The organism is Clostridium sp. E02 (assembly GCF_003833015.1).
Lineage (GTDB): Bacteria > Bacillota > Clostridia > Lachnospirales > Lachnospiraceae > Lacrimispora.
The window spans coordinates 1-56,778 of record NZ_RJLQ01000021.1 but is presented as its reverse complement, the minus strand read 5'-3'; the positions used below and the strand labels follow the sequence as shown (position 1 = coordinate 56,778).

Below are 56,778 nucleotides of genomic sequence, written 5' to 3'. Positions count from 1 at the left end.
AATCGGAGCAGCGGATCTGGATAAAAAAAATATGGGAAGCTGCGGTGGAGCCTCTCAGGTCATCATTATTATTGATCCGAAAAAGACTGGTACAGCAGATGAGTTAACGGATCTGGTAAAGAAAGCAGTCGATCATTTAAAGAGTTCTGCACCCGCAGAAAAATCCACTGGAATTATTGCTCCAGGAGAAGATTATATTCAGTTCCGCAAAGATCACGATGCAAATGGTATTTTCGTTGATGACAGCGTGTGGGAAGAGATTAAATCTTTGTAAAAAAGAGAGGAATATGGTATGATACTGGATAAGATTGTCAACTTAAATAGATACACAAAGACAGACAATCTCATAAAAGCAGCCTTGGAATTTCTGTATCTTCATAAAGAAGATACAGAAATGGCTGACGGAAAATATGAGATCATTCCAGGTGAAGTCACTGCGTTTGTCGTATCGAAAGATACCGTGGATGAGACAAAAACCGATATGGAAATTCATAAAGATTTTATGGACATTCATTATATGCTCAAAGGAAGCGAATGTTGCTATTTGGCAGATCTTCCAATGGATATAGAATCTTGTGATTATGATGAAAAAGCAGATATTACATTTTTTACCTGTGAAAATCAGAATGTAGCAGCTGTTTCAAAAGGAGATTTTTATGCGGTATGGCCTTATGAGCCGCACAAACCCCTTTGCCATTTTGGTGAACAATCAGAATCGGTGAAAAAAATTATCTGTAAAGTGAAAATAGACAGTTATCGGGCTTAGTAATAAATATTTAGAATAAGGGTGGGTATGAAATGCAAGTTAGTTCTCGTTTTGCCAATGAAACAGCCAGAGAATATGCACTTAGAATGTTGAGAGAGAACATTATTTCCATGGAACTAGAACCTGGAAGTTCGGTTAGTGTATATGAATTATCACAAGAACTTGGTATTAGCCGGACTCCTGTCAGAGAAGCTTTGTTGGAATTAAACAAGGCAAGAATTATTGAAGTATTTCCTCAACGAGGAAGCATAATCGCCTACATTGATACGGATATGGTGGAAGAGGCAAGGTTTTTAAGGGCTGTTTTAGAAGCTGCAATTGTTGAACTTGCATGCGAAGTCATTACACCAGAAGATTTTGCAGAACTAGAAATAAATGTCATGATGCAGGAAGTCTGTTTGCAAAATCCTGCTCATGGAAAATTGCTTCAGCTTGATGATGAATTTCATTATAAGCTATATAAGTTGTGTAAAAAAGAAGATATTTTTACGATTAAAGATATGATGTCGATTCACTTTGACCGAGTCAGGAACATGAGTTTGATTGCGGTTAAAGACTTAAAGATTGTCAATGATCACAAAGAAATATTAAAGGCCATACGCGACAAGGATAAGGAAGCAGCCAAGAGGAGTATGGAAAAGCATCTTGGCAGATATTCGGTTGCTGACGAAGCACAGATTCGTGAACTATATCCAGAGTATTTTAAAGATAACACAAAATGGTTTTCAGAAACCAGATAGTAGGGTAAGTAGAGCAGGGGTCTAGAAATCCTGCTCTATTTTGAAAGGACAAAATATGAAAGCTTTACGAGTAATAAAAGCAGGAACCATTGAAATTCAAAATGAGAAAATGCCTGAAATTGGAGCAGATGAAGTACTAATTAAAGTAAAGGCAGCCGGGATCTGCGGTTCTGATATCAGTATCTATAAAGGAACTTCTCCAGTAGCGACTTATCCAAGAGTCATTGGGCATGAATTTGCTGGCGAGATTGAAAAGATTGGAAATGAAGTGGGGAAAACAAACAATTTGCAGCTTGGTGATCATGTAGTGGTTAATCCGGTCTGCAATTGTGGTGTGTGCCGGATCTGTAAAAAGGGCAGAGGCAATGTCTGTGCTAGTTTAACCGTATTAGGTGTCCATAGAGATGGTGGATACAGCGAATATGTAAAGGTTCCAGCAAAGAATGTATATTCCGTAAGCAAGAATATCCCTTGGGAAAAGGCAGCAATCGTGGAACCATATACAGTAGCAGCTCAGGTTACTTCCCGTGGAGAGATCGAAAAAGGTGATACGGTATTGATCTGTGGAAGCGGACAGATTGCACTGACTATCTTGCAGGTATGTAACATTCTAGGTGCGAAATGTATTATGACAGATGTGCTAGAAGATCGTTTGATCCGTGCAAAAGAGTTCGGAGCGTATGAGACGATTCTTTCCGGAAAAGAAGACGTAGTCGAACGGGTCAAAGAATTGACGGACGGAATTGGCGCAGATGTTTCTATTGATGCAGCTTGTGTTGGTGAGACTCTAAAGCAGGCGGCTTTGGCAGTTCGTTCCGGTGGCGTCGTTGTAACCATGGGATTTCATGATACAGTTGTTCCGATTACTGAATTCCAAATTACAGCAAGGGAACTGGATATCAGAGGTTCTAGATTAAATAACAACAAATTCCCTCAGGTGATCGAGTGGTTTGAAAATGGACAACTGGATCCAACCAAAATCATAACGGATTCCTTCCATTTTACAGATATTGAAAAAGCTTTTGATAAATTAAAAAATCAACCAGAAACAACGATGAAAATTATATTAACCTTTGAGGAGGACAAATAAAATGAAGATGACATTTCGATGGTTTGGCGAAGGCGATGATAGCGTAAGTCTTGAAAATATTCGTCAAATTCCCGGTTGTACAGGTCTTATGGGAGTTATGACACAGTATGCAGCAGGAGAAGTGTGGCCGTTAGAGGAAATAAAGAAGTATGTAAAACATGTGCAGGATGCTGGACTGGAAGTGGAAGTAATTGAAAGTGTAAACGTTCATGAAGATATTAAGATGGGACTTCCATCGAGAGATCGTTACATTGATAATTATATTACCACCATCCGGAATCTGGCTCAGTGTGGCGTGAAAATAATTGTTTATAACTTTATGCCTGTATTCGACTGGCTAAGAACCGACCTTGCACGAGTGATCGAAGATGGTTCCAATGTTCTGTATTATGATGATGCGGAACTTCAGGGTATGACACCTATAACACTGGTAGAAAAAACTACCCAAAATTCCAAAGGATTTTCTCTTCCTGGTTGGGAGCCAGAGCGGTTAAAGGAACTAGAGGGAGTTCTGAATCAGTATAAAAACATTGATGCCGATCAGTTAAGAGAAAATTATCGTTATTTCTTAGAGAAGATTATTCCGGTTTGTGAAGAGGTTGGTATTCGTATGGCAGTTCATCCAGATGATCCGGCATGGCCTGTATTTGGACTTCCAAGAATTTCACATTCGAAAGAGGATTTCGATAAGATTGTTGGTCTTGTTAACAGTCCAGCCAATGCACTTTGTCTGTGTACAGGATCCTTAGGTTCCAACCCAGCCAATGATATCCCTTCTATTATCCGTCATTTTGGAAGTATGGATCGGATTGCATGTGTGCATGTCCGGAATGTGAAGTTCCTTGGTGAGAAAAAATTCAGAGAATCTTCTCATCTTTCTTCCGATGGAGATCTTGATATGTTTGAGATCATGAAAGCACTTCATGATACTGGATTTTCAGGTCATATTCGTCCCGATCATGGTCGTATGATCTGGGGAGAAGAAGCAAGACCAGGATATGGTCTTTATGACCGTGCGCTTGGTATCATGTATTTAAATGGTATTTGGGAAGCACTTGAAAAATTAAAGAAATAATCATTGAAACCAGTGCTTTGAAAGGATAACTTCTCTATCCTTTCAAAGCACTGGTTTTGTCATCCCTTGTTTCATACGCCCAAGCACCGCCATAACGAAGGAGCAGTTCGGCAATACGAAACTGGCTGCTGTCATCGATGTCAATGGAATGGATGGAATCCATATAATAGGGGAAAACGGTACCATCGTAGAAATTTCCCTGTTTTAAGAAGAAATTGGTTGAGGTAAGATAGATGGCGCCATTGATCCGGTATCCTGTGTGCTCCTCTTGTCGTCTGACCTGAGCCTTGTGAGGAAACGGTACGGTTATGGAACCAGACCTTGTAAAGGATACGGTTAATTGCCGATGGGAATCAATGGGACAGATGGAGACCACAGAATCCCCATGGCGTGATAAGAGAAGCTCTGCGCTTTCTTTTATATGTAGTTCGTTTCGTAAGGGAGAAGTGGGCTGGAGCAGCATAAAATAATCATACGTTTCCCCCTGGCTTTTTAATTCATTTAGTGTATGAAGAATCACATCGGCAGATTTCGCCTCATCGCATGATAAGCTTGCAGGTCTTAAAAAAGGAACGTCGGCTCCCCATGTCTCTGCAATCATTTTGTACTGGTTGGAATCCGTGGAAACCATGATTTTATCAAAGATACCTGAGTTTTTACAGGCTTCAATGGTATAGCTCATAAGTGGCTTTTCATTCAGTTCTTTTATGTTTTTGTCTTTCAGTCCTTTGGATCCGCTTCTTGCTGGAATCAGTGCCAGAAAAGTTTTGTTTTGAAACATCATAAACTCCAATCAATATCATAAAATTTTTTGTTCAGTTGAATCCCAGATGCAAAGGCTTGTTTGATCCGAACCAAGATCTGTTTGCTGGTATCTGAGCATTCATAAGGATTTTTCATTGCTTTATGCCAATCAAAGGCCAATGCATTCTCTATGGCAATTTGAATATCAGAGGTCGAACAACCACAGGTGATTACGGAATCCGGTTTGATCCGTCCATCCTGTCTTTTCCCGATATTAATTGATGGAATCTTTAAAAAAGGAGCCTCCAAAATACCGCTGGAAGAGTTGCCTGCCACGATCTGACTGTGTTTCATAAGACTCAAATAGCACTGGGAACCAAGGGTAGGAAAAGTGGCAGAATGATGGGGGTGTTGTTTTACATACTGGTGGATCATTTCATTGATTTTGCCACCACCTGGATCTGAATTGCTTCCTGTAAATACGACATATAACTGGGGAAACGATTCCAAGGCAGAAAGGAGAGGAGCAAATTGCATGGTCTCATCCATTGAGTCCAAGGTAGCACAATGATAGGTAATTAAGGCGATTGGTTTTGAAAGATTCAAAGATAAGGAATTTTCCAGTTCTTGTTTGGTTAAAAACTTCATAGACTGAATCCGTTCAATTCCAAGAGATCCCACAAAAAAGACACGATCCGGAGATTCTCCCATCTGAATCACTCTTTTTTTGTATGCCAGAGTGCTGGTAAAATGAAGATAACTCATTTTAGTAATTCCGTGTCGGAGAGAATCATCAAAAGCACCGCTAGATAGCTCTCCTCCATGGATGTGTGCAACAGGAATCCGTAAGATCAAAGCGGCACTTGCAGCAGTAAAGATCTCGTACCGGTCCCCTAAGAGCAGAATCATATCTGGATTGAGCCGATGGTAGGCCTGGGTGATGCCAATCATCTCCACACCCATAGAGGTACAGATTCCATAAGGGGAATCACTGGCCAGATTCATCTCTACGGTTTCATCAAATTCGATTCCAATTGCTTCCAGTGACAAAGAGGAGTTTCCATATCTGGTATCTAAATGGGAGCCAGTAGCGAGAAGTGAAAGTGTGAAGTCTTTCTCATCTCGGATTCTTTCTATCACTGGAAGCAGCAGACCATAATCGGCACGGCTGCCCGTTACGACACATAAGCGTATCATAATTTCATCCTTTCATTCTCTTTATAGTCTCTATTTGCAGTTGTTCCAAGAAGTTCCGGTATCTTCATGGGGGAGATACCAAACCCGCATCGTTTGGCACACAGGTGACTTTGGGTTAATACTTCTCCTTTATTCATATCCTTTGCGGCGACCAGATACTTTCTTACAGATTCCCGGTTTTTCAGTTCTTCTTTTGAAGGGATTTTAGATCCATCTCCCATGGCCTGTTCCATGATACGGATTCCATCCGTCATCTGTTTGAATTCATCGGGTTCCAGACTGGCCCTATGATCGGGGCCTGGCATGGTTTTATCCAGTGTCATATGTTTTTCGATCACACAAGCACCAAGAGCAGCCGCAGCGATGGGAATCTCAATCCCTGCGGTATGATCGGAATATCCAACTGGTACCAGAAAGGTTTCCCGAAGTTTTTTTATGGCATTTAAATTTGCCTCTTCCGCAGGAGTGGGATAGTTGCTGACACAATGCAGTAATGTGATGGGGTTTCGCCCCGGGTCAAGTAAGTTTACCGCATCCTTTATTTCGTCTAAAGTGGACATGCCTGTGGACAAAAGGATGGGTTTATTTTGAGACGAGGCTTTTAAGAGATAGGTATAATTGGTGATCTCTCCGGAAGGAATTTTCAATATCTCCATCCCCAGTTGATCGAGAAACTCCATACTTTCTTCATCAAAGGGAGAGGATAAAAACATAATATTTCGGTAGGCACAGTAATCATATAGATTCTCAAAATCCTCATAAGATAATTCCAGCTCTTTTAACATTTCATATTGTGAATGCGTGCTTCCTGTATTTCTGATCTGATAATCCGCTTTTTTTACGTCAATGGCAGCAAGTAAGTTCGTCTGATAAGTCTGAAATTTCACTGCATCCGCTCCAGCAGCGCTAGCGGCATCAATTAATTGTTTTGCAATCTTAATATCACCGTTATGATTGACCCCTGCTTCTGCAATGACCATAACTTTATTCATAATGACCTGCCTCCTTTGCCGGACTTCCATAAGCCAGACAGTGGGATGGGATATGGTTTAATACAAGACTTCCTGCCCCAATCAAACTGTTTCTTCCAATGGTTACATTTTGTAAAATCGTTGTGTTTGCCCCAACATGAGTATTTGCTCCAATGGTAACATTCCCCAACAAAACACATCCTGGGGCTACGTGGACAAAATCTCCTATATTCGTTCCATGTTCTAAGATGGCCCCCGTATTGATAATGCAGCCGTTTCCGATTGTGACATCAGGTCCAAGGAGCACTCCTTTTCCGATAAAATTGCCTTCTCCCATCACAAGGGATTGAGATAAGACGGAACTGGGGTCTATGATATTGGGAAATTGGAATCCTATTTTTTTCCCGGTTTGATAAAGTGAGATCCTTATTTTGGGATTTCCCACACTTCCTACGGAAAGAACTGCATCTTGGATTCCTTTCTGATAGTAAGAAAGAAGATCTTCATCTCGACCAATGATTTCTGCACCTTGAATCTTTGTGTGGAGTTCTTTCTTGGAATCTAGAATGCCATAAACGCTATAATCATTTAAAGATCCAATGGTGTCAAGGATGCTTTTGGCATGACCGCCTCCACCAAGTAAGAGAAGTTTGTTCTTCATAACTTCATTCTTTCTGCCATTTTTTTCATTTCACTAAACTCCCCCATATCCATCCAAGTGCTATCCATAACCGGGTATGCTCCAACTTTTTCCTTGTTGTCCAAACAAAAGCGGATTAAATCTGGCATATCAAAACAGGAATCTTCTGGGATGTATTTTAAGATATCTGTTTCAAGTACATAAAATCCGGTACTGACCAACAGCTCATATTTGGGCTTTTCCGTTAAAGAAGAGACAGATTCTTTCTCATCTAAGGAAATAACACCGTAGGGTATCTCATAATTTTTCATTGCAGTAACCAGTGTGATCTGGTTCTTGCAGCTCTTATGATATGCAAGCAGTTTTTCATAATTAATGTCAATTAAAATATCGCAGTTGGTAACAAAAAAACTCCCGTTAATCCGGTCTTTTAAAAGGGTCAGGGATCCGGCGGTGCCAAGGGGAGTATTTTCTTCGATAAAATGAAGCTGGTATCGGTCATCCTCGTTAAAATATGCTTTAATGAGTTCTTTTCTATAATTTACAGTGAGATAAAAATCATAGAACCCATCGGTTTTTAATTGATTCATAATTCGTTCAACTATGGGAGTGTCACCCACTGGAATCAAAGGTTTTGGAATAATTTTTGTATAGGGATAGAGCCTTGACCCTTTCCCACCTGCCATAATGATTACAGGAGTGTGGTTCTTTTTTACCTTATAACGTTTCTGGTCAGGAAGTTCATGAAAGAAAAGTACGTCCATGACCTCTTGGTTGTCACCTAGAACAGGGAGTGCATCAATTCGTTTTAGCTTCATAATGACTGGGGCCTGGTCGGTTTCTTCTTTACTGACGACAATGGGATGAGGATTCATAATTAGATTTACCGGCATGGAAATGTCCTTATTCTTTAAGATCCATCGTCTTACATCTCCGTCGGTGACGACACCAGTTAGTTTCCCGTTGCCAATTACCAATAGGATTTTTTTAGCCGTCTGATCCAATTGCCGAATGGCATCCCGTATGGAGCAGTCTGGTGAAATAAAAAGTTTTTTTACATCCACATAGATCGTCCTTCCCGTTCATTGATTTCCCTTAAGGTTTCAGTTACCTGTTCGATATCGTTTTCTTTCAAATCAACGCTGCATGGGAGATTGAGAATACGTGATTGATAGAAAGGGGCTTTTTCAATCTGATAGGTCTGACAGTTCTCATACATAACCTGGGTATGGTTCAGTTTCCAGATTGGTCTTGTTTGTATCTTTGCTTCTTTTAGCTGATTCATCAAAAAATCCCGTTTCAGATGTGGATTTTTTATAAATAAAGAATAGAACCAGTGATTGCACCTTGCAGACTTTTGGAAAGGAAGAAGAAGGAATTGATCCAAATGCTGTAAGGCATCGCTGTAATGGCGATAATTCTTTTTCTTGATTTTAATAAAAGCTTCCAGACATTCCAATTGCCCCACCCCCAGAGCCGCCTGCAGATTTGTCATACGGTAGTTATATCCAATCTCATTGTGAACGTAGTTGAGTGGATCGTCTTTTGCCTGTGTGGAAAGATAACGCGCCCGATTCAAAAGGGACTCATCTTTGGCGACCAGCATTCCGCCTCCACCGGTGGTAATGATTTTATTGCCATTAAAGGAAAAAACGCCAAAATCACCTATGGTACCAGCGTACCAGCCCTTGTAGATTCCTTTTTGATATCTGGTGCCAAGTGCTTCGGAGGCGTCTTCGATCAGAACCAGTGAAAAACGGTCAGTCAAGGATCGCAGGGTTACAAGATCCGCCATGTTACCAAAGATGTGGACGGCTGTGACTGCTTTTATAATACGGCCTGATTGTCGGTTTTTTAGTCCTTGCTTTGTTTTCTCACATTGAGTAGTGAGAAACTGTTCCAATTTTTCACAGTCTATAGATAGAGAGGAATCGCAATCCATAAAAACAGGAACTGCCCCCAGATACCGAATGGGGTTAATTGCGGCAATAAAGGTAAGAGTAGGAACGATCACTTCTTGGCCGGGTCCAATTCCTGCAAGTAAGTAAGCTAAGTGCAGAGCTGCGGTTCCACTTTGCAGGGCAACGGTTTGGTTGACTCTAAGATAGGCAGCCATGTCCTTTTCAAACCGGGTCACATAACTTCCAGCAGTGGAAACCCAACCGTTTGCAAGTGCATCGGTAACGTATTTTTTTTCTTTTTCCCCCAACGAGGGAACAGATAAAGGAATCATGGCACCTTCCTTTCCATGCTAGAGACGATAATATCCGGTTTCATTCCATTTTTTATGGGTTTTCATCCACTGGATGGTTTTTTCCAGACCAAGAGATAGCGGATATTCTTGTTTCCAGTCTGTCAGACTCTTTAACTTTAGGCTAGAGCCGAGCAATCTGGTTACTTCACTTTTTTCTGGACGGATTCTGCGGTTGTCAATTATAATTTTTGCATTGGGATTAATCTGTCGGATCAGTTCTTCTGCCAGGTATTTGATGGTACTTTCCTGTTGACTGGCAATGTTGATGGTTTCGCCAATGGTCTGACTGGAGCGTTCAATTTCTACAAATCCATTGACTGTGTCCATTACATAATTAAAATCTCTGGTGGGAGTAAGACTGCCTAACTGTATTTGCTCTACACCAGAAAGCAGTTGTCCGATGATGGAAGGGATTACGGCCCTTTGGGATTGTCTGGGCCCATATGTATTAAATGGACGTACAATGGTGACAGGGAGAGAATAGCTACGATAAAAAGACCCAGCTAGTTGGTCCGCACCGATTTTGGTTGCTGCATAGGGGGACTGTCCGCATAAAGGGTGATTCTCGTCAATGGGAACGTATTGTGCACTTCCATAGACTTCTGAGGTGGATGTGATTAGTACTCGGTTCGTTTCAAGGGTTCTTGCTGCCTGCAATACGTTTAAGGTTCCTTTGATATTTGTATCTACATAGGAATCCGGGGAATGGTAGCTGTATGGGATGGCAATCAAAGCAGCGAGATGAAAGATGGAGTCCATTCCGTTTACAGCATCCCTTACCCCATTTGGATCCCGGATATCCCCTGGTATTATTTCAATCTCTTCCCGGATAACTTCCGGCAAAGTATCAAGCCACCCAAAACTTCCAAATGAATTGTAGCAGGTAAATGCTCTTACCTGGTACCCGTTATGGATTAGTGTTTCTGTCAGATGGCTTCCAATGAAGCCGTCGGCACCGGTAACCAGTACCTTTTTCATAGAATGCCCCCTTTAAATATGATGATTATCAAACACTTTGATGCAATATGTACATGTTTTATCTGGAATAAAAAAACAAAATTCTCCCCGACGATTTGTCAACGTATAGTTTAGATAAATCCCCTGTTGATCTTCGTTTAATTTCTCCAGAATTACGATTACCTCACTAGCTGGATTGCGGTTTGTGTATCGAACAAATCCTTTGACTATTGCGTGTTCCATTCCTCTCCCCCCTTATCAATTGGAAAAAGTGGTTCGTAGATATCAAGTTGGTAACTAACCGTTTTATTGTTTTTTACCGAAACAGCAAATTCTCCCAACAGGTTTGTGATAACAAAACCTAAGTTCTTTCTTTGATTTCCACGGGAAATTTCCGTTATTTGGACGACTGCACCTTCAACGCATTCGCAGTTGATGTTATAAACGGTACCAGTCAGCAGCACATCACATGGAGATTCTAACAGGATGGCTGCTTGTATGGTATTTTTGTTTTTGAAATTTTCTGGCGAAAGTACGATTTCTTGATAGCCACTCAACAGGCAGCCTCCTTTTTGTTTGTTATAAGAGGGGTAAAAATCGTGATTTCATAATTTTTATAGGGTTTTGCTTTCATTGATATCAGATAATTTCCATTATCATCTGTGAGCGTATAGCCCAGCAATCTTTTTTTGTGGGTGTCACAATCAATTTCCGATACCTGCAAGACGGTATGGCTGCAGGGAATCTTGATAGGGCTGTATACGGTGCCTTTGATAATTTGGAAATCTCTCCGTGACAAATGAAAGTTAAAATGATTTTCTTTCAAAGGGTTTAGTCTGTTACCATTGACGCAGAAAGAATTTTTATTTACATAGTCCATGATCCTTCTCTTTCCCCCTTTTTATTCATTCATGATTGTGTATATACGGTTACGTTTAATTCCTGAACATTTTTGGTGTCTTCTGCATGGATAATATTTCCTTCTTGTTCTCTCCCGTTTACGATCATTTTATTGACTTTTATTTCCTTGTAGCTACTGTCAATTTTATTGTCCTCAAATTTAGGTTCCATATCAATCCCTCTTTTTCACTTGATTACTTAACTATATGCGACGGGTAGAATTCTGATACCGTTAAAAGTGTGGTTTCCTTTATCTCTAAAAGTATCTTGGTTAGCAGCTCAAAGTACGCATGGAAGAATCCAGCCTGGTATTGTAGGTTGGAAGTTAACTTATCATAATCCTTTGCAAGCATGGAGCTGTTTTTTTCTTTCATTTCATATAAAAATTCGGTCAAATAGCCTCCGAAAAAACGGCTGATTGGGTTGTTTTCAAAATTGTTTACAATTTGCAAAATATATAGAATTTTTTGCAGATCCAAATCGTCATCCGGAATTTTTAAGAGAGATTTGTTCTGATGTTCAGAAAGGATCTGACTGGTTAATTCTAGTCCCTGGCTCGCTTTTGTTAACGTGTCATTGATATAATCCAATAAGGTAGTAATCATTTCTTCACTGGGAAAAACTAGATCGTGACTTGTGGTTAGAGGGGTTTTAGTACCAGAAAAAGAAATGGTTTCTAATACTTCTTTTATTTCTTTGTGAGGAGCACCCTCGATTACGGCCCCATAAGAACAGTTGTAGAACTGGACTCTGGACTGGTCTTTGTACTTGGTTATATAGGATTCTAAATTTTTACGAAAATGATCTAGCGTAATGGTGGTTCCAGTCTGATTGCCGTAGATGTCTTTTACGGATATCTGTGTTTTGTATTTTAAGCTGCTGTCATAGGGAAAGGTTGCACTGTCTGCATGATGCTTATGGTTGGTGTATGCAAAATCCTGACCGATGAAAAAGATGGGAGAGCAGCCCAGCAAATTCACAATGTCAATGCAGGCATGAGCGACAGAACCGCCGCAATAAACTCCTTTTAAATGCTGATATCCGATTAAGATTTTGGAGAACAAAAGAGAGAGAAACACTTTTTCCCCCTGGTATTCTCGAAGCAGATAGCGGTTGCTATACTCGTAATAGGCGAGAGGGACGGGAAGATCGAGATGATGTTTCATCATTTCGTAGTTGGCATTTACCGGATCGACAGAAACGATAAGGTCAGGCTGGATGCCACTAGAAATCAATGCGTCTACCGTTCTGGTGCCAGTAATAATGAAGAAGTTTTTTAATTTATCCCTGTATTTGACCATGTCTTTTAAATTTTGATCTAAGGAAGAACCTCCAGATACAACAATTGCAGGTACATCCACATTGGTAAATAAATAGTTGTGAATGGGAGTGGAGTGGGTTACAATGTCCATATTTGCAATCATATTTTTTATAAATACAGTTTGAAACCGTTTTGCCAAATCTATTTGGGAAGTGGCATTTAACATGGTCCAGTCCAGGTGTCGGATTAAAGAGTCATATTCCTTTTGATAAATTCGTTTGTAATTACCAAAGGCGTAAAAATAAATGTGGTTTATATTTTTAAATTGTATCGTATCATGAAATTTTTTTTTCACTTCTTTTTCTTCGTAATAAATTAACTGTATATGATTTCCCAGATCAGAATTATATTTTTGATAAACACAATGATTGGGTTCGAATATAAATACCTGGTTCTGGGCGCATAAAAGTTTTTTTAAATCTTCCAAATAAGCTCCAGTATCAATTCCAAAGAGAAATACAATGGAATCAAAGGTTAAGCCACTTAGTGTATTGGTAAGATTCGTGATTTCTTGTTTGTAATCATGTCTGTCTGCCAGATAGTAAAACCGATGATTCCGGTGAATGCGATAGACATGGAAGCCATCGGATGTTTTGCACTTTTTCATAGTTCCCTCCATGACTGGTCTGCATATGCAATTAATTGGTACCGTTTTCCGGTGATTTTTGGAAGAGAGATTCCATAAGAACCATCGGAAAGGGTAAACGTCACACCCAAAGTAATCTCACAGTCAGACGAATCTTCATCGATCACCCGTATCAACACGGCTGCCTTCGGAAGTGGTACTCCTGTGGGACTATAAACGATTCCCGTAATTAAAAATCTGTCATACTTTAAGGTTACATCGGCTGTCACAACTTTGGAGCAGATGATTTGGCAGCCGGTAAAATGTAGTTTTGGCAATTTCTCCCCTCCTTTGTTGAGGGTGTCAATGGAATAAAAGTTCATGGCACCCTCCTATTTATTATTGTGAGTAGAATTTTAATACCAGCTGTACTCCAGCTCGGCAGGTGATTCCGTAGTTCGCATTTGCATTTGAAAATGTGATACGATCGGGAGATGCTGTGGTGGGATTTGTACTTTCCCAAACAGCAACTGCGCCACTAGGTAAAACGGTATTGCTAAATAAAGCGGTTCCTCTTACCAGTAAAAGTCCCCAGCTTGTTGTAGAAATATTGGCAGAAACAAGTTCTCCTGAAACAGCGGATGCGGATCCTATGGTTTTTACAAGTGGTCTATAATTTGCCATAATAAAGCCCCCCTTTATGGCGGATTAGAAATACGTATTTCTTATATATCATATGTATTGGTTTGAAAAAAGTGAATAAGCCCCGAATAAAAAAAGCAAGCCTAAGTTTGGAATAACAACTTAGGCTTACTTTACTATATTTAAATCCTGGATTCATAATCAGGGAATCCAGTCTGATTGTTGGGTTGAGCCGGCAAAGAAGTTAACCCGCAACTCTACCGACTTAGTAAAACATATGTATGACAGCACTCTGACTGCTCTGTATTTTTTATGTTTCTATTCTTATAATACCTGAAAAATATGAAGGAATTTTGACTACGTTATAAAATTAAAGTGAAATATATAAAGAATTTCTGACAAAAATTGGAAATATAAGCTATCCTTTATTGCAGATACTACTTCTATAGATAAAAATTCCCATAAAGCATAGAAAGGGTTGATTGGATTCAAAAAGTATGGTATTTTATTATTAGTTAGCCAAAACTAACCAGAGCAGCCCTGAACGTCAAGTGGCAATATTTGACAGGATTATGGGAACGTAAATAAAACCTGGAGGTATTCCTATGTTACTAGAAAGACATCTAATCGAATATTGCTCCCCAACACTCGCGTCATTAAAGTCAGCAAGTCTGTTTAACCATACCGTGGCATCGGAAGTTGAATTTATGGAACAGTTTGATAGATTAAATAGTCAGTTGGGAGAGAAAGGGATTTCATTGACAATACTATGCAGACAGCAGAATAAGGCACTTATCTATGTTTATAGAAAAAAGCAATTGATTCAGGATCTTAATAAACCTGGAGTTTCTTGTTTTCTTAAAAATTACGGATACGAGAATTTAAGCGTAGAGGCTGCCTTATTGAGGTTAAAAGTGCGTTTGAAGCAGGAAAAAACATTTCCTCACGAAATAGGGATTTTTCTTGGCTATCCGCTTTTGGATGTAATTGGTTTTATAACACATGCTGGAAAAAACTGTATCTGTCTGGGGTGCTGGAAAGTATATTGCAATGAGTGCGAGGCGGTCAAACGATTTGCCAAATACAAAAAGTGCAAAGATATTTATGCAAAGCTATGGCAAAACGGAAGAACTGTCTGGCAGCTAACCGTAGCTGTCTGAACAAATAAATAAAAAGAGGTAGAAAATATGAGTAAAATTGCAGTTGTTTATTGGAGTGGAACTGGGAATACAGAAGAAATGGCAAATCAAGTGTTAGAAGGTGCAAAAGCGGCTGGTGCAAAAGCAACTCTGATTCAGGCAGCACAATTTGGTGGGGATCAGATGGACCAATACGATGCGGTTGCTTTTGGATGTCCTTCTATGGGGAATGAGGAATTAGAAGAAAGTGAATTTGATCCCATGTTTCAAACCTGTAAGGATAAGTTTTTAAAGAAAAAATTGGCGCTGTTTGGATCTTATGGCTGGGGAGATGGAGAATGGATGAGAACCTGGGAAGAACAGTGCAAAGAGGCAGGTGCAGAGCTGGTGTATGAAAGTGTGATTTGTAACAACGAACCAGATGACGAAGGAAAAAACCAGTGCAAAGAGCTTGGGAAGGCATTGGCATAACCATCTAAAAAGTACATAAAAAACAGAAAGCCCTGAACCTTTATCGAAAAGGAGCAGGGCTTTCTGATATGTATGACCTATCCGAGAATCGAACTCGGGATTCCGCCGTGAGAGGGCGGTGTCTTAACCGCTTGACCAATAGGCCTTTCGTCTCTGTCGTTTCTGACAGCTTCATTATAATACCATAGGAAGATCTGTTTGTCTACACTTTTTTAAAAAAATAATAAATTTGTCAAAAAAGGTCTGACTATGCTATACTCTTTCATAAATAAGAGAAAGAGGAGTGCAGTCATGTTGGAATCAAAAAGACGTGAAGTAAAATACGACCATCTAAGGTCTTTGGCAGTTGTGGCAATTATTATGGTACATGCCATTCCGGCTGAATCAACGAGTACTGGACAGTGGGTTTTCTCTGCTGCGCTGTTGCCGGTTCTTTTGTCTTTTGTAGGGATCTATTTTATGTTGAGTGGGTTGTTTCTTCTTTCTTCTCATACAGAGGATATTTTACGGTTCTATAAAAAACGAATCCAGATGATTTTGGTTCCTTTTGCCTGTTACAGTGGGATCTATTACTGGTATTATAAAGTGTATCTAGGCCAGGATACGGTTGGGTTTTTCGTACATATTGGCAGGTGGTTAAAGGCTTTAATGACGGGGACCATACCAATGGCTCCCCATCTATGGTTTATGTATGTAATACTGGCACTCTATCTTTGTACTCCCTTTCTAGCACGTATGTTTCACGCCATGAGTGATGGAGAACTCAAATTATTTCTTGTATTGATCTTGGTTGTCCAGTCGATTCTTCTTTATCTGCCTGAGCTGGGATTTTCTGTGGAAGAGAGTTTGCAGTATATGATTTTTAAAGGGTGGTTCATTTATTTTGTCCTTGGATATGGGGTGAAACGATTGTATCATGGACGTCCGTACTTGATGTTTGGAATCCTAGGACTTACTGGTTTTCTTATTACCATGCTACAAAAATGTTTCACGCCGTACTTTGCTCCTGGGATCCATGATCTGGCACCAACGATGATTGCCATATCTCTGTCTATTTTCTGGCTATTTGAAATTTCTGGAGATTGTAAGAATAAAGTTCTTTGTAAAATCACTGGTTTTATCAGCCGATTTAGTTTTTCGGTGTATCTCATTCACTATTTAATATTGGGAGAGGTGGCAGGTAAAATTACAGAACGATTGTTCCTCAGGCATTATTATGTCCCCCGCATCTTATTTGAAACAGCGCTCACTTTTATCTTATCTCTGGCTGTGGCCTGGATCTTAGATGGAACTGTGATTCACTTTATAATATGGGGATTAAGAAAATTAGACAAAACGAATCGGAAATGAGGGTAAAACTTTATGAAAAGTAGTTGTGATTACTGCCTGTATTATCGGTACAAAGAAGAATATGAATGTTATGAATGCGAGATTCAGTTAGATGAGGATGACCAGATGCGATTATTCAACGACCGGAGTCAGGGCTGTCCTTATTTTAAATTTGGAGACGATTATGCGATTGTAAAAAAACAAATATAAGGAAAAAAGCCCCAGAAAAGGGAGGAGCCGGTATTCCACGAGGAACACCGGCAATTATGAAAAAAATTCTTATCTAAAAGTATGTTGGCAACATCTCTTTCTGATAATTAAATTATATCTGTTAATTATGAAGTAAATTTGTCCGGGTTGTAACAATATTATGACTAGATTGTGAACAATGAAACGGTGGTATTATGCGCCAAAATGATAGTTGTCCAACAACTGCTTTTTCATATTCCAAAGCTCGTTTGATAAGTCTACATGCACCTCGTGAGGATTTACAAGTCGCCTGGATTCTTCCCATAATGTATCTAATTCTTTCTTGCAGTATTCCTGAATGTCCATGACGGCTGGAGATTCATAGACACAGGTTCCATCCTGAAAGACAGGAACGAGAAGTTCCCGAATGGTATAGGTGTTTGGTGCGAGGTGAGTCTTTTTCCACGTTTCAATGGGATCAAACAGCAGCAGGGAGTGCTTCTCTTCAAAATGCTCCCCATTAAGACAGATAAGATCTGCGATGATTTTACCCGTCTCTTTGCTATAAATTCGCTTGATGTTTTTGTTTCCTGGATTGGTGATTTTCTCTGCATTCTCTGAAAGTTTAATCTTCGGAATAAACGTTCCGGTCTGTTTATCCATCAGTGCAGCTAGTTTGTACACGCCACCAAAAGAGGGACTGTCTTTGGAGGTGATCATATTGGTGCCAACGCCCCAGGAATTAATTGCAGCGCCCTGTATCTTTAAGCTGTTGATCAGGGTTTCATCAAGGTCATTCGAAGCGGATATGACAGCATCGGGAAACCCTGCTTCTGTCAGCATTTTTTTTGCTTTTTTGGATAAATAGGCAAGATCTCCGCTATCTAAGCGGATGCCGTAATTGGTAAGTGCAATACCGGCTTCTTTCATCTCCTCAAATACTTTGATTGCGTTAGGGACTCCAGATTTTAAGGTATCATATGTGTCAACCAAAAGGATGCATGCTTGTGGATATAGATGTGCATACCTGCGAAAAGCAGTTAGCTCATCGGGGAAACTCATAATCCAGCTATGGGCATGTGTCCCTTTAATAGGCACCTGAAACATTTTTCCAGCTAACACGTTGGAGGTTCCAATGCATCCACCAATCATGGCTGCACGGGCTCCGTAGATTCCGGCATCAGGACCCTGGGCGCGACGTAGTCCAAATTCCATAACCCCATCTCCAGCGGCCGCATAGACGACTCTGGCGGCTTTTGTGGCAATCAGACTTTGATGGTTGATGATATTTAAAAGAGCGGTTTCAATCAACTGTGCTTCCATGACGGGAGCGATCACTTTTATAAGAGGTTCCCGAGGGAATATGACCGTTCCCTCTGGGACGGCATAGATATCGCCGGAAAATTTAAAATGAAGCAGGTATTCCAAAAAATCTTCTTCAAATAGACCAGTGGTTCTTAAATAGTCCACATCATCCGTATAAAATTTGAGTTCTTTGATGTAGTCGATGACTTGTTGGAGGCCAGCGCAGATCGCATACCCGTTCCCACCTGGATTGCTGCGGTAAAAAGCGTCAAAAATTACGGTCTCGTTGGCATCTTTTTCTCTAAAGTAGCCTTGCATCATGGTCAACTCATAGAGATCCGTTAATAAAGTTAAATTGCGCTGACTCATATTGTTTCTCCTTTTTACAACTTGTTTTCGCATATTATACCATATATTTACAAAAAAACAATGGCATTGATAAAAAAATAACAAAGTATGGTCCTATCTTTATGTTTCCTATAAATCAAGATTAAATAACTTGACATTTCATAATAAGAAACCTATAATGAGAAACATATAACTTCATATTAGAAAAGAAAAACTTTGATGGAGACAGTAGATCTGAATGAAATCCAAAGAGAGCCGGGGATGGTGGAAGCCTGGTGAGAGTAATCGGGATTCGAACATCACTCCTGAGTTTCCGGCTGAACGTATTTTAGTAGGTCCGGACGTAGTTCTGCGTTAAGGAAAAGCATATGCTGGTATGCGGTATTAGGTGGTATAACGAAGATTAAGCCTTCGTCCTGATTGCGGGACGGAGGTTTTTTTATCTCATAGTAAATGGAGGTCTCAAACGATGTATAAAAAAGTCCCTACTGACTTAAATTTTGTGGAGAGAGAAAAAGAGGTTTATGAGTTCTGGGAGGATCAGGAAATCTTTAAAAAGAGCATGGAAAACCGGAAGGATGCAGAAACCTATACGTTTTATGATGGTCCACCCACTGCCAATGGGAAGCCTCATATTGGTCATGTACTAACTCGTGTCATTAAGGATATGATTCCAAGATACCGTACCATGAAGGGATATGACGTACCCCGAAAGGCTGGCTGGGATACCCATGGACTTCCTGTAGAATTGGAAGTAGAGAAAAAATTGGGACTAGATGGCAAGGATCAGATTGAAGAATATGGCTTAGAGCCATTTATCAAATATTGCAAGGACAGTGTCTGGAACTACAAAGGGATGTGGGAAGATTTTTCGAAAACCGTAGGTTTCTGGGCGGATATGGATGATCCTTATGTCACGTATGATAATTCCTTTATTGAGTCTGAATGGTGGGCACTGAAGCAGATCTGGGATAAAGGTTTGCTATACAAAGGGTTTAAGATCGTTCCCTACTGTCCCCGTTGTGGAACGCCCCTTTCCAGTCATGAAGTAGCGCAGGGGTATAAGGATGTGAAGGAACATTCAGCGATTGCAAGATTTAAAGTAAAGGGAGAAGATGCCTATATTCTTGCATGGACCACAACTCCATGGACGCTTCCATCTAACGTTGCTTTGTGTGTGAATCCAGATGAGGCTTATGTGAAAGTGAAGACCGAGAACTATACCTACTATCTGGCAGAAGCACTCTGCGATAAAGTATTAGAAGAATCGTACACGGTTTTGGAGCGATACGTGGGGAAAGATTTGGAATTTAAGGAATACGAGCCTTTGTTTGATTTTGTAAAACCAGACAAGAAAGCATATTTTGTTACCTGTGATTCCTACGTTACTTTAACCGATGGAACCGGAGTGGTCCATATCGCTCCTGCATTTGGTGAAGATGATTCTAAGGTAGGCAGAAAGTATGACCTTCCATTTGTTCAGTTGGTAAATGGCGCTGGAGAGTTGACCGAAGAAACGAAATGGGCGGGTACGTTTTGCAAAAAGGCAGATCCACTGGTATTAAAGGATTTAGAGGAAAGAGGTCTTTTGTTCTCTGCTCCGTTGTTTGAGCATAGTTACCCTCACTGTTGGAGATGCGATACCCCACTCATTTATTATGCAAGAGAGTCCTGGTTTATCAAGATGACAGATGTAAAAGAGGATTTGATCCGTAATAATAATACTATTCACTGGATTCCTGAAAGCATAGGAAAAGGACGCTTCGGTGACTGGCTGACCAATGTACAGGACTGGGGAATCAGCAGAAACCGTTATTGGGGAACTCCACTTAACGTATGGGAGTGTGAATGTGGTCATCAGCATTCCATCGGCAGCATCGAAGAACTAAAACAGATGTCTAAAAACTGCCCGGATGACATAGAACTTCATCGTCCCTATATTGATGCAGTGACCATTACTTGTGAAACATGTGGCAAACAGATGAAACGGGTACCGGAAGTTATCGACTGTTGGTTTGATTCTGGTTCTATGCCATTTGCACAGCATCACTATCCATTTGAAAACAAAGACTTATTTGAAAAACAGTTTCCAGCAGACTTTATTTCAGAAGCAGTGGACCAGACAAGAGGATGGTTTTATTCCCTGCTTGCGATTTCAACTCTGATCTTTAATAAAGCACCCTATAAAAACGTTATCGTGTTGGGGCATGTGCAGGATGAAAATGGACAGAAGATGAGTAAGTCAAAGGGAAATGCAGTGGATCCGTTTCATGCACTTGAGACTTATGGGGCGGATGCCATTCGCTGGTATTTCTATGTAAACAGTGCTCCATGGTTACCCAATCGTTTTCATGGGAAAGCGGTTACAGAAGGTCAGCGTAAATTTATGGGAACTTTATGGAATACCTACGCTTTCTTTGTGCTTTACGCAAATATAGATGAATTTGATCCCACCAGATATCAACTAGATGAAGAGACACTTCCGGTTATGGATCAGTGGTTGCTATCTAAGTTGAATACACTGATCAAACAGGTAGACTCTTATCTTTTAGGATATCAGATCCCAGAAGCAGCCAGAGCACTTCAGGAATTTGTTGATGATATGAGTAACTGGTATGTCCGCAGAAGCAGGGAACGTTTCTGGGCAAAGGGGATGGAACAAGATAAGATCAATGCTTATATGACACTTTATACTGCACTTGTTACCGTATCAAAGACAGCGGCTCCTATGATTCCTTTTTTAACCGAGCAGATTTATCAGAATCTGGTTTGCAGTGTGGATAAGAAAGCGCCCCAAAGCATTCATCTATGTGACTATCCGGTGGTAGATGAAAAAAGAATTGATAAACAACTGGAAGAAAATATGGATGAGGTACTAAAGATTGTAGTGATGGGTCGTTCAGCAAGAAATACGGCGAATATTAAAAATCGTCAGCCCATCGGTCAGATGTATGTAAAAGCACCTCACGGTCTCCCTGAATTTTATTTAGAGATCATGGAAGAAGAACTGAATGTCAAAAAAGTAACGTTTACCAATGACGTTCGGGAATTTACATCCTACAGCTTTAAACCACAGTTAAAAACCGTAGGTCCAAAATACGGGAAACAGCTGGGAGATATTAAAAAAGCACTCTCAAAACTCAATGGGAATGAAGCCATGGATGCTTTAAATGAAAAAGGTGCTCTGACCTTCTCATTTGGAGGAACAGAAGTTGTGCTTGCGAAAGAAGATCTCCTCATTGATACCGCTCAGACAGAAGGGTTTGTGTCTGAAGGGGATAACACCATAACCGTAGTTTTGGATACAACTTTATCTCCAGAGTTGTTAGCTGAGGGATTTGTAAGAGAATTGATCAGCAAAATCCAGACAATGCGAAAAGAAGCTGGGTTTGAAGTGACCGATCACATCGTTCTATCTTGTAAAGATAACGATAAGATCAGCGAAATTTTTAAAACGCATGAAGAAGAGATTAAAAGTGAAGTACTTGCAGACCATATAGAACTAAATCAAGTCTCAGGATATACCAAGGAATGGAATATCAATGGGGAACTGGTTACCTTAGGGGTAGAAAAGGTTTCAATATAATAAAGTTAAGAATTCAAAAGCGTCCAGGAAGTGATTCCGGGGCGCTTTTTTACATATATTGAACCAATGGTACAAAATTAGAAAGAGGTGGAGCGATTGTTAAAAAAGGCAGTCCTCGTATGTTTGCTTGCGTTGTTGGTTCCATTTGTCATTACCCTTGCCTGGACAGGAAAGGTGGAAGAAAAAGGGAAAATACCGATGACATCCAGCGGAAAACGGGTGATTCTTGATCGGAAAGGAGGAGAATCCTATCTGGATGTGGAAGAATTTTTACCGGGCGTAGTTGCAAAGCAGATTCCCGTGGACTACGGGACGGAGGCGTTAAGAGCACAGGCGATCATTGCCAGAACTTATATTTACGGCAAAATGGATGGGCAGGATGAAATAAAAGAGTCAAACCTTCATATGGAGTACTTAGAGGAGAAGCAGATGGAAAAAATGTGGGGCAGCGAATCTTTTGTAACCAGCTATCAGGCGATCGAGGAAGCAGTTCGTTCGACGAATCGAATGGTAATTACATATGAGGGTAAGCTGATTGATCCTCTGTTTCATCGAGCAAGTACTGGAAAGACTCGGACGGGGGATGAGATCCACCCTTATTTGGAGGGAGTAGAAAGTAAAAAAGATGTGGAAGCAGAAGGATATGTGACTGTGATTCCATTAAAAAAAGATGAGTTTGTTAAAAAAATCAATCAGATCAGCCAGGAAGATTTGGTAACAGTAGACCAGATTCCCCAGAGCATCCAGATCGTAGAACGGGACGAGAGCGGTTATGTAAAACAGATTCAGATTGGAACTCGTGTGTTTACAGGGGAGGAGGTTCAATACGCACTTTTACTTCCTTCCGCTTCGTATGGCTTTGAAGAATACGAAGGAGAAATCAGGGCTGTATGCCAAGGAATTGGGCATGGGTATGGTTTAAGTCAGTATGGAGCAAAATGCAAAGCAGAGCAAGGATGGAAGGCAGAAAAAATTCTTTCATACTTTTATAAAAATATTGTTTTAATTTCTGAATAACTCTTTCACTCTTGGTAAGAATATTACCGAGGTGATAAACGTGAAGGAAAAAATAAGTCAATTGTTCAAGGATAAAGTATTCCTTGTCCTGTTGGTTCTAGGCCTGCTGACTATAGTAGCTGCAGCAGGGGTCATTACCGTTCAAAGAGGAAATAGTGGAGGAGAAAGCCCATATTTAAAAGTTCCGGATCAGAATAAGATGGTGATGGAAGAATCAGCCCCCCAGGAAAAAAAGGTGGCAGTTGCAGGTGAGTCTAATGCAGTCAAGAATGAAGCGAATAAAACACAGGCTGCTGACTCCAACAAAGCAACTGCACAGAAAGAAACAAAAACACAGGTAGTAAAAGCGGCAACAGACAAAAATGCAGCAAAGTCTCTGGTACTTAACTTTAGTGATGGGACCAGAATGAGCTGGCCAGTAAGAGGGAATGTTGTTCTAGATTACAGCATGGATTCAACGATTTATTTCCCAACTCTGGATCAATACAAATGCAATCCAGGAGTGGTAATCCAGGGAGATGTCAGCACACCGGTAGTTGCACCTGCGAATGCAAAAGTGCAAAAAATAGGATCGAATGAAGAAATAGGCAATTACGTTGTTTTAGACATGGGCAATCAGTATACTGCAATCTGTGGCCAGTTGAAGGAGCTGCAGGTGGTAAACAATGAATATGTAAAAGCAGGACAGGTTTTAGGATATGTTGCAGAACCGACTAAGTATTATTCCGTAGAAGGTGCAAACATATTCTTTGAGTTGACCCATGAAGACAAATCCGTTGATCCTCTGAATTTTATGCAGTAAAAAGCTCACCAAAAAGTTATAAAAAAATAATAAAAAGTTCATACGCCATTAAGACTCATCTGCTATACTAGACTCGAATAATGGACGGGGAGTGTGGTTATGAACATATTGTTTTTTTTAACACCCAAAAATGAGGTGGCTTATATTTACGAGGATGATTCTCTGCGTCAGGCACTGGAAAAGATGGAACATCACAAATATTCTGCCATCCCAGTGATTAACAGAAGTGGCAAATATATTGGAACAATCACCGAAGGAGACATGCTATGGGGCATCAAGAATAAATTCAGTTTAAACTTAAAAGAAGCCGAGAATGTAACGGTAACTGCCATAGACAGAAGATCGGATAACCGTCCGGTATCTGCGGATTCCGATATGGAAGGTTTGATCGATATGGCTTTGAATCAAAATTTTGTCCCTGTAGTGGATGATCAGAAAAACTTTATCGGAATCATCACCCGAAGAGATATCATTCGCTATTTCTATAACAAGTCCCAGAAAGTGAAAGCAGAGGCTGTTTCTTACCAGACAGCAGCAGCTCACTCAATTATATGAAAAAAGACGTTTTCAGCGGTAAGCTGGAAGCGTTTTTTTCTTTCTCGTACAATTTAATTGGTACCCAGAAGCTAGAAATAATTGGAAATAGAGAAAGAAGCATTTTTAAGGAAATAAAGTGAATAATAAAAAATATGTGGAAATTTTATATAGGTGGAGGTGTGAAACAATGAAATCCATATGGACGGAATCTGTGCGTATCCCAAAAAGAAATCACCTATCGGGGAACAAACGTACCGAGGTGGTGGTGATTGGAGCTGGAATGGCGGGAATACTTACGGCGTTCTATTTACAAAGGCATGGGGTCCATGTTGTTGTATTAGAGGCGGATCGGATTGGAAGCGGTCAGTCTGGATTTACAACAGCTAAAATCACCTCACAGCACAATTTGATTTATCAAAAACTGGAAAAAACAGTAGGAAAAGAGACCGCTCGGTTATACGGGAGAGCCAATCAGCTGGCGGTAGAAGAGTATGGGAAGCTGATCGGCCATTTCGGCATTCCTTGTCATTATGAAGAAACGGAAGCTTATTTATATTCAGTACAGGAATCTGAAATCCTTCGAAGGGAAGCAGAGTGTGCCAAGCGGCTGGGGCTTCCTGCTTCGTTTACAGGAGAGACAAATTTGCCGTTTTCTGTTTTTGGGGCTGTGAGATTTGACAGACAGGCCCAGTTCCATCCCTTGGAATTTTTGGATGCAATGTCGGCTGGTCTTACGGTATTTGAGCGAACCCGCGTTTTGGAGGTGCAGGGCAACGAAGTGATTACAGATCATGGTGTGGTAAAAGCAGATAAAGTGGTATTTACCTGTCATTCTCCATTTGTAAATGTTCCTGGCTTTTATTTTGCCAAAATGTATCAGGAAAAAAGCTATGTAACGGAATGGAAGCCAGTAGCCTCATTAAAGGGGATGTATCTTGGGATTGACCATAAATCTTATTCCTTTCGACAAGTAGGGGACCGGCTTTTACTCGGTTATGGGAGTCATAGAACTGGTAAACTTCCAAAGGAAAATCCGTTTACGGCAATGAAGCGGACGGGAGAGCATCTATTTCCAGGAGCAGTGGAACTTCTAAGATGGTCTGCGCAGGATTGCATGACGTTAGACGGAATGCCATATATTGGTAAATTTTCCATCTTTCGCCCCGATTGGTATGTAGCCACAGGATTTGGAAAGTGGGGGATGAGTTCTTCCATGGTGGCTGCAAAAATACTAAGCATGCAGATTATGGGGAAGAAGACTCCTTATGATGGTGTGTTTTCTCCTCAGAGGCATCATTTAAAAGCGGCAGCGAAAACTGGTTTATTTCACGGGATTGCTTCCGCCAAGGGGTTGTCGAAAGGGATGCAAAAAGGAGCGGTTTGCTGTCCGCATTTGGGTTGTCGTCTGGTATGGAATCGATATGACAAACGGTGGGAATGTCCTTGCCATGGTTCTTCCTTTGAAATAAATGGGAAAATTTCTTCTGGCCCTGCACAACAAGGTATTCCCTTCATAGATTGATATTAGAACTTTTTAATTATGAAAGGAGTCAAATATCCTATGGATTGTTATACGAAACAGCGGAACTCCGACTGGGCATCCGATATGGGACTTGATACACCAATGGGCCCTGGTACGGTAATTCGTCCAGATATGCCTCTTGGTTCCGGTCCCGCAAGGACAGCACCAGATTCCTCCCCCATGGAAACTATGAGCCAGCAAGGGATCTCCCCTTGTACTTATATGGGGAGATGTCCGGAAAGACGCGAATGTCATAAACCAATGAGATGTCCGGATCAGGGAGTGTCCCCCGCCCCCATGAAATGCCCGGAAAAACCGGTATGCTATAAACCAATGAGATGTCCGGATCAGGGAGTGTCCCCCGCCCCTATGAAATGCCCGGAAAAACCGGTATGTTGTAAACCGATGAGATGTCCGGATCAGGGAGTATCCCCCGCCCCCATGAAATGTCCTGAAAAACCAGTATGTTGTAAACCAATGAGATGCCCGGAGAAACCAGTATGTGGAAAACCAATGAGGTGTCCGGATCAAGGAGTATCTCCTGCGATGGAAAAATGGAAAGAGATGCCTCCTTGTTCCATGAAGTGTCCAGATATGACGAGAGGTGCAGCCCCTCAGGTATGCCCCAAATGGGCTCCGGCTGCAAATCCATGTTCCGATGTAAATGACATAGAAAGGTTCCCTGTAGGGATGACATATGTACCATGGCAGCATTGGCAGGATGTATATGCTATGGACGTGGCAATCAATATGGGAACGATCTTCCCGGATCTGTTTCAACCATTTTTGATGGGAGGGTGTCGAAGATGAAAAATTATAATTGCAACTGTAATTGTAACTGTGACTGTGACTGTACTTGTGATGGGGTCGGGAGTGGGAATACTTGTGATGCCTTAATGATGCAGATATATCAGTCCAGCTTTGCTATGAATGATGTGGTACTATATCTTGATACCCACCCGTGTGATCAAGATGCATTAAATTATTTTTATTATGTATCCGATCTCAGGAAAAAAGCAGTCAAGGCCTATGAAGAAAATTGCGGACCGTTAATGGTAGAGGGTGTCATGGATGAAAATTATTGGACTTGGGTGAATGATCCATGGCCTTGGGAAGGAGTGTGTGGGTAATGTGGAGTTATGAAAAAAGATTACAGTATCCCGTTAATATAACAACTCCCAATCCTAAGATTGCCACCTTCATCATGAGTCAGTATGGTGGACCTTATGGCAGATCCAGATAATAGTAAACCTGAAATTTGTTTTCCTCTTTCTTATAAACGATTTTCTTTATGACACTTCGAAGTGCGTTTCCTTTTATGTCAGAACTGATTGCAGGATCAGATAGGAGAGAGGAAACGGTTTTAAGAGAGGATACGTTTTCTTTTTTATTTATGTTATCTAATTTTAAACGGTTAAAAGCAGCAATAAGGTTCTGTTTTAGTTCCTGTTTCTCCAAATTCAGTCTTTCTTTTCCCAATCCATATTCTTCTAAATTATCAACCCCACTTTCATAAGCGTTTCTAAGTTTTTGTAATTTCATTTCATTTTTGGACAAGGCAGTTTTTAATCTGGTGATTTCTTTTTCGTTCTCACAGAGGTCTTGTTTCTTAAGTTTATATTGAAATTCTTTTGAAGAAACTACTTCACGGAGAGAATTTTGGATCAAATGCTCTGCTTTTTTAACGGTTATGCTGCAGGATTGGTTCTGTAGTCCTTTGGTGTATTTCCAGCACTGGAAACAGGCGGGTCGACCGGAAGGACTCCCTTTGTTATAGGACAATCCGGCACCGCAATATCCACACTGGATCAGACCAGAAGCCCAGTGACGGCAGGAGGAAACTTCCCGTCTGTTTTGCGGGTGGATATTTTGTGTCAGACGCATTTGATTGGAATCAAAGAGAGAGGTGACTGTTTTTCTGGTTTCATGGGTTCCCTGAAAGGTAATGTCTTTCCAAGTTACCGTTCCAGTATAAAATTTATTTTTCAGGATACGTTCTACAGATCTACGATCAAAAGGGCTGCCACGCTTGGTTAAAAAGCCTAGCCTGTTGGCCTCTCTGGCGATGGCGGATAGATCCATTCCATCGTAGTAGGACTGATGAAGGTATTCAACAATCCGATATTCCTCTTCAACAAGAAGGAACGGTTTTCCATGACCAGCTGCCTTGTACCCTAAGCAGGGGGCAGACTGGTACCCGTTTCTCAATGCTTTTTCGGTCATCCCCCTTGTCACTTCACCAGATAAGTTAACTGAATAATATTCGTCAAACCATTCGATGATGCTTTCAATCAACCGTCCAAACATTCCTTCCATAATTGGTTCGGATACGCTTTTAATGGTGACACCGCATTTTTTGCGCAAAACACTTTTATAAAAAACGCTTTCTTCTTGATTTCTGGCAAATCGGGAAAATTTCCATACATATAGATACTCAAAAGGGGAGGGCTGGGACTTTGCAATGGAGATCATCTTTTGAAACTGCTTTCGATTATCTGCCCTGCGTCCGCTGACTCCTTTCTCTTCAATAAAAATGTATTCCTTCGGGATTACAATTTTATCGGTTCCTGCCGTTTTCTTGATTTCCCGAAGTTGTGCAGAAGGCGATAGTTCGGTCTGATCATCGGTACTGACTCTTATGTAAGCGGCTCCAATTTTTATTCCGGTTGTTTGATTCATACGCATCCTTCTTTCCAAAACCATGCAGAAGATATTGTGAAACAGGTACAATCTGTGTCACATACATTTTACAAGGAAGGTGGTTAAAATATGAATAGACAACCGGAAATAGAAACCTATATTGAGATAAATGGAGAGAAAATCCGTTTTCAATCCTTGTCAGAAAAGAAGCAATGGGACATTTCTGCCTTGCTCCAGGATCGCATGATGGAACGTGTTGGATATCACCGAGGTGACTCATGAAAACACGGCTCAAAAGGGATGAAAAATTCAGGGATTCCAGTTACATAAGGTGCGATGTCGTACTGCTGGTAGTAAATTACAATTCCGTCCGGTTTTAAGTAAAATCCATTGACATTAAAGTTGCCACGTAGCAGCACCGGGTAATCGTCAAAATAGGAAGAAGGGCTTTCTTTTAACCGTTCTATGATCTGGCGATTTATCTCTTTAAAAATATATTCGGTAAAAGAATCTTTGCAAGAAAAAAAGTCATTTAGTTTCAGCTGATTTCCTGATTGAAAATCCCAGGTCTGAGACTGACGGATGGTATTCCCATGGGCACCTCCCATATAGGAATAATCTTCTGTAAACAGGCTTACCATGCAGTTTTTATTGTATGTGATTTCATAGTTAGATAAAAATTCGTAGCTACGAAACGGAAATTGTTTGTAATCGGCATACATCCCATTTTGGGCTGCTTGAGGAAACAATTCAGTCCGACAGTTTCGTTCGGAAGAATCTGCCTGTATTTCATAGTAACAATTAATGTTCCAACAAGCGTGTGGATTACAGGTGGTGGTAAAATATGGATAGTTTATGGTATAAGTAAGTACTGGGGTATTCCCCTGCATCATGACATCGGCTCTCGTTTTTTCAAAGACTGTTTGCATAAATGCCCCATAAAAGAAGTTTGTTATAATATATGAGGGATTTCGACTGCTGTGAACGGGTGAGAGGCTTTTTGGCACATTTAAATTTTGTGCTATCATCCTCTGTTATTGACATAAGGGGGACCAGATGGAGAAATGGGTGCATCCATGCGGTATTTATCTCAGCGTTATGCAATGCCTTATAAAGAATGCAAGGCACTTTTGACAGACATTGGGACGGAAGAACTGGCACATTTAGAAATTGTGGCAACGATCATTCATCAATTGACTAGAAACTTGACACCGGAACAGATTGTAGAATCTGGTTTTGGACCTTATTATATTGATCATACCACTGGAATCTGGCCTCAGTCAGCTGGGGGAGTTCCGTTTAATTCCTGTGAATTTCAATCAAAAGGAGATCCCATCACCGATTTGGTGGAAGATATGGCAGCTGAACAGAAAGCCAGATCCACCTATGAAAACATTCTACGTGTAATTACTGATCCAGAAATCTGCGATCCGATTCGTTTCTTAAGAGAACGGGAAATCGTACATTTCCAGAGGTTTGGCGAAGGCTTAAGAATAACCCAGGATCACTTAGACAGCAAAAATTTCTACGCATTTAATCCAGCATTTGATATTAAAACAAAATGTTAAAAAAGCAGACCGCGGCATAAAAAAGAGCTGCGGTCTGCTTTTTGTCCTAAAAACCCTCCTTTTTCAACAAAACTTTCCTTTATTCGATTGACGGAGTTTATTTATACTAGTAAAATAAAGACAAATAAAGAAGAGGGGCATTATTTATGGATAACAGAAATAGCATTTTGACAGACACACTTCCAGATCAGGCTATTTTCGCGCTGGATATTGGAACCAGAAGCATCATCGGCATGGTGGGGATGCCGGATGGGGACAGAATTCATATCGTTGCCATAGAGAAGGCCGAGCATACCAAACGTGCTATGATCGACGGACAGATTGAAGACATCGATCAGGTTGCAAAGATAGCGTTAGAAGTGAAAGAAAGATTAGAGAAAAAGCTGGGGTGCAGACTGGAAAAGGTATGTGTGGCAGCAGCAGGGAGAGCCCTTCGTACGGAAAGTGTTACCTACGAACTGGATCTTATGAATGCCAGAAAAATCGATGCAGAATCGGTCAGTAAGCTGGAGGCTGGGGCCATCAGTGAAGCTGAGATGGCTTTTATGAACCGGGAAGGAAGAGACTCAGACCGTCAGTTTTATCTGGTGGGCTATACCGTCAGTAGATATTATCTGGATAATTATATCATTTCTAATTTACTCGATCACCACGGGCGTTTATTGAAAGCAGATATTATTGCCACCTTTCTCCCAACAGAAGTAGTGGAAAGTCTTTATGCCGCGATGCATAAAATCAATCTGGAAGTCGCAAGTCTGACACTAGAGCCGATTGCAGCCATCAACGCAGCGATTCCCCAGAATATCCGTCTGTTAAATTTGGCGATGGTAGATATCGGCGCTGGTACTTCTGATATTGCAGTATGCCGGGATGGAAGTGTTACGGGGTATACCATGGCAATCCTTGCTGGAGATGAGATTACGGAAACCATTATGAAGGAATATCTGGTAGATTTTGATACGGCAGAAAGGATCAAGGCTCAGGTTGATGAAGCAGAAGAACTTCATTTTTCCGATATTATGGGGTTTGAGCAGACCATTACTAAAGAAGCGGTATTTCAAAGCATAAAAGAGGCATCTTCCCGATTGTGTCAGGAGATTACGGATAAGATCCTAGAAGTGAACGGAGGAATGCCTTCTGCTGTTTTCCTAGCAGGTGGTGGAAGCCGGTTAATGGGATTAAAAGAAGGAATTGTAGAATATATGAAGATTGATTCCAAACGGGTTGCCATTGCAGGAAATAATTTTAAGATCAATGCATACTCCGACGAATACGATCTGGAAAATCCAGAATACGCCACTCCACTTGGAATTGTGATCTCCGCAGGGTTTCATATTGTGAATGAAGGATTCCGGGTTATGCTAAATGAGAAACCAGCAAAGCTTTTTCGGAATGGCAGCTTTACGGTTATGGATATTCTAATGATGAACGGGTACAATTATCAGGATATGATCGGCCGGTCCGGCCAGAACTTAATTGTCCAAGTAAATGGCAAGAGGACTGTTTTCTATGGAGAGAAGGCAGAACCTTCTGTCCTGACATTAAATGGGGCACAGGCCCAACTTTCTGATACCGTGAATGCAGAAGATTGGATTGTATTCATTCCTGCGAAACATGGGACAAATGCCAAAGCAAAACTGTCAGACGTGATCAAACAAAGAGAAGGGATGCGGACCCTGGTTAACGAAGTGGAAACCAAAGAGGATGTTTCATTAAACTCTGGTGATAGTATTGTATCGCAACCATTGTTAGATTCTACGGATAGGGATATGGTGGAACAAAAACCAGAGACGGCAGATGATTTATTGCCGAAAGAGATGGGGAAGATTGCTTTCTTTCTGAATGACAAGCCATTGACACTCCCATTAAAACCAGATCACCGTCCTTACTTTTTAATGGACATGCTGGAATATTCAGGTCTGGATTTAAAGAATGTATCTGGACAGGTGGTACTTACGGTGAATGGAGAAAACGCATATTTTCAACAGGAGTTACATAATCGGGATCAGATTATGATTTATGAGGTAAAATCATAAAGAATGAAGGAAATACTATTGGGATTTTTCCAATTTAAGACAGGATTTTATCTCACTTCCATGTCCGTCAGCATAAGATATACTACGAAACGAATATGAGGAGTCTATTAAAATGAGTTGTAATAATTGGAATAATCGTAATAATTGTGGCTGCTACAGCAGCAATAAAAAATGTGAATGCAAAAGTGAAGTCAGCGATGCAGTCGAAAACAATTGCAATCAGAATATGAATGTATGCTACCGCCAGGGATATGCGGCAGGTTTTAAAGATGGATATGAAACTGGTTTTCGGGATGGGTTCTGGTCTGCAAACGGATGTGGAAAAAATTACGGGTCTGTGATGGGAGCAACCGATCCTGGTTGTGGCTGTAAGTAAAGTAAAACATATCTTTCAGCCAACAAGGAATAGAACGATATTGCATTCGTATGAAAAAATCCGGGAATCTACCCCGGATTTTTTTGTATGAAAATTTGGATATCCAAGAGCAATTGACAAAATTAAAACAAATGATATAATAATATTAAGTTGTCAGACAAGGGGAAAAGTAGTATGATTTTACACTCAAATGTAACAAATCAATTGGTTCAGTATTTTAAAGATAATATTAATTCAGGAAACTGGAAAGTGGGAGAAAAGATACCTTCTGAAAATCAATTAAGGGAAATCCTTGGAGTAAGCCGTGCTAGTGTTCGGACTGCAGTTCAGCAGCTGGTTGGTCTTGGTGTACTAGAGACAAAGCATGGAAAAGGAACGTTCCTATTGGATGATCAGGTAGACGATATCACAGGAAGTGGGAATAAGATTACATCAGAAGACTGTCAAGATATTTTAAAGGTTTTGGAGTTTCGCCGCATTGTAGAAAGTGAAGCATGTTTTCTAGCAGCGGAACATGTGACACCTGAGTTGATTCAAACACTGCAGGGATATTTAGAGGAGATGGCAGCAAATAAAGAAAAAAAGGAAGCATTTGTGACAGCTGATATTGAATTTCACGAGGCAATCTGCGCCGCTTCTGAAAACCCCCTTCTGGAAAAGAGTATGGTAAAAGTATTTGAGGAAACCAGAAAGAATCACAGTCAGATGCATGATATATTTGGATTTAAAGATGGAATCTATTATCACACACTGATTCTAAGTGCTTTAAAGGATGGGGATTCCAAGAAAGCGAGAAAACTGATGTATGAACATTTACAAAATGGAATGGATCAGTTGATCTGATGCGAACTTTGTTTGAAGTGAATAAAAACAGGCATATAAAATGTACGATTTGTACAAAAATGCGATTTGTCTATAAAAAATATTAGCGAAATATTGACATAATTTTATAAGATGATATAATAAACCTACAACTTGTCAGACATGAATGATGCGGTTATTGTATAACCGCTTTAAAACAGAACTAACTTGTCAGACGACTAACAAGATTGGAGAATAGATATGCCAGTAAGAATTAATAAGGTTCGAGTTATCTGTACGGCCCCAGAGGGAATTAATCTGGTTGTTGTCAAAGTGGAAACGAATCAGGCTGGGCTTTACGGTTTGGGTTGCGCCACTTTTGCTTACCGCCATCTGGCTGTGAAGACAGTGGTGGAGGAATATTTGGATCCATTGCTAAAAGGGAGGAATGCAGAGGATATCGAGGAGATATGGCAGTTAATGCATCAGAATGCCTATTGGCGCAATGGCCCAATAGAAAACAATGCGATTTCCGGTGTGGATATGGCGCTGTGGGACATCAAAGGGAAGATGGCAGGAATGCCAGTGTATCAGTTGTTCGGAGGGAAATGCAGGGAAGGAATACCAGTGTATCGTCATGCCGACGGGAAAGATGTCTCGGAAATCTGTAACAACATCTTAAAATATAAGGAGATGGGGATTTCTACCATTCGATGTCAGTGTGGGGGATATGGGGGAGATTCATACGGAACTATTCCAAACACAGCTCCCAAAGGGGCTGGTCCAGGAATCTATTTGGATTCTAAGTCCTATATTCGGAATACCGTTGATTTGTTTGAGGGGATCCGCAACAAGATTGGGTATGAGATGAATTTGGTTCATGATGTCCACGAACGAATCACTCCCATGGAAGCCATACGTCTGGCAAAACAGTTAGAGCCTTATGATCTGTTTTTCTTAGAAGACCCAGTGTCGATTGAACAGACAGATTGGTTAAGACAGTTAAGGAAACAGACAAGCATTCCAATTGCAGAAGGGGAATTATTTAATAATCCAGTCGAATGGAAGACATTGATCACAGAACACTTAATTGATTATATTCGGGTTCATCTAAGTCAGGCGGGGGGGATTACACCGGCAAGAAAGCTTCAGATATTTGCAGAGCAGTTTGGGGTAAAAACAGCCTGGCACGGTCCTGGAGATATGTCGCCGGTTGCACACGCTGCGAATATCCATATTGATCTATCCGCTCAGAACTTTGGGGTTCAGGAGTGGTCAGGGATTGAACCACCGAATTTTGTGATCCAGGATTTAAAAGGACCTCACGGCGCTCTTTTAGAAGTATTTACAGGATTGCCGGAATACCGGAATGGATATGTATATGCCAATGATAAACCGGGGCTTGGGGTGGATATCGATGAAAAGGAAGCAGCCAAGTATCCATGCGAAAACACGGTAACAATCTGGACACAGACCAGAAGGAAAGATGGTGCACTTCAGACACCATAAATGGGGAAGGGGAAGGAACGATGAAAAAAAGCATTCTTGCCACCGGGATTATTGCGGCAGCATTTATCACAGGATTTGGCAGCATCTATCACGATTCAAGACCAAACACAAATAAAGATGGAATCATGACCCTGCGCATGGCTCAAACCTCTTCGGAATCAGGGGCCATTGGTCAGTCTATGAACCAGTTTGCACAACGAATCAATGAACGGACCAATGGAAAGATTCAAGTGGAAATTTATCATAATGGGCAGTTAGGGGCAGAAATTGACACCATAGAAGGGTGTCAGATGGGGACCATAGATTTAGCGGTGGTCAACCAGTCTACTCTTGGAAATTTTATATCTGATTTTCCCGCACTTGACATTCCCTACTTAATTACTTCAACCAAGCAGGCGGATCAGGTATTTTTAGGGGAGATTGGAAATCATTTTCTGGAAGAATTATCGGATGTTGAATTGTATGGGCTTGGAATTTGGGAGTCAGGCTTTCGTAATCTTACCAATAGTAAAACAGAGGTGAATCAGGTGTCTGATATCAAGGGATTAAAGATAAGGACAATGGAAAACCAGATCCACATCTCCTTTTGGAAAGCACTTGGTGCGGATGCGACTCCTATGGCATGGGGGGAGGCTTATACGGCTTTGCAGCAGGGGGCATTGGATGGGCAAGAGAATCCCTGTACCGTTATTTTAACCAATAATGTGGCACAAGTGAACAAAAATCTAGCGGTTACGGAACATGCGTACTCTACGGTATTTCTCATTATGAGCCCTACCGCATGGGCCTCTTTGGGGGAGGAAAACCAGCGGATTTTTAAGGAAACTGTATTGGAATGTGGTCTAGAAGAGAGAAATCTAAGCAGAAAGATGGATGCAGAGTCCATTGATCAGTTAAAAGAACAGGGAATGACAGTCACGTATCCAGACAAGCAGGAATTTATAAAAGCAGCGGCTCCTCTTTATAAAGAGTGGGAAAAACAGTATGGGGATATCATTACAAAGATCCGTTCCTTCCAAACAGAAAGTGAGGAATAAAAGATGCAGAAATTAAAAGAGATCTTTATAAAGATCCAAGCGTTTAACCGCATACTTGTAAGTCTGGCTTTGGTATCCATGATTTTAGTTGTATTTTTACAAACATTTTGCAGATTTGTTATATTTAGAAGCCTATCTTGGTCTGAAGAATTGTCCCGGTATCTTTTTGTGGCAGTTATTGTACTAGGGGTTAATTTAGCAATCACCAATCATTTGTTTGTAAGAATTGAGATTATTGATACCTATTTAAAGGGAAAGGCTTTAATTGCTCTGGAGCTGTTACGGAAATTTATTATGATATTTGTAAATATCATTTTTGTTTACAGTAGTTACAAGCTGATCCTCATTGGGAGATTTCAGACGAGTCCTGCCATGGGAGTGCCTATGAGTCTCTTATATGGACTGATTTTCATCGGTTTTTTATTCAATGTCTTAGCTAGTATGTTAGATCTCTATGAAACATATGTAAGAACAGAAAGAAAGGGGGAAGCAAACGAATGAATGGTGCTGCAATTGCTTTAATACTTGTATTGGTGGTGGCTATGGCATGTGGGCTGGAAATTACTTGGTCCCTTGCGCTTGCCTGTATTACAGCCGTGTTATTGGATCCGAAACTATCGTTTGTTGTGGTGTCTCAGAGGATTTTTGCCAATTCCAACAGCTTTTCTATGCTTGCGATTCCAGCTTTTATATTAGCGGGGGATATTATGTCAAAAGGTGGTTTATCCAAACGTCTGGTTGCGTTTGCGGATTCTTTGGTGGGCTGGGTATCCGGAGGGATTTCCTTGGTATCCATTGTAGCCTGTACCTTTTTTGCTGCTATATCTGGTTCCTCTGTGGCAACGACAGCTGCGATTGGGGGACTGATGTATCCGGAGATGGTGAAAAGAGGGTATCCGGAGGACTATTCAGCAGCCATACAGGCAATTGGAGGAACCTTAGGTATCGTGATTCCGCCCAGTATCGTACTGGTAATCTATGGAAATATCACGGGAACTTCGGTTGGAGATCTATTAATGGCCGGTGTGATCCCAGGATTTATCTGCTGTTTGTTTCTGTGTGTCTACGCGTTTTTAAAAGCGAAAAAGTATAACTTTCCGAAAGCAGATGGTTTCTCTTTTAAACGGTTTCTTTTTTCTTTTAAGGATGCAATTTGGGCACTTGTGATGCCAATCATTATTTTAGGAGGCATTTATGCAGGTGTTTTCACTCCAACAGAATCAGCGGTGGTTGCAGTTGTTTATGGGATAATCGTCTGCCTGTTTATTTATAAGGAGGTTACGTTAAAAAGTATTTGGAACATCGTAAATGATACTGCAGTTGGTACTGCCAATTTGATGGTTCTGGTGGTTACCGCTCAGATGTTTGGCTGGCTGATATCCTATTATCAGATTCCTCAGTATGTTACGGATTTTATGTTATCATACGTTTCTGGAAAGTACATGTTTTGGGGGATTATTATCTTATTACTTTGTGTTTGCGGTATGTTCCTAGAAGTTGGAGCAACCAACCTAATCCTTGCACCAATCCTTGCCCCGATTGCAGCGGCGTTTGGTATTGACCCCATTCATTTTGGCCTTACTTTTGTATTTCTCCTTGCAATGGGACAGGCAACCCCACCGTTTGGAACCTGTATGTTTGTCGCTTGCGGCATCAGCAAACGATCGGTTGGAGGCGTGGCAAAACAAATTTTGCCCTTCGTACTAGTGGAGGTCGGTTGTGGGATTCTGTTTGCTTTCATACCGGCTCTCACCACTTTTTTACCTAATTTAATCTCGTAGATTTCTTTTTAATAAAACATAAGGAGGCAATTATGAAAGAGACAATGAAAGAAGTAGTAATTACACAACCTCAAAAGTATGAGGTGAGAGAAGTGCCAGTACCACAGCTGGCAGATGAGAATGAGGTCCTGATTCAAATGAAATCAGCAGGGGTATGTGGAAGTGATCATCACATCTATCATGGATTGAATCCCTGCTCTACTTATCCAAGAATCCCAGGTCATGAAAATGCGGGTGTGGTGGCTAAAATAGGTTCTAATGTTACCAATGTAAAAGTGGGAGATCATGTAATCGTGGATTTGATCCATACATGTGGAACCTGTTATCAGTGTAGAATTGGCAGAAAGAATGTCTGCGAACAGGTAAAGGTAAGAGGGTCAGGTGCAGATGGGGGATTTCGGGAATACTTCACGGCTCCTGCATCGGAAGTATATAAGATTAATGACAGCGTAGATTTTAAAGATGCGGCCTTGGTGGAACCATATGCCATTGGCGCGCATTGTACCAACCGGGCACGAATTCAATCCGACGATGTGGTATTTATCATGGGAGCAGGAACCATAGGATCTATTATTTTACAAACCTGTAAAGCGAAAGGCTGTAAAATGGTTATCTGCTGTGACATTGATGACCAGTCTTTAGAAAGAGCTACCCTCTATGGCGCTGATTACGTGATCAATTCCAAAAAAGAGGATGTGGCAAAGCGGGTTTCGGAAATCACGGATTATCACGGGGTGACGGTTGCCTTTGATGCAGCCTGTTTCCCTGGTTCCTTAACGGCTTGTCTGCAGCTAGGAATTCTGTGTAATGCAGGACGTATGGTGCCTCTTGGATTTTCAACAGCAGAAGAAGGAATTACACAGGCAATGATTAACCAGAGAGAATTGGATATTATCGGTTCCCGCATGTCCTGTTATCAGTTTGAGCCTACCATTGAACGGATGGAAAAGGGGGAATTTAATACAAAAGGGATTGCAACTATGTTTGTAAAATTCAGTGAAATTGAAAAAGTGTTTGATGCCATGGATCATCCCAGTGGGGAATCAAAAAAAATGGTAATTTTATTTGACTAAAAGGGTATAACAAAGGAGAGATAAAATGGCTTACGATTATAAGAAAATGTTTGATGTGACTGGTAAACACGCCATTGTTACAGGAGGAGCGCAAGGGCTTTCTAAGGGAATGGCAGAGGGTCTGTTAGAAAACGGCTGCAAGGTGGTTCTGGTGGATGTTCAAAAGGATAAACTACAAACGGTTTGTGATGAATATCGGAATCTGGGCTATGAGGCGTATGGTGTATGTGGGAATCTTGCAGACCGCGAGGATCTGGATCGGATCTTTCAGGAAGCCATGGAAGTGCTAGACGGAAAGCTGGATATCTTAATTCCTGCTGCTGGAGTACAAAGAAGACATCTTCCAGAAGAATTTCCTGCCCAGGATTGGGAATTGGTATTAAATGTTAACTTAAATGCCGTATTTTTCATGATTCAGAAAGCGTTAAAAGTTATGTTAAAACAGCCAAACGGAGGAAAGATTATAACCATAGGATCTATGGTGACTTGGTTTGGTGGAACTACAGTACCAGCTTATACGGCATCGAAGGGAGCTGTTTCACAGCTTACAAAGAGTTTAGCGGTGGACTGTGCTGGAAGAAACATCAATATTAATTGTATCTGTCCAGGTTATATGGATACCGAAATGTGTGCGAATATGACCCAGGCTAGAAAAGATGAATGTACGGTGAGAATTCCTGCAGGACGTTGGGGAACACCGGATGACTTGAAGGGGCCAGTGCTGTTTTTATCATCACCGGCATCCGATTACTTAAATGGGGCGACCATCCCCATTGACGGTGGTTATCTTGTAAAATAAGCAAAACAGGTGATTGGATGACGTTATATCCAGTCATCTGTTTTTAATTGAATAAAAAACAGTCAATAATTGTAAAATTATGACTAAATAATCTCTCTTGTGTTTGTATATTCTGTACATTGAAAAACAACATACCTTGTGGTAGCATAGAATCAGTTGATAGTTTGTATACAAATTGTAATGTTTGGATACAAATACAACGCTTTGTAGAATCACTGACCAGATTATAAAGCAAAGGAGAATACGCAATATGAATGATTATTTAGCAAAGACCTTTTCTCTTGAGGGGAAAGTGGCATTCGTTACAGGTGCCTCATATGGCATCGGATTTGCGATCGCAAAAAGTCTTGCGGCAGCAGGTGCTACGATTGTTTTTAATGATATCAAACAGGAATTGGTGGATAAAGGAATTGCTTCCTATCAGGAAGAGGGCATAAAGGCACACGGTTATGTGTGTGATGTAACCGATGAAGAAGCGGTAAACAAGCTGGTCGCACAGATTGAGACAGAGGTAGGTGTGGTTGATATTCTGGTGAATAATGCAGGAATCATCAAACGAGTACCAATGTGCGACATGACGGCGGAACAGTTTAGACAGGTGATTGATGTGGATCTAAACGCTCCATTTATCGTAGCAAAAGCTGTGATTCCTTCTATGATTAAAAAAGGCCATGGAAAAATTATTAATATCTGTTCGATGATGTCAGAACTTGGCAGGGAGACCGTATCCGCATATGCAGCAGCAAAAGGCGGACTTAAGATGTTAACTAAGAACATTGCATCCGAATACGGTGAATTTAATATTCAGTGTAATGGGATCGGGCCTGGATACATTGCGACTCCTCAGACTGCACCTCTGCGCGAGACTCAGGCAGATGGTTCCAGACATCCATTTGATCAGTTTATCATTTCCAAAACTCCAGCTGGGCGTTGGGGAGAAGCGGAAGATCTTGCAGGTCCTGCAGTATTTTTATCTTCGGATGCTTCTGACTTTGTGAATGGACATATTCTGTATGTTGACGGTGGTATTTTAGCATACATTGGCAAACAGCCTCAGTAATGAGGGAGCCAGAGCGGGGATATCCCGCCAGATAAAAGCTGCCATGATGTCTGCCATTTTGGCAAATGTCATGGCAGCTTTTGTGTGGCATTGAGTAAAGAAAACGGAGAGGGATCTATGGAAGAAAAGACCAAGACCTATAAAAACCGCGGCGAACTGGTATTTGAAACATTAAAACAGGAAATTCTGGATTTGGAATTAAAGCCAGGACAGATGATAAGTGAAAATGAGATTTGTGAGCGGTTTGCCGTATCTCGGACTCCAGTCAGAGAAGCGGTCAGAAGACTACAGGAACAGGGATTTGTTCTCTCAGTCCCTTATTCGGGGACTCAGGTAACGCTTCTTGATCTGGATAATATCAAACAAATGATCTATATGCGAGTTGCAGTGGAAACCATGGTTATGCGGGATTTTATGGATATGGCGACTCCTCTTTGGATGGAAGAAGTGCGTTATATGATCCGCAAACAACAGGCGCTCATTATGGAGAAAGAGTTTGAACCAGAGCAGTTTTACCGGATTGATGCACAGATGCATGCCATATGGTTTCACGCAACTGGCAAACAGAAACTCTGGGATATGATACAGGCACAACAACTTCATTATACAAGATTTCGTATGCTTGATTTTGTGACAGAAACAGATTTTACCAGAATTATCAGAGAGCATACGGAGTTATTTGAATTATTGGAGAAAAAAGATATTGAAGGCCTGGAACGATCCCTCCGGGAACATCTTTATTATAGTATGAAACGTATGAAGGTTCAGATTGAAGTGGAATACAAAGACTTTTTTGTTGACGCATAAGGAGGAAGACAGATGGAATTATTGTTTCTGGAACCAGTATTTAAGGAAGCTATTTGGGGCGGAGAAAGACTTAGAGAAGTATTTGGCTATGAATTGCCAAGTAATAGCACGGGAGAATGCTGGGCAATTAGCGCTCATAAGAACGGCGAGTGCCGGATCGCGGGCGGTATTTATGATGGTAGATCTTTAAGCAGTCTATGGAAAGAGAACCCTGATTTATTTGGACATTATAAGGGAGACGAGTTTCCTCTTCTGGTTAAAATTATAGATGCAAAGAAGGATTTAAGTATTCAGGTTCATCCAGATAATAATTATGCAAAAATTCATGAAAAGGGATCTCTTGGGAAGACGGAATGCTGGTATATTCTAGACTGTGAACCGGATACGGAGATTGTCATTGGGCATCACGCAAAGAACCAAGAAGAGATGGAGGCTATGATCCAGAATCATCAATGGGATGAATTTATCCGCAGGATTCCAGTGAAAAAAGGAGACTTTTTTCAGATTAATCCAGGTTGCGTTCATGCCATTAAGGGCGGAACTATGATTCTTGAAACTCAGCAGAGCAGTGATATAACCTATCGGGTGTACGATTATGATCGTCTCTCAGATGGAAAACCAAGACAGCTTCATGTGGAGCAGAGTATTGCAACCATCCGGGCGCCATTTAAGGATTTTGAAATTAACCCAGTGGTAGAAAATCTTTCAGGTGCCATTCATACCCATCTCGTGACTTGTAAATATTTTTCTGTAGATAAATACGAGATTGATGGTATCTTCACAAAAGAGTTTAAACCGTATTTTACCAATGTAAGTGTAATCAGTGGAGCTGGTTCCGTGAATGGAATTCCACTCGAAGCTGGTCAGCATTTTATCATACCCGCAAAAAGTGGAGAATTGAGATTTGAAGGAACAATGACAGTCATCTGTTCCAATCCAGAATAAGGAGAACATTATGAGACTAGGTGCATTAGAAGCAGGCGGTACTAAGATGGTTTGTGCCATTGGAAATGAAAAAGGTGAGATTTTTGAACGGATCTCCGTTAAAACAGAAACTCCGGAAAAAACCATGAAAGAACTGATCCGATATTTTAAAGACAAAGACATCGAGGCGCTTGGAATCGGTTGTTTTGGTCCAATCGATTTAAATCGAGATTCCGAGACTTATGGGTATATTACAACAACTCCCAAACTTGCCTGGGTAAATTACAATATAGTAGGAGCCTTTCAGGAGGCTTTAAACGTTCCAGTGGGATTTGATACGGATGTGAATGGTTCAGCCCTTGGAGAGGCAACCTGGGGAATCACAAAGGGGTTGAATAGCAGTATGTATATCACCATTGGTACTGGGGTGGGAGCAGGTGTTATAACCAATGGCAAGCTTCTTCACGGAATGCTTCACCCAGAAGGTGGTCATCTTCTGTTATCAAAACACCCAAAGGATTCGTTTGAAGGAACCTGCCCCTACCACAAGACTTGTTTGGAGGGACTAGCAGCAGGACCTGCCATTGAAGCCAGATGGGGAAAAGGAGGGGCTGAACTGGTAAATCAGCCAGAGGTGTGGGAATTAGAAGCATATTATATTGCTCAAGCCATTGTAGACTATATTATGGTCCTTTCTCCCCAGAGAATAATACTTGGCGGAGGTGTGATGCACCAGGAACATTTGATGCCAATGATACGAGAGGAAGTAAGCCGTCAGTTGGGTGGCTATATTAAGACAAAAGAACTTTCTGATCTGGAACATTATCTTGTATTACCTAGCCTTAATGACAACCAGGGGATTATGGGAGCATTAAAATTGGCATGGGATGAGCATCAGATGTTAATGAAAGGATAATTGCCATTTTTCTCCTAATGAAATTCCATTTCCTGTATGTTAATATACAAAATGTAACAGAAATGTAATAAATGTGTAACATATAAGGAGGATATTTCCATGAGAAAATTACCAGTATTTATTTTAGCAGCAGCTACCGTTCTTTCCATTGCAGGTGTACCAATGACAGCACAAGCAGCAAGTTGTTCGAATTCCTATTCTAACTGTTTCTCTTCTAATTGTTATGGGCAGTTTGGAAATTTCAATTTAAGCCAGTACGGATGCAGCAACAGAAACAGCAGAAATTGCTATACGTCTGGAAGAAATAGTTCTTCCTGCTATGGATCCAATTCTTATTTCAGAAGTTGGAGATAGTGTAAATTATAAACTGTTTGAAAAACAGCCACAGAACATACGGTTCCGGGGCTGTTTTTGAATTACTTATTTGCCGTCTGTGATCTCTTCTAGCACATGAATTAAGTCATGGATGGTGTTAATTTGAACGTTCCGCTCCAAAATCTCATTTTTTAAGTCAGTGGACAGGGTTTCAAATTTCGCCTGGACGGCAGGAGCTATATATGACATGGTTATCACCTCATTGCTATCATGTGCACCTTAACTTTGACTTATACGTAATTTTTTATTACGAATAAAAAAAATCAAGATTCATAAAAAGGACGAAAACCAGAATTCTGATTTTCGCCCTGATGAGGTCTAATACTTATGATCGGGCAGTTTTACAAAACAAGGTAAGCCAAAAGGGATTCATGGCAACAAGGGTCAATGAGTTGTTTCTCGTTGGTAAGGCGGTTTTATGGCGGTTTTTGTTGCCAGTTCTACCTGTTTGCTTTCCTATCCTTGTTCTGTACTGTATTATATGCATGTTTCCATCATCTGTGAACAAGCTGATGGTTAGCGGATTGAGAAATTTAACGTCTCATTGCCACAAGTGAATACAAGAGTGAGTGGATCTTCGGAAGAACCCACGCTATCTGGAATCTTAAATGCTATGTTTCCCTCTTTTGATGATAATGGATTAACGCTGGAGCTAACGATGGATTTTGTATACCCCAGTAAGTTAGTCTGGCTAAATTCGTAGCCATCCCCGAATAGAACTTTTGCTGAAATATCATCTTCCATGGGGAATGTGGAGAGGAAGGTATCCGCTTTTTTTCCTTCATTGGAAGCAGTCAGTGTGATTAATAAATATTTATTCCCTTCATCTGGGTTAAACTGACCGTATGTGTCAGGTACCGTATCTAATATCTGCATATTGTTAACGGTCACAGTCCATTCACCGATTTTTGCCGATTCACCCAATGGAATCGTCTCTGAAACAGCTTCTGTTTCTGCTTCCGTGGTTTCTTCGGAAGTGGTTACTTCTGCTTTGCTCGTGTTTTCCCCCTTTTCGGCGGTTGCCTTGCTTCCACATGCAGTAGCTGTGATTGTTGCGACACATAATAGAGATACCAATAATAACTTTTTCATACGTTTCCTCTTTTCCTTTGTATATGATAAAAAATATAGGTAATTTAATCCCATTGAAAATAGAAAAAATTACCAAATATATAGTATCATATTTTCATGGAAATAACAAGGCTGTAAGAACTTACGTTCTCGCTTCTCATTGATTTGAAAGCGACTGGAGCGACTGGAGCCACCGGAGCGACTGGATCAACTGGACCGATTGGACCGACTGGAGCGATAGGTCCAGGTTTTAATTCTTATCTAAACGGAAAAATCACCGTTAATAAGTTGAATATTCCTATAAATACTATTATTGCTTATGAAAACGTAATTATCGTTGGAAGCGATTTTAGTTATAATTCAACAACGGGGATATTTACAATCAACACAACTGGCACTTATGTTTTTGATTGGAAGATGGCAATTGCTGCGACTCCTGCAACGCTAACTACACAAGTTAATATGGTGTTAATACCTGGTAGCATATTTATAGCGGGAATGGGTGTTACGGCGACAAATCCAGCCATAACAGGTAGTAGCACTGTTTATGCAGCCACCGCTGGTGATTAAATTGCATTCATTAATGCTTCTGACGGTCCGGTTACAATAAATTTTGCTGGAACCGTTGGACCACTTCTTATGATTGTAGTATTTAGAATTTAATTGTCGATTATTGCGATATGTTAGGAGTTTGATTTAGATTTAAATAAGCGTATAATTAAATATATAGATATTTTATTTACGGTATTTGTTTTCAAGTTATAACCACGCGAAACAAAATAACGAAGGAGGAAATAGCATGAGTAAGTACCAAAGACCAGTTTTTGTGAACCAACTTATGTCAAATCATTCAGTAAAAACTGTAAGTAAATTTATTGCGTACAAAACTTGGAATGATTCTAGTTTGTGGTTTGCAGAGGTAGTAGATGATGGTAATGCCTTTTTTCACTGGCATCAGGGAAAGAAAGAAGAAGGGCATAAAGATACTATTATTAATTATATCTCTGCAGACGGTAAACCATGGCAGGCAACCATTAAAGATTATGTGTTTTTCCATTCTCCCAAAGGGGATACTTCACGAGGCCATTCGGATACTATAATTACATACATTAGTGGTGATAATGCTGCTTATGAAGGAAGTTTTGCAGAATGGTATGATGAGTAATAATCAATAATATTAGAAAAGAGGCGCCAAGGTGTCTCTTTTTTATTCCCCTAAACAAACTAAAGTGAGGTGGTGAGGCTGTTGGCAATAACAGCCATGCAGAAAATGTGACTTATCTCAAGATCAAAAAAATGAAACTGCCGCCGGGAGGAAATAGACATTGTGCAATTCCAGTTAACTTAATAAAATAAAACCAGCATGATTTCTATGCTTGGTTTACATGGGGAACTATGTTTAATAACGAAAAGGAGAATGCTTTAATGCGCAAGCTGAAATTGCTTGAGGATTGAAAGAATTAGGAAACGCAGACAAAAGCTTTGTAAAATCTAGCTTTTTCTAATATAATAATCGGAGTAACAGGATTTGAACCTGCGACCTCTCGGCCCCCAGCCGAGCGCGCTACCAAACTACGCCATACTCCGTTCTTCAACACTATGACATTATAGCAGAAAGTTTTGGATTGGTAAAGTATATTTCTTGAAAAATTTTCTAATTTAATATATGATGAGTAAGACAAGGCAAATTTAGAAGAAAAATAGGTGATAATAGATGAAACCAATTGTGAGTTTTGATGTAGATATGACATTGCTTGACCATAAGGACTGGACCATTCCAAAAAGTGCACTCGAAACCATAGAGAGACTGCGAGAAAATCACACCATTGTGTTGGCAACCGGAAGAGATATGGATTCTATATTTAGTACAGAGGTTCGTGATCAGATCAAACCAGATGCCATTATTCATCTAAATGGAACCAAGGTTACCGTAGGGGACCAGGTGATTTATGAGCACACATTTGATAAGCAGCTATTAAAGCAAATACTTGACTATGTTGAAACCACCCCTTATAGTGTGGGTACAACTGTGGAAGGCTTTGATTACTACGTACACCCCGAAGTGGTGATGGAACATGATAAAAATCTATGGGGGGAATGTGGCCGGAAATTTGAAGATGCGAAGGGGCTTTTGAATCAAGATGTAAGAACCATGGCTTATATAGGGAATGAAACAGGGGCAAAACGCATAGTAGAAATGTTTCCAGACATTCATGTACATATGTTTGCAGATAAGAATGGGGCAGATGTGGTAGAGAAAAAAGCATCCAAGGCAGTCGGTTTGAAACGGCTCTGTGATTATTATGGTCTGCCTCTGTCTAAGACAGTGGCATTTGGAGATAGTATGAATGATTTTGATATAGTTAAAGCGGCTGGAATCGGAATTGCCATGGGAAATGCTATGGAAGAACTGAAACAGGCAGCCGACTATGTAACAGATCCCATTGATCAGGATGGAATTAAAAACGCCTGTCTTCATTTTAAGTTAATCCGTCAGGGAGGGAATTGATGGCAGTCCATTTTGATCTTTTGATTATTGGAGGAGGCCCAGGGGGATATACGGCGGCTTTAAAAGCAGCTACACTGGGAATGAATACGGCGATTGTGGAAAAAGAAAAAATTGGTGGTACCTGTGTGAATAAAGGCTGCATTCCAACGAAATCACTGCTTTATGCTTCCAGTATTTTTGAAACCTTAAAAAACAGCGATCAGTTTGGTGTGTCCAGTGATTTTATAGCCTTTGACTTTCAAAAGATGCAGCAGTATAAAAAGAGGTCTGTAAAATCTTACCGGAAAGAAATTGAAGAACAATTAGAACAGGCAGGTGTTACGACTCTTTATGGGAAAGCAACCATTCGCAGGGGGCATACCGTAGAAGTCAATGGTCCAGCTGGCAAAGATTATTATGAGGCAGATCACATTATAATTGCAACGGGGGCAGAATCTGTAATTCCTGAAATACCAGGAAATGATCTGCCAGGAGTGTTAACCAGTGACCGATTGCTGGCTTCTGATGTATGGAATTATGACCGGTTGATTATCGTAGGGGGAGGCGTGATTGGTGTGGAATTTGCAACCATATTTCGAGCGCTTTGTTCACAGGTAACGATATTAGAACGGGAAAACTCTCTATTAGGGCCAATGGACCAAGAAGTTTCCAGCGCTTTGGAGGCTGATCTTATAAAAAAGGGAATTACGGTACATTGTCAGGCAAAAATAAAAGAGATTAGAGAAGATCCGCAGGGACTTATTTGCGAGTTTGAAAAAAACGGTTCAAAACAGATTATTCGATCAGGCCATGTATTAATTGCTGCGGGAAGAAAACCCTATCTGGATGGATTGCTGGGAGAAGATGTGGGGATAGAAATGAAAAGTGGATGTTTGAAAGTGGATTCCAAATTCCATACCAGTGTTTCAGGGATCTATGCCATCGGTGATGTGGCAGCAGATATCAGACTGGCTCACGTAGCGGCAGCACAAGGCACCTATGTGGTAGAAGAAATAGCAGGAGTGAATCATACCATACGGCTTAGTGTAGTGCCAAACGGTATGTTTGTAGAGTTGCCTGTTGTCCCAAGCTGTATTTATACGGAACCGGAGATTGCTTCTGTTGGAATTACCAGAGAGGCGGCAATTGCTTCTAATATGAAAGTTCGCTGTGGACGATGTTCCATGAGTGGGAATGGGAAATCAATTATTACGAGAGAAGAAAATGGATTTATTCATCTGGTATTTGAGGAATATTCAGAAACCCTCGTAGGGGCTCAGATTGTCTGCAAACGGGCAACTGACATGATCAGTGAACTGACAACAGCAATCGCCAATGGATTGACAGTGAATCAACTTTTATTTGCCATGCGTGCACATCCGACTTATAGTGAGGGGATTACTTCAGCCATAGAAAATTATTTTGAAAATAAAGGAGTAAAAAATCAATGATAAAAGACAGACTCAAAGAATTACGAAGCTTAATGCAAGAGAGACAAATGGATGCGTATTTAATTCCTACTTCCGATTTCCATGAATCGGAATATGTTGGAGATTATTTTAAAAGCAGGGAATTCATAACTGGATTTAGTGGTTCCGCAGGTACTGTAGTGATTACGATGAATGAAGCAGGACTCTGGACAGATGGGAGGTATTTTGTTCAGGCAGGAAAGCAATTAAAAGATACAGGGATTACATTAATGAAGATGGGACAACCTGGGGTTCCCTCTATTTCTGATTATTTACATCAAGAACTTTCGGATAACGCGTGTCTTGGCTTTGATGGACGGGCAGTGAACTGCCAGATGGGACAGGATTTAAAAAAATCTCTGGAAGACAAGCACGTCACATTCAAATATCAGGAAGATCTTACGGATAAAATCTGGAAAGACCGTCCTGCATTGTCCGCAGAGCCTGTTTGGATCTTGGATGAAAAATTTGCTGGGAAATCTGCAAAAGAAAAGATCGAAGATCTGAGAAATGAGATGAGAAAAGAAAGAGCAACCGTGCATGTGCTTACTACATTGGACGATATTGCATGGCTGTTAAATATCAGGGGCAATGATGTGGAGTGTAATCCAGTGGTACTGTCTTATGCAATGATCACATTGGATCGTTTCTATCTTTACATCAATGAAACGGTATTGAATGATGAGGTAACGGCCTATTTGAAAGGGCTATCTATCACCACACGGCCTTACGAACAGGTTTATTCTTCTGTTTCTCAGTTAAGAGACCAGAGTGTTTTATTGGAAGCATCAAAAACCAATTATGCAATTGTGGAGAACATCAACGAATCCAACCGACTAATTGATAAAATGAATCCAACGGTTCTTGCAAAGGCAATCAAAAACCAAACCGAAGTGGAAAATATGAAAGAAGCCCATAGAAAAGATGGGGCAGCTTTGGTGAAATTCATCTATTGGATGAAGCAGAATGTTTCAAAGGGAACAATTACGGAAGTGAGTGCACAAGAATATCTGGATCACCTCCGCTCAGAGCAGGAAGGAAACCTTGGAATTAGTTTTGATACGATTTCAGCTTATGGTGCCAACGCTGCTATGTGTCATTACAAAGCAACTGCTTTAAATGATACGAAGGTGGAACCAAAGGGGCTGTATCTGGTGGATTCCGGCGGTCAGTATTATGAGGGAACAACGGATGTAACCAGAACCATAGCGGTTGGCCCACTAACGGAGAAAGAACGGGAGCATTTTACGTTAACTGTTATCAGTATGCTCCGTCTTGGTGCGGTAAAGTTTCTCCATGGATGCAGGGGGTTATCTTTGGACTATGTAGCAAGGGAACCATTCTGGAGCAGGGGAATCAACTATGATCATGGAACTGGTCATGGGGTCGGTTATCTATTGAATGTTCACGAACGCCCCAATGGCATCCGTTGGCGTATGGTACCGGAACGGCAGGATAATTGTGAATTGGAAGAGGGAATGATCACTTCAGATGAACCAGGTGTTTATATTGAGGGAAGTCATGGAGTAAGGACGGAAAATCTGATTGTCTGCAAGAAAGCAGAAAAAAATGAGTTTGGTCAATTTATGGAATTTGAATTTTTGACTATGGCTCCCATTGATTTAGAGGCACTTGACAAATCCCTGATGACAGAGCGTGATCTTAAACTGTTAAATGATTATCACCAGGCGGTATACAAAGCCGTATCTTCGTACCTGACGGAAGAAGAGAATGCTTGGTTGAAAGAAAATACAAGAGCGATTTAGAAATTACAGGCAGAATCGAATGTAACGGTTCTGCCTGCTTTGCTGGCAAATACCATCTGGTGTTTGATTTCGTTACTCTTTTTCTAGGTCAAGGAATAAAATGTTTTTATTATATTTTCTGAATAATGGTAGTCTTACTGAGAAGAATGTATTATAATGATTTTTGAAATTAAAAGTGAAAAAACCCGGCAGACTAAGTACGCTATCCAGGTGTTACTGTATGCCGGGGTTTTATTATGTATCGCATAAGCGTGGAAAAGGTGGTTTGATAATGATAGATCATAAAGTCAAAAAGGAAACGAATCGATCCGAAAAAACGGGAAAGAAACGTATGGAAAGCAACAAAAGTAATTGGAAAGGTGAAAAAAAGGAATTTCAGGGAGAAAAGAAATATGGCAAGAAAAGCGGTTCTGACCAAGGGGACAGCCGCAATCAAGGAGATCGCCGAAGGGATGGAGACAACCGGAAGCCGGGAGATGGACGAAAGTATGGAGACAGCCGCAGTCAAGGAGATCGCCGAAGAGATGGAGATAACCAGAAGCCGGGAGACGGTCGAAAGTATGGAGACAGCCGCAGTCAAGGAGATCGCCGAAGGGATGGAGAAAACCGGAAGCCGGGAGATGGTCGAAAGTATGGAGACAGCCGCAGTCAGGGAGATCGCCGAAGGGATGGAGATAACCAGAAGCCGGGAGATGGACGGAAATATGGAGACAGCCGCAGTCAGGGAGATCGCCGAAGAGATGGAGATAACCAGAAGCCGGGAGATGGTCGAAAGTATGGAGACAGCCGCGGTCAGAGAGATCACCGAACGGATGGAGATAACCGGAAGCAGGGAGACGGGCGAGGATCTGATATTCGTAAAAAAGTAGTCACCTCTAAATGTCCGGTGTTTTACCAATGTGGGGGGTGTCAGTTGTTAGATATGCCATACAAGAAACAGCTAGAACAGAAAAAGGTACAACTAGAGATGTTGCTAGAACCATTTTGTAGTTTGGAAGCTATGATCGGCATGGAAGAGCCATATCATTATCGCAACAAGGTTCATGCAGTCTTTGATCACGAAAAAGGAAATCCAATTTCTGGTGTATATGAAGCAAATTCACATCAGGTGGTTCCAGTTGAAAAATGTTTGATTGAAGATGAGAAAGCCGATGAGATTATTGGTACGATTCGTGGTATGTTAAAATCATTCAAAATCCGTACGTATGATGAAGATACGGGTTATGGATTGCTTCGTCATGTACTGATTCGAAAAGGGAGAAGTACTGGGGAGATCATGGTGGTATTAGTGACAGCATCTCCAGTCTTTCCATCCAAAAATAATTTTGTTAAGGCATTAAGGGAAAAGCATCCAGAAATTACAACTATTATTCAGAATGTGAATGGTAGAGGGACCAGTATGGTGTTGGGATACAAGGAACATGTACTGTTTGGAAAAGGCTATATTGAAGATGTTCTTTGTGGACTCAAGTTTCGGATTTCTTCCAAATCATTTTATCAAGTGAACCCGGAGCAAACTGAGATTCTTTATAAAAAGGCAATAGAAGCAGCAGGACTTACCGGAAAGGAACGGGTGATTGATGCTTACTGTGGAGTCGGCACAATCGGAATTGTTGCCAGTAAACATGCAAAAGAAGTGATTGGTGTGGAACTGAATCGGGATGCGGTACGGGATGCCATAGGAAATGCCAAACTAAACGAAGTGAAAAATGTGAAATGTTATTGCAATGATGCAGGAAAATTTATGGTTCATATGGCAGAATCTGGTGAGCGTGTTGACGTGGTATTTATGGATCCGCCCAGAAGTGGAAGTACGGAAGAGTTTATGGATTCAGTTGCCAAATTACAGCCGAAGAAGGTGATATATGTGTCTTGTGGACCGGAAACGTTAGCGAGAGACTTGGAATATTTTAAAAAGAAGGGGTATGAAGCGAAGAAGGCGTGGGGAGTGGATATGTTTCCTATGACAAAACATGTTGAAGCGGTGATAATGATGACGTATTGTGGTAAAGATAAGAAATAGAAGGTTTTGACCACAAGATGTAGTGGCTTTGGGTAGAAAATGAGAGAAAAAGAGGGCTAAAAATTGCGATTTTTAGCCCTCTTTTTTTGCCAATTCCACGGAAGACATAGGGGGGTTACCTATTCATAAGTTGGTTTCAGGAAAATTATGAATTAATATTAACAAATTGAAGCCATAGAAGTTGCTTTAAAAGAACTGGAACAAGAGATAAATAATAATAATTTCAATTCCGCATATTCAGAAATAGCACCCATATGTGGTGTTGAAAATTAATGCTATTGGAAGGAGTAAAAAAAATTAAAAAGGTACCTTAAAAAAACTATTGACAAATAAATAAGGTACCTGTATAATTAAAAATGTAAGGTACCTTTCAAAACTAGTGCATACTGGGAGGAATGTATATGGAAGAAAAAAAATTTGACTTAATTATGCAATTGACACGTGTTGAGTGGTTGCTCCACAAGTATCACCAACAAAACCATATGAATTTTGGACCGATGGGAGATACTCGTAAGGGACAGGGAAGAATTTTAAGCATTCTTAAAATGAAACCAGAAATCACCCAAAAGGAGTTATCATATTTGCTTGAAATGAGACCACAATCGATGGGTGAACTTCTCACAAAACTTGAAAAAAAGGGATATATAAGCCGGACACCTTCAAAAATAGACCGTAGAGTTTTAAATATCAAGCTGACAAAAGAAGGAGAAGAAGCAACAGCAGAATCAACGGATTCGGAATTTAGCTTTGACAAGGTATTTGAATGTCTGAATGATGAGGAACAACAAAACTTGAGCAGTTATTTAGATCGTATTATTAGGACGTTAGAGTCACAGGTTAATGATGAACAGCCAGAACTCGACTTCGACCCACGCATGAAAGGCGGAAATCCGTATCATGGGAATGGTAATCCTCAATTTGGTGGGAGGAATCTTTATGATGAGCGATTTGGAGATCAAGCAAATATGAATGGTACACGAGAACCTCGCAGAGGTAATCCTGACAGACAACAAAGTGGATCAGATCACGAGTAATCAGCTTTTAGCAGCATAATGTATGAAGGCGCTGCGCAATTGACCTATAATGTCAGTGCCTTTATTTTTTTGCGCCAATTTTCGCGCAAAATGATTAGAAAGGAGTTTTTATTATGGAAGATATGGATCAAAAATCAATTTATTATTTAGAGAAGGCACCAGTTTCAAAAGCTATTATGCATATGGTAATTCCGATGATGTTAAGCTTCATTGCTACAATTATTTATAATATTACAGATGCATATTTCATTGGAAAGATGAATAATACGGCAATGATGGCTTCGGTGACTTTGGCACTACCGTTTTCGTGTGTTCTGATGGCATTTGGACATCTGTTTGGTGCAGGTTCAGGTACATTCATTTCAAGACTTTTAGGTGAAAAGAACATTTATCGAGCGAAACAAGTCAGTTCCATTAATTTTTGGTCATCATTGATTACTGGTGTTGTTTTTATGGCGATTTGTCTACCGTTTTTATCATCCATTTTAGGAATGTTAGGAGCTGATGGAGAGACATTTGTACACACAAAGAACTATCTCTTAATGTTCGTCCTTGGTTCACCTTTTGTCATTGCCAGTATATCTTTAGAAGAAGCAGTTAGGGCAGAGGGAGCATCTACGGCATCAATGATTGGTATGATTACAGGAGTTGTTGTTAATATCGTATTGGATCCTTTGTTTATTTTTTTATTTCATTGGGGAGTGGCGGGAGCTGCATTAGCTACAGTACTCGGTAATGTGACATCAGTAGTATGGTACATGTATTACCTTCAGAAAATAAGTAGTGTTCAGAGTATATCAATTAAAGATTTTAAGCCTAGTAGGGAGATTTATGCGAATATTCTCAAAGTTGGTGTTTCCGCATTTTTGCTAGATGGGTTTATGGTAATTACCAGTCTGTTATATAACAATTACTCGATGATTTATGGGGATAGTGTTGTGGCTGGATTTGGAATCTCTCAGAGAATCATTCAGATTATTGATTTTATTAGTATGGGCTTTGCCATGGGATCTGTTCCGTTAATTGCATATGCATATTCTGCACAAAACGACAAGCGATTAATGGAGATTGTTAAGAAAACTATAGTATACATGCTTGGTATTATATTAACAATGTCAGTAATTCTGTTCGCTTTGAAATCACAGGTTATAGGAATCTTTAGCATTGATCCAAAAGTAATTGAAATAGGGCAACGAATACTGTTTGCACAGCTTTGCTCTACTACCTTTGCAGCTTTATCAGGTGTTTTTACTGGAATATTTCAGGCATTTGGAACGGCAGTTCAATCAACAGTAATGTCAGTACTTCGTGGACTTATTTTCATACCAATTCTTATTATTGGCAATATGCTATTTGTTTTAGATGGCGTTATTTGGGCGATGACCATCTCAGAAGGAATAACAGCTTTGGTAGGAATCGTTCTTTGGATTGGAATTAGAGAGAAGATACGGAATCATGTGTTGGTTATTCAGGAGCATGAATAATGCCTATGGGATGTGCCATTGGTATAAGATTGAGTTAAATCCTATGATACGTATTAAATGGAGGTGAGTGAATTGGAAAGTGAAGCGGATAGTAGTAATGAAAATGTGTATAACATAGTTGAAGGCACTTTCCATTCTATTTTATTTTAAGATTGTATGAGAAGGGATTCCTTCAAAAAAGTAATTATGGAGGTGTAATCAATGCTTGAAATATATAAAACTGTAGACAATAGAATACTACGTACAGATGAATTTGAGGAAGGTTCGTGGGTAAATCTGGTGAATCCCAATGGTCTGGAACTTGATAGAGTAAGTAGCAGCTTAAACGTTGAAATGGAATTTTTAAAAGCGGCATTAGATGAAGAAGAAAGATCAAGAATCGAAAATATGAATGCTCAAACATTGATTATTGTAGATATACCTATTGTTGAAATTGCTACAGGAACAGAATTATATATTACCATTCCCCTTGCAATCATTTTATTGGAACATTTAATTATTACGGTATGCTTAAAAGACAACATTCTAATTAATGACTTTAAAAATAACAGGATCAAAACATTTTTCACGCAATTTAAGACAAGATTTGTCTTGCAAATCCTACTTAAAAATGCAAATGGTTATTTGCATTATTTGCGTAACATCGACAAAACAAGTAGCGAATTGGAACAACATTTGTATCGTTCAATGAAAAACAATGAGCTAATTAAAATGCTTCAATTAGAAAAAAGTTTGGTTTATTTCTCTACATCATTAAAATCGAATCAAATCGTATTGGAAAAGCTTATGAAATATGAATATTTGAAGAATTATCCTGAAGATGAAGAGCTTCTGGAAGATGTGATTATCGAAAACAAGCAGGCGATTGAGATGGCATATATTTATAGCAGTGTACTTTCCGGGACAATGGGTACCGTCGCTTCATTAATTTCGAATAATTTGAATATCGTTATGAAGGTATTAACATCTATAACAATAGTAATGGCAATACCTACTATGATATCGAGCTTCTTTGGTATGAATGTCGTCTTACCATTAACATTACAATGTTCGTTTTGGATTATAGTTGGTTTCTCTGTAATAATTAGTAGCATTGTAGGGTTTATTTTATACAAGAAACAATTATTCTAGCATACCACTGAAGGAGAGTTTATTCTAGTATACCATGGATAGATGATCCGGTCTTTCCTACTGTAATAAACTTTTCTACATAGATACGGCAGGTTACTACGTAAACTATGGTATTGTCGTATACCTAGCGGTACGTATGGTGGTATGAAAGGTCGGCTACTCAATTAATGGGTAACCGCCTATCCGATTAATCTTAGAAAGTGGCTAAGGGCTTAACACACAGCACATATTCTACTCAGGCAGCAAGCCCTAACTGCTTACTTATTGAAATATTTATTTAATTTGTTGGGAATACTTCATTTCTTAGGAAAAACTTTTTATTCAAAATATAAATTCCACACCAGCCTAGCAATAGTAACAATTCTGTCAGGACAACAGTAAACGCTCCATAGTGAATGCGTAGATTTCTTTCTATGTATCTGAGATAATAGGCTCATTAAATCAAAAAAGTTAACCTCAACTTTTTTGACATCTATAGGAGGACTGTCTATGAACTCAACAAC

60 protein-coding genes, 2 tRNA genes, 2 pseudogenes and 1 other annotated feature (1 of these 65 only partly in view) are annotated in these 56,778 nt (G+C 40.4%); of the genes and pseudogenes, 42 read left to right on the top strand and 22 right to left on the bottom strand.

Features of this window, described 5'->3' with window-relative positions; all coding sequences use genetic code 11:
• The 5 genes in view from yiaK to uxuA are tightly spaced (at most 55 nt apart) and all read left to right on the top strand, a layout consistent with a single transcriptional unit that may run on beyond the window.
• Positions 1-274, top strand: the end of a protein-coding gene (gene yiaK, locus EFT72_RS15525) for a 3-dehydro-L-gulonate 2-dehydrogenase (RefSeq protein ID WP_124067835.1). The gene continues 737 nt to the left of window position 1, outside the view; only the last 274 of its 1,011 coding nucleotides appear in the window; its start codon lies beyond the left edge, outside the window; it ends in the stop codon at positions 272-274.
• An 18-nt stretch (positions 275-292) separates the two neighbouring features.
• Entirely contained in the window at positions 293-766 is a 474-nt protein-coding gene (locus EFT72_RS15520; protein ID WP_124067834.1) for a YhcH/YjgK/YiaL family protein, read from the top strand.
• Positions 767-798: 32 nt separating this feature from the next.
• Positions 799-1,506: a GntR family transcriptional regulator gene (locus EFT72_RS15515; protein ID WP_124067833.1), complete on the top strand. Its 708-nt coding sequence runs from the start codon at positions 799-801 to the stop codon at positions 1,504-1,506.
• A gap of 55 nt (positions 1,507-1,561) precedes the next feature.
• Positions 1,562-2,596 carry a zinc-binding alcohol dehydrogenase family protein gene (locus EFT72_RS15510; RefSeq protein WP_124067832.1) on the top strand — a complete coding sequence of 345 codons (1,035 nt, stop codon included), beginning with the start codon at positions 1,562-1,564 and terminating at the stop codon, positions 2,594-2,596.
• A gap of 1 nt (position 2,597) precedes the next feature.
• The gene (gene uxuA, locus EFT72_RS15505; RefSeq protein ID WP_124067831.1) at positions 2,598-3,671 is read left to right on the top strand and encodes a mannonate dehydratase; all 1,074 of its coding nucleotides are present in this window, start codon (positions 2,598-2,600) and stop codon (positions 3,669-3,671) included.
• Positions 3,672-3,705: 34 nt separating this feature from the next.
• Here the strand turns inward: uxuA and EFT72_RS15500 are convergent, their stop codons facing one another.
• Genes EFT72_RS15500 through EFT72_RS15440 form a run of 14 tightly spaced genes read right to left on the bottom strand, consistent with a single transcriptional unit; the run spans position 3,706 to position 13,904 of the window.
• Positions 3,706-4,452 (bottom strand): acylneuraminate cytidylyltransferase family protein, encoded by a 747-nt coding sequence (locus tag EFT72_RS15500; protein ID WP_124067830.1) that lies wholly within the window; start codon positions 4,450-4,452, stop codon positions 3,706-3,708.
• On the bottom strand, positions 4,452-5,612 hold the full coding sequence (gene neuC / locus EFT72_RS15495; RefSeq protein ID WP_124067829.1) for a UDP-N-acetylglucosamine 2-epimerase: 1,161 nt from the start codon (positions 5,610-5,612) through the stop codon (positions 4,452-4,454). The genes EFT72_RS15500 and neuC overlap by 1 nt, the downstream gene beginning before the upstream one ends.
• Positions 5,609-6,604, bottom strand: coding sequence for an N-acetylneuraminate synthase (gene neuB / locus EFT72_RS15490; RefSeq protein WP_124067828.1), 996 nt, complete (start codon positions 6,602-6,604; stop codon positions 5,609-5,611). The genes neuC and neuB overlap by 4 nt, the downstream gene beginning before the upstream one ends.
• Positions 6,597-7,244, bottom strand: coding sequence for an acetyltransferase (locus tag EFT72_RS15485; RefSeq protein ID WP_124067827.1), 648 nt, complete (start codon positions 7,242-7,244; stop codon positions 6,597-6,599). Before EFT72_RS15485 ends, neuB begins: the two co-directional genes overlap by 8 nt.
• A complete protein-coding gene (locus EFT72_RS15480) occupies positions 7,241-8,287 on the bottom strand; it encodes a nucleotidyltransferase family protein (RefSeq protein WP_124067826.1) in 1,047 nt (348 codons plus the stop codon). The genes EFT72_RS15485 and EFT72_RS15480 overlap by 4 nt, the downstream gene beginning before the upstream one ends.
• A complete protein-coding gene (locus tag EFT72_RS15475) occupies positions 8,278-9,456 on the bottom strand; it encodes a LegC family aminotransferase (protein ID WP_124067825.1) in 1,179 nt (392 codons plus the stop codon). The genes EFT72_RS15480 and EFT72_RS15475 overlap by 10 nt, the downstream gene beginning before the upstream one ends.
• Before the next feature lie 18 nt (positions 9,457-9,474).
• Complete coding sequence (locus EFT72_RS15470) at positions 9,475-10,455, bottom strand: NAD-dependent 4,6-dehydratase LegB (protein ID WP_124067824.1); 981 nt, start codon at positions 10,453-10,455, stop codon at positions 9,475-9,477.
• 12 nt (positions 10,456-10,467) lie between these two features.
• On the bottom strand, positions 10,468-10,677 hold the full coding sequence (locus EFT72_RS15465; protein ID WP_124067823.1) for a hypothetical protein: 210 nt from the start codon (positions 10,675-10,677) through the stop codon (positions 10,468-10,470).
• Positions 10,662-10,991 carry a hypothetical protein gene (locus tag EFT72_RS15460; protein ID WP_124067822.1) on the bottom strand — a complete coding sequence of 110 codons (330 nt, stop codon included), beginning with the start codon at positions 10,989-10,991 and terminating at the stop codon, positions 10,662-10,664. Before EFT72_RS15460 ends, EFT72_RS15465 begins: the two co-directional genes overlap by 16 nt.
• Positions 10,988-11,314, bottom strand: coding sequence for a hypothetical protein (locus EFT72_RS15455; protein ID WP_124067821.1), 327 nt, complete (start codon positions 11,312-11,314; stop codon positions 10,988-10,990). The genes EFT72_RS15460 and EFT72_RS15455 overlap by 4 nt, the downstream gene beginning before the upstream one ends.
• A 29-nt stretch (positions 11,315-11,343) precedes the next feature.
• Positions 11,344-11,505: a hypothetical protein gene (locus EFT72_RS19340; protein WP_164473186.1), complete on the bottom strand. Its 162-nt coding sequence runs from the start codon at positions 11,503-11,505 to the stop codon at positions 11,344-11,346.
• Positions 11,506-11,528: 23 nt separating this feature from the next.
• The gene (locus tag EFT72_RS15450) at positions 11,529-13,262 is read right to left on the bottom strand and encodes a 6-hydroxymethylpterin diphosphokinase MptE-like protein (RefSeq protein ID WP_164473185.1); all 1,734 of its coding nucleotides are present in this window, start codon (positions 13,260-13,262) and stop codon (positions 11,529-11,531) included.
• Positions 13,259-13,603, bottom strand: coding sequence for a carboxypeptidase regulatory-like domain-containing protein (locus EFT72_RS15445; RefSeq protein ID WP_124067819.1), 345 nt, complete (start codon positions 13,601-13,603; stop codon positions 13,259-13,261). The genes EFT72_RS15450 and EFT72_RS15445 overlap by 4 nt, the downstream gene beginning before the upstream one ends.
• Before the next feature lie 16 nt (positions 13,604-13,619).
• Positions 13,620-13,904: a hypothetical protein gene (locus EFT72_RS15440; protein WP_124067818.1), complete on the bottom strand. Its 285-nt coding sequence runs from the start codon at positions 13,902-13,904 to the stop codon at positions 13,620-13,622.
• Between the two features lie 563 nt (positions 13,905-14,467).
• Between EFT72_RS15440 and EFT72_RS15435 the strand changes: the two genes are divergently transcribed.
• Positions 14,468-15,022, top strand: coding sequence for a DUF3793 family protein (locus EFT72_RS15435; protein ID WP_124067817.1), 555 nt, complete (start codon positions 14,468-14,470; stop codon positions 15,020-15,022).
• A gap of 27 nt (positions 15,023-15,049) precedes the next feature.
• On the top strand, positions 15,050-15,472 hold the full coding sequence (locus tag EFT72_RS15430; protein WP_124067816.1) for a flavodoxin: 423 nt from the start codon (positions 15,050-15,052) through the stop codon (positions 15,470-15,472).
• Positions 15,473-15,545: 73 nt separating this feature from the next.
• Here the strand turns inward: EFT72_RS15430 and EFT72_RS15425 are convergent.
• Positions 15,546-15,617, bottom strand: a tRNA-Glu gene (locus EFT72_RS15425).
• 146 nt (positions 15,618-15,763) lie between these two features.
• Here EFT72_RS15425 and EFT72_RS15420 point away from each other — a divergent pair.
• Positions 15,764-16,822 carry an acyltransferase gene (locus tag EFT72_RS15420; protein WP_243110035.1) on the top strand — a complete coding sequence of 353 codons (1,059 nt, stop codon included), beginning with the start codon at positions 15,764-15,766 and terminating at the stop codon, positions 16,820-16,822.
• Positions 16,823-16,834: 12 nt separating this feature from the next.
• A complete protein-coding gene (locus EFT72_RS19335) occupies positions 16,835-17,011 on the top strand; it encodes a DUF6472 family protein (protein ID WP_164473184.1) in 177 nt (58 codons plus the stop codon).
• Positions 17,012-17,203: 192 nt separating this feature from the next.
• On the opposite strand, the gene EFT72_RS15415 is transcribed toward EFT72_RS19335, so the two are convergent.
• The gene (locus EFT72_RS15415) at positions 17,204-18,664 is read right to left on the bottom strand and encodes a nicotinate phosphoribosyltransferase (RefSeq protein ID WP_124067815.1); all 1,461 of its coding nucleotides are present in this window, start codon (positions 18,662-18,664) and stop codon (positions 17,204-17,206) included.
• Positions 18,665-18,850: 186 nt separating this feature from the next.
• Positions 18,851-19,065, top strand: a binding site (T-box leader).
• A gap of 47 nt (positions 19,066-19,112) precedes the next feature.
• Between EFT72_RS15415 and ileS the strand changes: the two genes are divergently transcribed.
• The 8 genes and pseudogenes from ileS to EFT72_RS15375 form a co-directional block, all read left to right on the top strand.
• Complete coding sequence (gene ileS / locus EFT72_RS15410) at positions 19,113-22,229, top strand: isoleucine--tRNA ligase (RefSeq protein ID WP_124067814.1); 3,117 nt, start codon at positions 19,113-19,115, stop codon at positions 22,227-22,229.
• Positions 22,230-22,325: 96 nt separating this feature from the next.
• Positions 22,326-23,246 carry a SpoIID/LytB domain-containing protein gene (locus EFT72_RS15405; protein WP_243110034.1) on the top strand — a complete coding sequence of 307 codons (921 nt, stop codon included), beginning with the start codon at positions 22,326-22,328 and terminating at the stop codon, positions 23,244-23,246.
• A 40-nt stretch (positions 23,247-23,286) separates the two neighbouring features.
• The gene (locus EFT72_RS15400; protein ID WP_124067813.1) at positions 23,287-24,048 is read left to right on the top strand and encodes a M23 family metallopeptidase; all 762 of its coding nucleotides are present in this window, start codon (positions 23,287-23,289) and stop codon (positions 24,046-24,048) included.
• A gap of 99 nt (positions 24,049-24,147) precedes the next feature.
• Complete coding sequence (locus EFT72_RS15395) at positions 24,148-24,603, top strand: CBS domain-containing protein (RefSeq protein WP_124067812.1); 456 nt, start codon at positions 24,148-24,150, stop codon at positions 24,601-24,603.
• A gap of 169 nt (positions 24,604-24,772) precedes the next feature.
• Positions 24,773-26,107 (top strand): FAD-dependent oxidoreductase, encoded by a 1,335-nt coding sequence (locus EFT72_RS15390; RefSeq protein WP_124067811.1) that lies wholly within the window; start codon positions 24,773-24,775, stop codon positions 26,105-26,107.
• 39 nt (positions 26,108-26,146) lie between these two features.
• On the top strand, positions 26,147-26,917 hold the full coding sequence (locus EFT72_RS15385) for a spore coat associated protein CotJA (RefSeq protein WP_164473183.1): 771 nt from the start codon (positions 26,147-26,149) through the stop codon (positions 26,915-26,917).
• Complete coding sequence (locus EFT72_RS15380) at positions 26,914-27,237, top strand: spore coat protein CotJB (protein ID WP_124067809.1); 324 nt, start codon at positions 26,914-26,916, stop codon at positions 27,235-27,237. Before EFT72_RS15385 ends, EFT72_RS15380 begins: the two co-directional genes overlap by 4 nt.
• A pseudogene (locus tag EFT72_RS15375) lies at positions 27,237-27,338 on the top strand (manganese catalase family protein); the annotation flags it as partial. The gene EFT72_RS15380 and the pseudogene EFT72_RS15375, both read left to right, overlap by 1 nt.
• On the opposite strand, the gene EFT72_RS15370 reads toward EFT72_RS15375, so the two are convergent.
• Complete coding sequence (locus tag EFT72_RS15370; RefSeq protein ID WP_124067807.1) at positions 27,332-28,786, bottom strand: recombinase family protein; 1,455 nt, start codon at positions 28,784-28,786, stop codon at positions 27,332-27,334. The pseudogene EFT72_RS15375 and the gene EFT72_RS15370 sit on opposite strands and share 7 nt — an antisense overlap.
• 90 nt (positions 28,787-28,876) lie before the next feature.
• Here EFT72_RS15370 and EFT72_RS19330 point away from each other — a divergent pair, with 90 nt between their 5' ends.
• Entirely contained in the window at positions 28,877-29,029 is a 153-nt protein-coding gene (locus tag EFT72_RS19330) for a hypothetical protein (RefSeq protein WP_164473182.1), read from the top strand.
• On the opposite strand, the gene EFT72_RS15365 is transcribed toward EFT72_RS19330, so the two are convergent.
• Complete coding sequence (locus EFT72_RS15365; RefSeq protein WP_124067806.1) at positions 29,011-29,676, bottom strand: DUF3298 and DUF4163 domain-containing protein; 666 nt, start codon at positions 29,674-29,676, stop codon at positions 29,011-29,013. The two genes, EFT72_RS19330 and EFT72_RS15365, sit on opposite strands and share 19 nt — an antisense overlap.
• Before the next feature lie 117 nt (positions 29,677-29,793).
• Between EFT72_RS15365 and EFT72_RS15360 the strand changes: the two are divergent.
• The 15 genes and pseudogenes from EFT72_RS15360 to EFT72_RS19505 form a co-directional block, all read left to right on the top strand.
• Positions 29,794-30,315 (top strand): annotated as a pseudogene (locus tag EFT72_RS15360) (manganese catalase family protein); the annotation flags it as partial.
• A gap of 146 nt (positions 30,316-30,461) precedes the next feature.
• Positions 30,462-32,351, top strand: coding sequence for a cell division FtsA domain-containing protein (locus EFT72_RS15355; protein WP_124067804.1), 1,890 nt, complete (start codon positions 30,462-30,464; stop codon positions 32,349-32,351).
• Positions 32,352-32,463: 112 nt separating this feature from the next.
• Positions 32,464-32,727, top strand: coding sequence for a hypothetical protein (locus tag EFT72_RS15350; RefSeq protein WP_124067803.1), 264 nt, complete (start codon positions 32,464-32,466; stop codon positions 32,725-32,727).
• Positions 32,728-32,901: 174 nt separating this feature from the next.
• Complete coding sequence (locus EFT72_RS15345) at positions 32,902-33,570, top strand: FadR/GntR family transcriptional regulator (protein WP_124067802.1); 669 nt, start codon at positions 32,902-32,904, stop codon at positions 33,568-33,570.
• A 219-nt stretch (positions 33,571-33,789) separates the two neighbouring features.
• Complete coding sequence (locus EFT72_RS15340) at positions 33,790-35,037, top strand: enolase C-terminal domain-like protein (protein ID WP_124067801.1); 1,248 nt, start codon at positions 33,790-33,792, stop codon at positions 35,035-35,037.
• A 20-nt stretch (positions 35,038-35,057) separates the two neighbouring features.
• Complete coding sequence (locus EFT72_RS15335) at positions 35,058-36,074, top strand: TRAP transporter substrate-binding protein (protein WP_124067800.1); 1,017 nt, start codon at positions 35,058-35,060, stop codon at positions 36,072-36,074.
• Positions 36,075-36,077: 3 nt separating this feature from the next.
• Positions 36,078-36,575, top strand: coding sequence for a TRAP transporter small permease subunit (locus EFT72_RS15330; RefSeq protein ID WP_124067799.1), 498 nt, complete (start codon positions 36,078-36,080; stop codon positions 36,573-36,575).
• Positions 36,572-37,855: a TRAP transporter large permease gene (locus tag EFT72_RS15325; protein ID WP_124067798.1), complete on the top strand. Its 1,284-nt coding sequence runs from the start codon at positions 36,572-36,574 to the stop codon at positions 37,853-37,855. The genes EFT72_RS15330 and EFT72_RS15325 overlap by 4 nt, the downstream gene beginning before the upstream one ends.
• A gap of 32 nt (positions 37,856-37,887) precedes the next feature.
• Entirely contained in the window at positions 37,888-38,928 is a 1,041-nt protein-coding gene (locus EFT72_RS15320) for an alcohol dehydrogenase catalytic domain-containing protein (RefSeq protein ID WP_124067797.1), read from the top strand.
• Positions 38,929-38,953: 25 nt separating this feature from the next.
• Positions 38,954-39,727 carry an SDR family NAD(P)-dependent oxidoreductase gene (locus tag EFT72_RS15315; protein WP_124067796.1) on the top strand — a complete coding sequence of 258 codons (774 nt, stop codon included), beginning with the start codon at positions 38,954-38,956 and terminating at the stop codon, positions 39,725-39,727.
• A gap of 250 nt (positions 39,728-39,977) precedes the next feature.
• A complete protein-coding gene (locus EFT72_RS15310; protein ID WP_124067795.1) occupies positions 39,978-40,787 on the top strand; it encodes a gluconate 5-dehydrogenase in 810 nt (269 codons plus the stop codon).
• A gap of 117 nt (positions 40,788-40,904) precedes the next feature.
• The gene (locus EFT72_RS15305) at positions 40,905-41,594 is read left to right on the top strand and encodes a GntR family transcriptional regulator (protein ID WP_124067794.1); all 690 of its coding nucleotides are present in this window, start codon (positions 40,905-40,907) and stop codon (positions 41,592-41,594) included.
• Between the two features lie 12 nt (positions 41,595-41,606).
• Complete coding sequence (locus tag EFT72_RS15300; RefSeq protein WP_124067793.1) at positions 41,607-42,539, top strand: type I phosphomannose isomerase catalytic subunit; 933 nt, start codon at positions 41,607-41,609, stop codon at positions 42,537-42,539.
• 10 nt (positions 42,540-42,549) lie between these two features.
• Positions 42,550-43,434, top strand: coding sequence for an ROK family protein (locus EFT72_RS15295; RefSeq protein ID WP_124067792.1), 885 nt, complete (start codon positions 42,550-42,552; stop codon positions 43,432-43,434).
• Positions 43,435-43,533: 99 nt separating this feature from the next.
• Complete coding sequence (locus EFT72_RS19505) at positions 43,534-43,788, top strand: hypothetical protein (protein ID WP_206426665.1); 255 nt, start codon at positions 43,534-43,536, stop codon at positions 43,786-43,788.
• A gap of 66 nt (positions 43,789-43,854) precedes the next feature.
• Here EFT72_RS19505 and EFT72_RS19325 read toward each other — a convergent pair whose 3' ends face one another.
• Together EFT72_RS19325 and EFT72_RS15285 are read right to left on the bottom strand one after the other, a co-directional pair.
• Positions 43,855-43,998 carry a hypothetical protein gene (locus EFT72_RS19325; RefSeq protein ID WP_164473181.1) on the bottom strand — a complete coding sequence of 48 codons (144 nt, stop codon included), beginning with the start codon at positions 43,996-43,998 and terminating at the stop codon, positions 43,855-43,857.
• Between the two features lie 327 nt (positions 43,999-44,325).
• A complete protein-coding gene (locus EFT72_RS15285) occupies positions 44,326-44,901 on the bottom strand; it encodes a DUF4352 domain-containing protein (RefSeq protein ID WP_164473180.1) in 576 nt (191 codons plus the stop codon).
• A 144-nt stretch (positions 44,902-45,045) separates the two neighbouring features.
• Between EFT72_RS15285 and EFT72_RS15280 the strand changes: the two genes are divergently transcribed.
• Complete coding sequence (locus EFT72_RS15280; RefSeq protein ID WP_164473179.1) at positions 45,046-45,450, top strand: hypothetical protein; 405 nt, start codon at positions 45,046-45,048, stop codon at positions 45,448-45,450.
• Between the two features lie 229 nt (positions 45,451-45,679).
• Positions 45,680-46,045, top strand: a complete 366-nt coding sequence (locus tag EFT72_RS15275; protein ID WP_124067789.1) for a DUF4751 family protein — start codon at positions 45,680-45,682, stop codon at positions 46,043-46,045.
• Positions 46,046-46,393: 348 nt separating this feature from the next.
• On the opposite strand, the gene EFT72_RS15270 is transcribed toward EFT72_RS15275, so the two are convergent.
• Positions 46,394-46,467, bottom strand: a tRNA-Pro gene (locus EFT72_RS15270).
• Positions 46,468-46,594: 127 nt separating this feature from the next.
• Between EFT72_RS15270 and EFT72_RS15265 the strand changes: the two genes are divergently transcribed.
• From EFT72_RS15265 to EFT72_RS15235, 7 genes are all read left to right on the top strand, one after another.
• Complete coding sequence (locus tag EFT72_RS15265) at positions 46,595-47,389, top strand: Cof-type HAD-IIB family hydrolase (RefSeq protein ID WP_206426664.1); 795 nt, start codon at positions 46,595-46,597, stop codon at positions 47,387-47,389.
• The gene (lpdA, locus tag EFT72_RS15260) at positions 47,389-48,819 is read left to right on the top strand and encodes a dihydrolipoyl dehydrogenase (RefSeq protein ID WP_124067788.1); all 1,431 of its coding nucleotides are present in this window, start codon (positions 47,389-47,391) and stop codon (positions 48,817-48,819) included. The genes EFT72_RS15265 and lpdA overlap by 1 nt, the downstream gene beginning before the upstream one ends.
• Entirely contained in the window at positions 48,816-50,603 is a 1,788-nt protein-coding gene (locus EFT72_RS15255; protein WP_124067787.1) for an aminopeptidase P family protein, read from the top strand. Before lpdA ends, EFT72_RS15255 begins: the two co-directional genes overlap by 4 nt.
• A 271-nt stretch (positions 50,604-50,874) precedes the next feature.
• On the top strand, positions 50,875-52,626 hold the full coding sequence (gene rlmD / locus EFT72_RS15250) for a 23S rRNA (uracil(1939)-C(5))-methyltransferase RlmD (RefSeq protein ID WP_243110033.1): 1,752 nt from the start codon (positions 50,875-50,877) through the stop codon (positions 52,624-52,626).
• A gap of 401 nt (positions 52,627-53,027) precedes the next feature.
• The gene (locus EFT72_RS15245) at positions 53,028-53,660 is read left to right on the top strand and encodes a MarR family transcriptional regulator (RefSeq protein WP_124067786.1); all 633 of its coding nucleotides are present in this window, start codon (positions 53,028-53,030) and stop codon (positions 53,658-53,660) included.
• A gap of 113 nt (positions 53,661-53,773) precedes the next feature.
• Positions 53,774-55,144 (top strand): MATE family efflux transporter, encoded by a 1,371-nt coding sequence (locus EFT72_RS15240; protein ID WP_124067785.1) that lies wholly within the window; start codon positions 53,774-53,776, stop codon positions 55,142-55,144.
• Between the two features lie 201 nt (positions 55,145-55,345).
• Positions 55,346-56,275 carry a magnesium transporter CorA family protein gene (locus EFT72_RS15235; RefSeq protein WP_124067784.1) on the top strand — a complete coding sequence of 310 codons (930 nt, stop codon included), beginning with the start codon at positions 55,346-55,348 and terminating at the stop codon, positions 56,273-56,275.
• A gap of 317 nt (positions 56,276-56,592) precedes the next feature.
• Here the strand turns inward: EFT72_RS15235 and EFT72_RS19500 are convergent.
• A partial coding sequence (locus EFT72_RS19500) for a hypothetical protein (protein WP_206426663.1) occupies positions 56,593-56,778 on the bottom strand: 186 nt, incomplete at its 5' end.

What these genes read in the sequence shown, in the direction of transcription:
- EFT72_RS15500 (WP_124067830.1), bottom strand. Translation starts at nt 4,452, where the DNA reads ATGTTTCAAAACAAAACTTTTCTGGCACTGATTCCAGCAAGAAGCGGA.
- EFT72_RS19505 (WP_206426665.1), top strand. Translation starts at nt 43,534, where the DNA reads ATGAGAAAATTACCAGTATTTATTTTAGCAGCAGCTACCGTTCTTTCC.
- EFT72_RS15520 (WP_124067834.1), top strand. Translation starts at nt 293, where the DNA reads ATGATACTGGATAAGATTGTCAACTTAAATAGATACACAAAGACAGAC.
- EFT72_RS15365 (WP_124067806.1), bottom strand. Translation starts at nt 29,676, where the DNA reads ATGCAAACAGTCTTTGAAAAAACGAGAGCCGATGTCATGATGCAGGGG.
- EFT72_RS15435 (WP_124067817.1), top strand. Translation starts at nt 14,468, where the DNA reads ATGTTACTAGAAAGACATCTAATCGAATATTGCTCCCCAACACTCGCG.
- EFT72_RS15475 (WP_124067825.1), bottom strand. Translation starts at nt 9,456, where the DNA reads ATGATTCCTTTATCTGTTCCCTCGTTGGGGGAAAAAGAAAAAAAATAC.
- EFT72_RS15385 (WP_164473183.1), top strand. Translation starts at nt 26,147, where the DNA reads ATGGATTGTTATACGAAACAGCGGAACTCCGACTGGGCATCCGATATG.
- EFT72_RS15335 (WP_124067800.1), top strand. Translation starts at nt 35,058, where the DNA reads ATGAAAAAAAGCATTCTTGCCACCGGGATTATTGCGGCAGCATTTATC.
- EFT72_RS15485 (WP_124067827.1), bottom strand. Translation starts at nt 7,244, where the DNA reads ATGAAGAACAAACTTCTCTTACTTGGTGGAGGCGGTCATGCCAAAAGC.
- EFT72_RS19340 (WP_164473186.1), bottom strand. Translation starts at nt 11,505, where the DNA reads ATGGAACCTAAATTTGAGGACAATAAAATTGACAGTAGCTACAAGGAA.
- EFT72_RS15275 (WP_124067789.1), top strand. Translation starts at nt 45,680, where the DNA reads ATGAGTAAGTACCAAAGACCAGTTTTTGTGAACCAACTTATGTCAAAT.
- EFT72_RS15430 (WP_124067816.1), top strand. Translation starts at nt 15,050, where the DNA reads ATGAGTAAAATTGCAGTTGTTTATTGGAGTGGAACTGGGAATACAGAA.
- EFT72_RS15515 (WP_124067833.1), top strand. Translation starts at nt 799, where the DNA reads ATGCAAGTTAGTTCTCGTTTTGCCAATGAAACAGCCAGAGAATATGCA.
- EFT72_RS15255 (WP_124067787.1), top strand. Translation starts at nt 48,816, where the DNA reads ATGATAAAAGACAGACTCAAAGAATTACGAAGCTTAATGCAAGAGAGA.
- EFT72_RS15350 (WP_124067803.1), top strand. Translation starts at nt 32,464, where the DNA reads ATGAGTTGTAATAATTGGAATAATCGTAATAATTGTGGCTGCTACAGC.
- EFT72_RS15315 (WP_124067796.1), top strand. Translation starts at nt 38,954, where the DNA reads ATGGCTTACGATTATAAGAAAATGTTTGATGTGACTGGTAAACACGCC.
- EFT72_RS15390 (WP_124067811.1), top strand. Translation starts at nt 24,773, where the DNA reads ATGAAATCCATATGGACGGAATCTGTGCGTATCCCAAAAAGAAATCAC.
- EFT72_RS15465 (WP_124067823.1), bottom strand. Translation starts at nt 10,677, where the DNA reads ATGGAACACGCAATAGTCAAAGGATTTGTTCGATACACAAACCGCAAT.
- EFT72_RS15355 (WP_124067804.1), top strand. Translation starts at nt 30,462, where the DNA reads ATGGATAACAGAAATAGCATTTTGACAGACACACTTCCAGATCAGGCT.
- EFT72_RS15235 (WP_124067784.1), top strand. Translation starts at nt 55,346, where the DNA reads ATGCTTGAAATATATAAAACTGTAGACAATAGAATACTACGTACAGAT.
- EFT72_RS15320 (WP_124067797.1), top strand. Translation starts at nt 37,888, where the DNA reads ATGAAAGAGACAATGAAAGAAGTAGTAATTACACAACCTCAAAAGTAT.
- EFT72_RS15345 (WP_124067802.1), top strand. Translation starts at nt 32,902, where the DNA reads ATGATTTTACACTCAAATGTAACAAATCAATTGGTTCAGTATTTTAAA.
- EFT72_RS15325 (WP_124067798.1), top strand. Translation starts at nt 36,572, where the DNA reads ATGAATGGTGCTGCAATTGCTTTAATACTTGTATTGGTGGTGGCTATG.
- EFT72_RS15370 (WP_124067807.1), bottom strand. Translation starts at nt 28,786, where the DNA reads ATGAATCAAACAACCGGAATAAAAATTGGAGCCGCTTACATAAGAGTC.
- EFT72_RS15245 (WP_124067786.1), top strand. Translation starts at nt 53,028, where the DNA reads ATGGAAGAAAAAAAATTTGACTTAATTATGCAATTGACACGTGTTGAG.
- EFT72_RS15295 (WP_124067792.1), top strand. Translation starts at nt 42,550, where the DNA reads ATGAGACTAGGTGCATTAGAAGCAGGCGGTACTAAGATGGTTTGTGCC.
- lpdA (WP_124067788.1), top strand. Translation starts at nt 47,389, where the DNA reads ATGGCAGTCCATTTTGATCTTTTGATTATTGGAGGAGGCCCAGGGGGA.
- EFT72_RS15265 (WP_206426664.1), top strand. Translation starts at nt 46,595, where the DNA reads ATGAAACCAATTGTGAGTTTTGATGTAGATATGACATTGCTTGACCAT.
- EFT72_RS15305 (WP_124067794.1), top strand. Translation starts at nt 40,905, where the DNA reads ATGGAAGAAAAGACCAAGACCTATAAAAACCGCGGCGAACTGGTATTT.
- uxuA (WP_124067831.1), top strand. Translation starts at nt 2,598, where the DNA reads ATGAAGATGACATTTCGATGGTTTGGCGAAGGCGATGATAGCGTAAGT.
- EFT72_RS15240 (WP_124067785.1), top strand. Translation starts at nt 53,774, where the DNA reads ATGGAAGATATGGATCAAAAATCAATTTATTATTTAGAGAAGGCACCA.
- EFT72_RS15285 (WP_164473180.1), bottom strand. Translation starts at nt 44,901, where the DNA reads ATGAAAAAGTTATTATTGGTATCTCTATTATGTGTCGCAACAATCACA.
- EFT72_RS15380 (WP_124067809.1), top strand. Translation starts at nt 26,914, where the DNA reads ATGAAAAATTATAATTGCAACTGTAATTGTAACTGTGACTGTGACTGT.
- EFT72_RS19330 (WP_164473182.1), top strand. Translation starts at nt 28,877, where the DNA reads ATGAATAGACAACCGGAAATAGAAACCTATATTGAGATAAATGGAGAG.
- EFT72_RS15510 (WP_124067832.1), top strand. Translation starts at nt 1,562, where the DNA reads ATGAAAGCTTTACGAGTAATAAAAGCAGGAACCATTGAAATTCAAAAT.
- EFT72_RS19335 (WP_164473184.1), top strand. Translation starts at nt 16,835, where the DNA reads ATGAAAAGTAGTTGTGATTACTGCCTGTATTATCGGTACAAAGAAGAA.
- EFT72_RS15415 (WP_124067815.1), bottom strand. Translation starts at nt 18,664, where the DNA reads ATGAGTCAGCGCAATTTAACTTTATTAACGGATCTCTATGAGTTGACC.
- EFT72_RS15450 (WP_164473185.1), bottom strand. Translation starts at nt 13,262, where the DNA reads ATGAAAAAGTGCAAAACATCCGATGGCTTCCATGTCTATCGCATTCAC.
- EFT72_RS15340 (WP_124067801.1), top strand. Translation starts at nt 33,790, where the DNA reads ATGCCAGTAAGAATTAATAAGGTTCGAGTTATCTGTACGGCCCCAGAG.
- EFT72_RS15310 (WP_124067795.1), top strand. Translation starts at nt 39,978, where the DNA reads ATGAATGATTATTTAGCAAAGACCTTTTCTCTTGAGGGGAAAGTGGCA.
- neuC (WP_124067829.1), bottom strand. Translation starts at nt 5,612, where the DNA reads ATGATACGCTTATGTGTCGTAACGGGCAGCCGTGCCGATTATGGTCTG.
- EFT72_RS15455 (WP_124067821.1), bottom strand. Translation starts at nt 11,314, where the DNA reads ATGGACTATGTAAATAAAAATTCTTTCTGCGTCAATGGTAACAGACTA.
- EFT72_RS15395 (WP_124067812.1), top strand. Translation starts at nt 24,148, where the DNA reads ATGAACATATTGTTTTTTTTAACACCCAAAAATGAGGTGGCTTATATT.
- EFT72_RS19325 (WP_164473181.1), bottom strand. Translation starts at nt 43,998, where the DNA reads ATGTCATATATAGCTCCTGCCGTCCAGGCGAAATTTGAAACCCTGTCC.
- EFT72_RS15420 (WP_243110035.1), top strand. Translation starts at nt 15,764, where the DNA reads ATGTTGGAATCAAAAAGACGTGAAGTAAAATACGACCATCTAAGGTCT.
- neuB (WP_124067828.1), bottom strand. Translation starts at nt 6,604, where the DNA reads ATGAATAAAGTTATGGTCATTGCAGAAGCAGGGGTCAATCATAACGGT.
- ileS (WP_124067814.1), top strand. Translation starts at nt 19,113, where the DNA reads ATGTATAAAAAAGTCCCTACTGACTTAAATTTTGTGGAGAGAGAAAAA.
- EFT72_RS15470 (WP_124067824.1), bottom strand. Translation starts at nt 10,455, where the DNA reads ATGAAAAAGGTACTGGTTACCGGTGCCGACGGCTTCATTGGAAGCCAT.
- EFT72_RS15300 (WP_124067793.1), top strand. Translation starts at nt 41,607, where the DNA reads ATGGAATTATTGTTTCTGGAACCAGTATTTAAGGAAGCTATTTGGGGC.
- EFT72_RS15440 (WP_124067818.1), bottom strand. Translation starts at nt 13,904, where the DNA reads ATGGCAAATTATAGACCACTTGTAAAAACCATAGGATCCGCATCCGCT.
- EFT72_RS15445 (WP_124067819.1), bottom strand. Translation starts at nt 13,603, where the DNA reads ATGAACTTTTATTCCATTGACACCCTCAACAAAGGAGGGGAGAAATTG.
- rlmD (WP_243110033.1), top strand. Translation starts at nt 50,875, where the DNA reads ATGATAGATCATAAAGTCAAAAAGGAAACGAATCGATCCGAAAAAACG.
- EFT72_RS15330 (WP_124067799.1), top strand. Translation starts at nt 36,078, where the DNA reads ATGCAGAAATTAAAAGAGATCTTTATAAAGATCCAAGCGTTTAACCGC.